Source organism: Blautia acetica (assembly GCF_038739805.1).
Classification (GTDB): domain Bacteria; phylum Bacillota; class Clostridia; order Lachnospirales; family Lachnospiraceae; genus Blautia.
This window is the reverse complement of sequence record NZ_JBBEWO010000020.1, coordinates 1-57,671: the sequence shown is the minus strand read 5'-3', so window position 1 is coordinate 57,671 and position 57,671 is coordinate 1. Positions and strand designations below refer to the sequence as shown.

Below are 57,671 nucleotides of genomic sequence, written 5' to 3'. Positions count from 1 at the left end.
AAGCGGCAGAACTGGATGGAGCAGGTCCTATTCGCAGATTTTTGAATATTACATGGCCCATGCTGAGACCAACGACCTTTTTTCTGCTAGTGACCGGAATTGTAAACAGTTTTGCAGTTTTTGAGCAGGTTAATATTCTCACCAGCGGTGGTCCGCTGAATCGCACTACCACGGTGGTTCATCAGATATACCGCAGAGGATTTCTGGAATTTAAAATGGGATATGCCAGTGCAATGGCTGTGTTGCTATTGGGATTTTCTCTTATCGTCACAATGTTGGTATTTAAATTTGGGAATAAAGGTCAGGATATAGATGTTTCATAGGAGGAAAGAGATGAAAAAGAAAAAATGGACAAAGGGAATCTGGTTGGTTTGTATGGGGGGAGTTTCTTTTATTATGATACTTCCTATTGTAATGATGATTTCTACCTCCTTTAAAACTACAGGAGAAATTAATTCTGCGGTTTTTCATTTCCTGCCGGGAACTTTTGACTTTAACAATTATAAAGAAGCATTATACACAGGAAACTGGAGTGTTTATTTTCGGAATTCTTTGATGATTACCATAACGAGCATTGCGTTTTCACTGTTGTTTAATTCCATAGCGGGATATGCTTTTGCCAGACTACAGTTTCGTGGCTCAAAAATTTTGTTTACGTTGCTTTTGGTAGGGTTGATGATGCCGCCGCAGGTTACTATGCTGCCGACTTTTTTGATTATGGCTAAATTTCCTCTTGCAGGAGGAAATAACCTTATGGGATTTGGCGGTTCCGGATTGATGAATACGTTGCCGGGAATTATTATTCCATTGGTATCCGGTTCTTTTGGCATCTTTTTGTGTAAACAGTTTTATGAAAATTTTCCGCGTTCTCTGGATGAAGCGGCAATGATTGATGGAGCAAGTAAATGGAGAACCTATTTTTCTATTTACATTCCAAATTCTAAAGTGATTCTGGCTACGCTGGCACTTTTAAAGGGGTCAGCGGTATGGAATGATTACCTGTGGCCACTGGTTATGACGAATTCAGAAAGTATGCGTACAGTCCAGTTGGCCTTGACTATGTTTCGGGATGAAACCACAGTGAGATGGGGACCTATGATGGCAGCGGCAACTTTAATTTCCGTGCCAATGATTATCTTATTCCTGTGTGCACAGAAATATTTTGTACAAGGTATTGTATCGACAGGCTTGAAATAGAGGAGAAAAAATATGGAAAGACCCAATATTATATTTTATTTTTCAGACCAACAGCGTTGGGATACGCTGGGGTGTTATGGGCAGCCTTTAGACGTAACGCCTAATCTGGATCGACTGGCAAAGGAAGGGACTCTTTTTGAACGGGCTTTTACATGTCAGCCAGTATGCGGACCTGCACGGGCTTGTCTGCAAAGTGGAAAGTATGCCACACAGATAGGGTGCCATCGCAATGCACAAGCGCTTCCGGAAAACATAACAACATTGGCGGATTATTTTCGCCGGGCAGGTTATGAGACCGCGTATGTAGGAAAGTGGCATTTGGCATCTAATCGCAGCAGCTACGAGGCTTTGGAAGATGAAGAAAACTTCGAGACAAGAGCAGTACCTGAAAACAGGAGGGGTGGTTATCGGGACTATTGGATGGCTTCCGATGTACTGGAAGCTACTTCCCACGGTTATGATGGATATGTTTTTGATGAAACTGGGAAAAAACACGAATTTATAGGATATCGTGCAGATGCTGTTAATAATTATGCGATCCATTATCTGCATAAGTATCAGGGGGAAAACCCATTCTTTCTGTTCATTTCTCAGATCGAACCACATCATCAAAATGACCATGGTAGGTTTGAGGGACCGGACGGAAGTAAAGAACTTTTCGGCAATTTTACTCCTCCTGGTGATATGACGGAGGGAGAGGGAGACTGGAAGGAAAATTATCCGGACTATTTGGGGCAGTGCCATAGTTTGGACAAAAATGTAGGATATTTGGTAGATACATTGAAAGAAAAAGGCCTGTGGGACAACACAATATTGTTTTATACATCTGACCATGGTTGTCATTTCTGTACCAGAAACAGCGAATACAAGCGTTCCTGTCATGAATCCAGTATTCATATTCCGCTCATTGCAACAGGTGGAAGTTTTACGGGCGGTAAACGTATTCAGAATCTTGTAAGCTTGATAGATTTACCGGTTACGCTGTTGGATTGTGCAGGGATTCCAAAACCGGAAGATTTTCAGGGGCATTCGCTGAGAAACTTGGTAGAAGGAAAAGTGCAGGAATGGCAAGAGTGTGTGTTTGTTCAAATCAGTGAAAGTCAGGTGGGGCGTGCTATTCGTACACGCAAATGGAAATATTCTGTTGTGGCAGAGGAAGACCCTTGGGAATGTCCTGGAGCAGATGTTTACTATGAGCAGTATTTGTATGACTTGGAAAAAGACCCTTTTGAAAGTGTGAATTTGGTCAGAAATCCTGTTTATAGAGATATTAGGGGGCAGTTGGCAGAGAAGTTGAAAGAGTGTATGAAAAGAGCGGGAGAGAAAATTCCGGAAATAAGACCTTACCAGGAATAAAAGAATAGAAAACCAGAGAATCCCACAGAGCCGGGCGTTCTCTGGTTTTCCTATTTCGAAGGAGAAATTCTATGTTTTAGTGCACTTTTACTTTATCACACAAAAATATTTTGGGTAATTTGGTTAAAAACGTCAAAAGAAACAGGCCTTTTTCTGCGCTGATTAGGAAAATAGACGTTTTTTAGACTGCGCGAATGATACAATCACAAAAAAAGCAAAGGAGACGATGTGAAATGAACAATGCAGATATCGGAAATGCAATGGTAATCAAGTTAGACCCGGTGTTACCGGAATATCCAACCTTTAAGGAAGGTGTCAGAAGAGCGCCGATGAGAGAACTGACACTGAACAAAAGAGAGATTAAACTGGCAGTAGCAAATGCTTTGAGATATGTACCGGAAGAACTGCATGAACAGCTGGCACCGGAATTCCTGGACGAATTATTGACACATGGACGTATTTACGGATACCGTTTCATGCCAAAGGAAAGAATTTACGGAAAACCCATTGATGAATATAAAGGCGAATGTATCGAAGGAAAGGCTTTCCAGGTTATGATTGACAACAACCTGGACCATGACGTAGCGCTTTATCCTTACGAACTGGTTACATATGGAGAAACCGGACAGGTTTGCCAGAACTGGATGCAGTATCAGTTAATCAAAAAATATCTGGAAAAACTGACACATCATCACACACTGGTTATGATGAGCGGACATCCAATGGGACTCTTTAAATCTCATGAATCCAGCCCGAGAGTTATCGTGACAAACGGACTTATGGTTGGTATGTTTGACAATCCGGAAGACTGGGCAAAAGCAACAGCTATGGGAGTTTCTTCCTATGGACAGATGACAGCCGGCGGCTGGATGTACATCGGACCACAGGGTATCGTTCACGGTACTTTTAATACGATTTTAAATGCAGGACGTAAATTCTTAGGCGTTCCACAGGACGGCGATTTGGCCGGACATTTATTTGTAACCAGCGGTCTTGGCGGAATGAGCGGCGCTCAGCCAAAAGCTATCGAAATTGCAGGCGGTGTCGGTATCGTTGCGGAAGTGGATTACTCCAGAATTGAAACACGTCACAGCCAGGGATGGGTAAGTCTGGTCATCGAAGACGCAGCGGAAGCATTCCGTGTGGCTCAGGAATACATGGATAAGAAAGAAACCATTTCCATTGCATTCCACGGAAATATCGTAGACCTTCTGCAGTATGCAGTTGACAATAATATTAAGATTGAACTCTTATCTGACCAGACATCCTGCCATGTTCCATACGACGGAGGTTACTGCCCACAGGGTCTGACCTTTGAAGAAAGAACAGAAATGCTGGCAAATGATAAAGAAAAATTCTGTGAACTGGTAGACCAGTCTCTGGTGAAACATTATCATCTGATTAAGACTCTGGTAGAAAGAGGCGCTTACTTCTTTGATTATGGCAATGCATTTATGAAAGCAGTCTTTGACGCAGGCGCAAAAGATATTGCGAAGAACGGAGAAGACACCAGCGAAGGCTTTATCTTCCCATCTTATGTAGAAGATATTTTAGGACCGGAGCTGTTCGACTATGGATATGGACCATTCAGATGGTGCTGTCTGTCCGGCAAACCGGAAGATTTAAGAAAAACAGACCATGCAGCAATGGAAATCATTGACCCGAACAGAAGAAGCCAGGACAGAGATAACTACATCTGGATTCGCGACGCAGAAAAGAACAAACTGGTTGTTGGTACACAGTGCCGTATTCTGTATCAGGATGCTCTTGGAAGAAGAGATATCGCTCTGAAATTTAACGAAATGGTAAGAAACGGTGAAATCGGACCGGTTATGCTGGGACGTGACCACCATGATACAGGCGGAACAGATTCTCCATACAGAGAAACCTCTAACATTTATGATGGTTCCAACATTACGGCAGATATGGCTGTTCACTGCTACGCAGGCAATGCAGCAAGAGGTATGAGCCTTGTAGCTCTTCACAACGGCGGCGGTGTTGGTATCAGCAAATCCATCAACGGCGGATTTGGTATGGTTCTGGACGGAAGCGAAAGAGTGGACGAAATTTTAATGGCAGCTATTCCATGGGATACTATGATTGGTGTATCCAGAAGAAGCTGGGGCAGATGTGAACATTCGATTGAAACAGTTGCAGAATACAACAAGATTAGAAATGGTGAAGATTACATCACAATGCCATACCTGGCAAACGATGAATTGATTGAAAGAGTGTGCAAAGACGTGGTGGTAGAACCTCATCATCATACACACCACTAAGAATTTCCGCAAACAGTTATGAGGAGACAGAACATGAAGAAAAGATATATACGCCATGCCTCCGAATTGGTTACCTGTAAGGGCAGCGCGCCGAAACACGGAAAAGAAATGTCGGATATTGGTCTGATTAAAGACGGCGCTGTGATTATCCATGATGATAAAATCGTTGCCACAGGTACTACGGAGGAACTGGACAGACAGGTGGACTTAAACGAATATGAAGTCATAGACGCTGCAGGGAAAACCGTTATGCCGGGATTCGTGGATTCTCATACACATTTTATTTTCGGCGGATACCGGGCAGATGAATTTTCCTGGAGATTAAAAGGCGACAGTTATATGTCCATTATGGAACGGGGCGGCGGCATTAATGCCACCGTTGTTCCTACCAGAGAAGCTACAGAAGAGGAATTGATAGAAGCAGGAGAAGAACGGTTGAACCGTATGCTGGAATTCGGTGTTACCACCGTAGAAGGCAAGAGCGGTTACGGCATGGACTGTGAAACAGAGCTGAAACAGCTTCGTGTCATGAAAAAACTGGATGAAACCCATCCTGTGGATATTGTCAGAACCTTTCTGGGACCTCACAGTGTTCTTCCTCAGTGGAAAGGCAAAGAAAGAGAATTTCTGGAAGAACAGCTTCAGGGGGTTATGCCGAAAGTAAAGGAAGAGAACCTGGCAGAGTTTGCTGATATCTTTACAGAAAAAAATGTATTTAATATAGAAGATTCCGAGTATTATCTCACAGAAGCAAAAAAGATGGGATTTAAGCTGAAAATTCATGCAGATGAAATTTACCAGCTTGGAGGCGCAGAACTGGCTTCCAGAGTGGGAGCTGTATCTGCAGACCATTTGCTGAAGGCTTCCGATGAAGGAATCCGTCAGATGAGAGAGGCCGGAGTTATCAGTACCCTCCTTCCTGCCACTGCATTTTCTTTGAAAGAAGAGTATGCGCCGGGAAGAAAAATGATTGATGAAGGATGCGCAGTGGCGCTTGCGTCGGATTTGAATCCGGGCAGCTGCTTTACCAATTCTATCCCTCTTTTGGTAGCGCTTGGCTGTATTTATATGAATATGTCCATTGAGGAAGTCATTACCGCACTGACCATTAACGGCGCGGCGGCTGTAGACAGAGCTGATACCGTGGGAAGCCTGGAAGCGGGAAAACAGGCGGATATTGTTATTTTGAAATTCCCATCTATCCACTTTATGCCATATCACACAGGCATTAATCTGGTAGAAACGGTTATCAAAAAAGGGGAAACTGTATATCACAAAGAATGGAGATAAGGAGAACACAATTATGAACAAAATTATCGAATGCGTACCGAATTTCAGTGAAGGAAGAGACAAAGAAAAAATCGAAAAAATCGTGGACTGCTTCCGCAATATAGAAGGTGTAAAATTATTAGACTACAGCTCTGACGAAGACCACAACAGAAGTGTCGTAACCGTTATCGGTGAACCGGAACCATTAAAAGAAGCTATGGTTGCAGCGATTGGAAAAGCAGTAGAATTAATCGATATGACAAAACATCAGGGACAGCACCCACGTATGGGTTGTGTAGACGTTGTTCCATTCATTCCTATCCGCAACACAACGGTAGAAGAAGCAGACGCTCTTGCAAAAGAAGTTGCAAAAGAAGCAGCAGACAAATTTGGTCAGCCATTCTTCTTATATGAAAAATCTGCTACAGCTCCTCACAGAGAAAATCTTGCAAAAGTTCGTCAGGGACAGTTTGAAGGTATGGCAGAAAAAATGAAAGACCAGGAAAAATGGAAACCGGATTTTGGTCCAAACACCATTCATCCTACCGGTGGTGTAACAGCTATCGGCGCAAGAATGCCGCTGATTGCTTACAACATCAACCTGGATACTTCTAGCGTAGAAATCGCTCAGAAAATCGCAGATAAAATCCGTCACATCAAAGGCGGCTTCCGTTACTGCAAAGCTATGGGCGTTATGCTGGAGGACAGAAACATTGCGCAGGTATCCATGAACTTAACAGACTATACAAAAACATCTGTTTACACAGTATTTGAAACCGTTCGTATGGAAGCAAGACGTTACGGCGTAAATGTACTTGGCAGTGAAGTCGTTGGTCTGATTCCGCTGCAGGCAATTGTAGACTGCGCAGAATACTACCTGGGATTTGAAGGCTTTGACCCGAAACAGGTACTTGAAACAAGACTTTAATTCAAAATAATATAAGAGGTATATGCCATGAAAAATATGACAATTAAAGAATTCGCCATGCAGACAGCCTCTAATGAACCAGTACCTGGGGGCGGAAGTATTTCCGCCCTCGCTGGCGCTTTAGCAGCAGCTCTGACAGAAATGGTGGCGGGATTGACGATTGGCAAGAAAAAATACGCAGAAGTAGAAGAAGAAATGAAAGAGGCTGTAGAGCCTATGCATAAAATCTGCGAGCAGCTGTTGGACGACATCAAAAGAGACAGCGAATCTTTTGATTTGTATATGCAGGCTCTGACGCTTCCGAAGGAAACAGAGGAAGAAAAGGCAGCCCGTACAGAAGCTATGCAGAACGGATTAAAAGCAGCCGTAGCCGTGCCTTTATCTGTGGCAAAAGCCGCTTATGAAGTGCTTCCGTTTGCGGAAGTGATGGTGACAAAAGGAAATAAAACAGCCGTTACCGATGCTTTGGTTGCGACTATGATGGCAAGAACTGCAGTGTTGGGCGCGCTGTTTAATGTAAAAATCAATCTGGAATCCATTAAGGACGAAGAATTTGTAAAAGCAACTTCTGAGGAAGTAGCGGTGCTGGAGAAAAAAGCGGTTGCCTTTGAGCAGAAGATTCTGGCTCAGGCGGGCGTTTCCAAAAGTGTAACAGAGTAAGACAGAAGAAGGAAGACGATGAAAGGAGAAAGCCTGTGAAGATTTTAAAAAATGCAGTAGCAGGAACCCTGGAATCCAGTGATTTGTTTATTCAGATTGAGCCAGACGAAAAGGAACTGACCCTGGAGATTGACTCCGTTGTTGCGAATCAATATATGGATTCCATTCGGGCTGCCGTACTGGAAACCTTAAAGGAATTTGATGTTTCCACGGGAAAAATCTTTATTAAAGACAAAGGTGCCTTAGACTGCGTCATACGCGCACGAATGGAAACTGCACTGAAAAGAGGGGGAGTGGAAACGTTATGAGAAGAACCATGCTGTTTTTACCGGGAAACACTCCCAATATGCTGATAAATGGGGATACTCTGGGTGCAGACACCATCATTTTTGATTTGGAAGACGCAGTGTCTCCGGACGAAAAGGATGCAGCCAGAATTCTGGTGAGAAATGCACTGAAATATCAGTCTTTCCCCAACTGTGAAGTGGTAGTTCGTATCAATCCTACGGATACGGAATTCTGGAAAGAAGATTTGAAAGCGATTATTCCTCTGAAACCGGATGTGGTTATGCCCACGAAGGTAAGCGGGGGCGAGATGATTCGCCAGGTGGCAGATTACATAACAGAAGTGGAGAAAGCAGCCGGAGTGGAGGAAGGCTCTGTGAAGATTCTTCCACTGATTGAAACTGCTCTTGGCGTAGAAAAGGCTTTTGATATTGCCAGCGCAGATAAGCGGGTTATCGGCCTGTTTCTGGGAGGAGAAGACTTTACTGCAGACATGCACTGCAAACGGACCAAAGAGGGCAAGGAAATCTTTTATGCCAGAACACGTCTGGTATGTGCGGCCAGAGCCTGCGGCATTGAAGCCTATGACACGCCGTTTACCGATGTGGAGGATATGGAAGGCCTGGAAAAAGATACCGAATTTGCCAAGAGTTTGGGATTTGCAGGAAAAGCGGTGATTTCGCCGAGGCATGTGGATATTGTAAATGCCGTTTTCTCTCCCACAGAGAGTGAAATCGAATATGCCCATGACGTCATGGATGCCATCGAAAAAGGCAAGCGTCAGGGCAAGGGTGTGATTTCCTTAAGAGGGAAGATGATTGACGCACCTATTGTAAAACGTGCCCGTCAGGTACTGGAAATGGAAGAAGCGATTTATGGAGGTGCGTGCAGATGAATAAATTAATCGGTTCTGTAAAAGAAGCCATTGAAAAAGCAGGGCTGAAAGACGGAATGACCATCTCTTTTCATCATCATATGAGAAACGGCGATTATGTGCTGAATATGGTGCTGGACGCAGCAGCCCGGATGGGAATTCGGGATTTGACGGTAAATGCAAGTTCCATTTTCGATATTCACGAACCTATTATTGAACATATCAAAAACGGGGTTGTGACAGGGCTGGAATGTAACTATATGGGTGCAAAGGTAGGAAAGGCGATTTCCAAAGGGATTCTGGCAAAACCAGTGATTTTCAGAAGTCACGGAGGAAGAGCCGGAGATATGGAAAATGGTTCCTCAAAAATTGACCTTGCTTTTCTGGCAGCGCCCTGTGCAGATGAGATGGGAAACTGCAGCGGAAAATACGGCCCGTCAGCCTGCGGTTCTCTGGGATACGCATTTTCTGACGCGCTGCATGCAGACAAGGTAGTGGTGCTGACCGATAACCTGGTGCCTTATCCGTTAAAAGATACCTCCATTCATGAGGGTTATGTGGATTATGTAGTGCAGGTAGAGCAGATTGGCGACCCGGCGCGGATTGTGTCCGGAACTACAAAGATTACCCGTGACCCTGTAGGACTTCGCATTGCAGGTCTGGCGGCACAGGTGGTGAAGCATTCCGGATACTTAAAGGACGGTTTCTCTTTCCAGACCGGCGCCGGAGGTGCATCTCTGGCTGTGGCAAAATATGTGGAAGAGATGATGGAAAAGGAACACATCAAAGGCAGCTTCTGTATGGGCGGCATTACGGGTTACATGGTGGATATGGCAAATAAAGGATACTTTGACACGATTTTGGATGTGCAGTGTTTTGATTTAAAAGCCATTGAATCCATTCGGGAAAATCCGAAACACCAGGAAATTTCGGCTATGCGCTATGCGTCCCCGGCGGCGAAAAGTGCAGCAGTAGACAGTCTGGATGTGGTGATTCTCGGTGCAACCCAGGTAGATGTGAATTTCAATGTCAATGTGCATACGGATTCCAATGGATACATCATGGGAGGTTCAGGCGGACACTGCGACACAGCAGCAGGTGCAAAGCTGGCAATTATTGTGGCGCCCCTTATCCGGGCCAGACTTCCTCTGATTGTAGATGAGGTGCTGTGCAAATCCACACCGGGTGAGACGGTAGATGTGGTGGTAACCCAGAGGGGCATTGCCGTGAATCCGAAACAGAAGGAATTAAAGGAAAAATTAATCAAAGCCGGACTGCCGGTAAAAGATATAGAAGAATTGAAACAGATTGCAGAGGACATTGCGGGTGTCCCCAAACGGGTGGAAATGGGAGAACGAGTTGTAGCAAACGTACTGTACCGCGATGGAACCTTACTGGATACCATTAAAAATGTATTATAAATCAGAAAAAGCGGAAGGGAGCGGTTTACAGTGGATAAAAAGAAATTAATCATCGGCGTTATCGGCGCAGATGTACATGCAGTGGGAATCAGTATTCTCCAGCATGCCTTTGAGGATGCGGGATTTGATGTGACAAACCTTGGAGTTATGGTGTCTCAGGAGGAATATATTTCCGCTGCCATTGAGACAGGCGCAGATGCCATTTTAGTGTCCTCTCTTTATGGTCACGGAGAGCTGGACTGCCGTGGTTTGAGAGACAAATGCAACGAGGCTGGTTTAAAGGATATTCTCTTATATGTAGGAGGAAATATCGTTGTAGGAAAACAGCCATTTAATGAAGTGGAAAAACGTTTCAAAGCCATGGGCTTTGACCGGGTATTCGGTCCGGGTACAGCGCCGGAAACAACCATTGCAGCATTGTATGAAGATTTCGGCATGGAAGCTCCAAAGACAGAGGACTGATAAAGCGAGGCGGTGAATGAAATGAAACCAATCTTATTGGTGGACTTTGGCAGCACCAACACCAAGGTAACGGCTGTGGATGTGGAAGGCTGTGAGATTCTGGGTACGGCGGCAGCGTATACCACAGTGGAAACAGATATTAACAACGGGCTTTGCGACGCGCTGGAACTCCTGGAAAAGACAGTGGGGCATATGGAATATGAGGAACGCTATGCCTGCTCCAGCGCAGCCGGAGGACTGAAGATGATTTCTATCGGTCTGGTACCGGAACTGACGGCCCAGGCCTCTAAAGAGGCGTCTCTGGGCGCCGGTGCAAAGGTATGGAAAACCTATTCTTTTAACCTGACAAAAGGGGATATGCGGGAGATTGAGAAATATCACCCGGATATTATTCTGCTGACAGGAGGAACGGACGGGGGAAACGCAGAGTGTATTCTCTATAATGCCAAAATGCTGGCAGATTTAAGCTATGACTGCCCCATCGTCATTGCGGGAAACCGCTGTGCAGCAGAGGAGTGTCAGGAAATTCTGGAGGGAAGAACCACTTATATCTGTGAAAATGTTATGCCAAGGCTTGGTGAATTGAACATTGAGCCCACACAGAAACAGATACGGGAAATTTTTCTGAAGAGAATTGTGCAGGGAAAAGGACTTTCCGAGGCTTCGGATTTGGTTTCCGGCATTATTATGCCAACACCTTCTGCCATGCTGGCAGCCATGGAGTTGTTGTCTGACGGCTGGGAGGATTGCCGGGGCATTGGAGAACTGGTAGGCGTGGATTTAGGCGGCGCCACAACAGATGTCTATTCCATTGCAGACGGAAATCCGGCCAATGCAGCTACGGTGATGAAGGGACTGCAGGAGCCATATGCCAAACGAAGTGTGGAAGGCGACATTGGTATGCGTTACAGTGCCCAGGGGATTCTGGAAGCGGCAGGAGACCGGAAACTGTCGAAAATATCCGGTATCAACCGCCAGAAAATTGCGGGACTGGTGGAATATCTGGGAAATCACACAGACTATATTCCGGATAACGAAGAAATGGAAAATATGGACTATGCGCTGGCCTGTGCGGCTGTGGAGACAGCGGTGACACGTCACGCAGGTTCTCTGGAACAGGTATATACCCCCTGTGGACTTACTTATCTGCAAAGCGGCAAGGATTTGCGCCGTGTAAAATACGTCATAGTCACAGGCGGTGCACTGATACATGCAAAACATACAGAGGAGATTGCCAAATACGCTCTGTATGATGAGAGCACTCCCGGCTCTTTGCGCCCGGAGCATGCGGAAATCCTGGTGGATAGAAAATATATTCTGGCGGCCATGGGACTGCTTTCCCAGCATTATCCCACAGCGGCGCTGGAAATTATGAAGAAGGAGATTGCTTATTATGGACATAAGGAATAAAAGATTGTCGGATGATGAATTTTACGGTATCCGAAAAGAAATTCTGGAACAGTGGCCGACAGGTAAAGATGTAGATTTTGACGAAGCGGTTGAGTATCACAAAAATATGCCGGAATCAAAGAGCTTTTCCAGGAAGCTGTCAGCAGCGAAGAAGGAGAGAAGAACACTGATTCAGCCAAGAGCCGGTGTAGCATTGATTGATGAACACATTAAACTTCTGCAGTATCTGCAGAACCAGGGTGAGGCAGATTTGCTTCCTACAACCATTGATTCTTATACACGTCAGAACCGTTATGAAGAGGCAGAGGTGGGAATTAAAGAGTCTATCCACACACAGAAATCCATGCTCAATGGTTTTCCGGCCGTCAACCACGGTGTATACGGATGCCGTCAGATTATTGAAAATCTGGATACTCCGGTACAGGTACGCCATGGTACTCCGGACGCCAGACTGCTGACAGAAATCTGCTATGCAGGAGGGTTTACAAGCTATGAAGGCGGCGGTATTTCCTACAATATTCCATATGCAAAAGACGTTCCTCTTGAGAGAACCATTTATGACTGGCAGTATGTAGACCGTCTGACCGGTATCTACGAAGAAGCAGGCGTATCCATTAACCGTGAGCCGTACGGACCGTTAACCGGTACTCTGGTTCCGCCGTCTATGTCCAATGCGGTTGCCATTATTGAGGCTCTTCTGGCAGCAGAACAGGGTGTAAAAAATGTAACCGTAGGTTACGGCCAGTGCGGTAACCTGGTACAGGACGTTGCAGCCCTTCGGGTTCTGGAAGAACTGACAGAAGAATACCTGGAAAAATACGGATACGAAGATGTAACCGTTACTTCCGTACTTCATCAGTGGATGGGCGGCTTCCCACAGGACGAAGCAAAAGCCTTCGCTGTTATTTCCTGGGGAAGTTCTGTAGCAGCTCTGGCAAAAGCTACAAAGGTAATTGTTAAGACTCCTCATGAAGCCATTGGTGTACCGACCATGGAAGCCAATGCACAGGGGCTGCGCTGTACAAAACAGGCCATTTCCCTGTTAGCTGACCAGGAATTAAAGAGCTCTGCTCTGGAACTGGAAAAGGCCATCATCAAAGGGGAAACCTGTGCTATTGTGGACAAGACCTTTGAACTTGGTATGGGTGATCTGGCGCTTGGCGTTATCCGCGCAGTCAAAGCCGGTGTCATTGATATTCCGTTTGCCCCGAGTAAATACAATTTCGGCAAAATGCTTCCGGCCCGTGACCATGAAGGCGCTGTGCGCTACTTAAATACCGCCCACGTTCCGCTTCCGCAGGAACTCATTGACTTCAACAGAGGCAAGATTGAACACCGTGCGAAGATGGAAAAGAGAAAAGCTTCCTTCCAGATGGTGATTGACGACGTGTATGCAATCAGTAAGGGTAGATTAGTTGGTAAGCCTAAATGATGAGAGAGGCAGAAACGAAAGAGAAAATATAAAAGGAAAATAGAAAGAAAGTTTACTTTATCACGGTAAATAAAGGAGAAGAGTATCATGAAAATAGTAGACGTAGTTTGTTCAAAAGCAAGAACCGGATTTTTCTTTGATGACCAGAGAGCGATTAAAAAAGGCGCTGTTTCTGACGGCGCTGCATATTTTGGGGAGACCGTTACACCGGGATTTAAGTCTGTAAGACAGGCCGGAGAGGCCATTTCCGTCATGCTGATTCTGGAGGACGGACAGATTGCCTGGGGTGACTGTGCAGCCGTACAGTATTCCGGTGCAGGCGGACGTGACCCGCTGTTTCTGGCAGAAGACTTTATTCCGATTATTGACAAATATATCAAACCGGAATTGGTTGGAAAAGAGGCGGACAGCTTTAAGAACTTATGCGAAATGCTGGAAAACATTCAGGTGGAGGGTAAGAGACTGCACACCGCTATCCGCTATGGAGTAAGTCAGGCGATTTTGGACGCAGTGGCAAAATCCAGCAAGCGTCTGATGTGCGAGGTTGTTGCTGATGAATACGGCACAACGGTTTCAGAAGAGCCGATTCCTGTATTTACCCAGTCCGGGGACAGCCGTTATGACAATGCGGATAAGATGATTTTAAAAGGTGCTGCGGTTATGCCTCACGCTTTGATTAACAATGTGAAGTTAAAACTGGGCGAGCACGGAGAAATCTTAAAAGAGTATGTGGCGTGGTTAAGAGACCGTGTGCTGAAGCTGCGCAATGACGAAAATTATATGCCGGTGTTCCATATTGACGTATACGGTACGATTGGTGCAATTTTCGGCGTAGACAATTATCCGGCTATGGCGGATTATCTGGCAGAACTGGAAGAAGCGGCAAAACCCTTCCATTTGAGAATTGAAGGCCCTATGGACGCAGAGGAAAGAGAAAAACAGATGCTCTGCTTAAAGGGACTGAGAGAAGAAGTGGACAGAAGAGGCATTGATGTAGAGTTAGTGGCAGACGAATGGTGCAATACTCTGGAAGATGTAAAATACTTTGCAGACAACAAAGCCGGACATATGGCACAGATTAAGACACCGGACCTTGGCGGAATCAATAACATTGTGGAAGCCGTTCTTTACTGCAAAGAAAAAGGATTCGGCGCTTACCAGGGCGGTACCTGTAACGAAACAGACCGTTCTGCACAGGTTTGCGTAAACTGTGCAATGGCAACCAAACCGGACCAGATTCTTGCAAAACCGGGCATGGGTGTTGACGAAGGCTTTATGATTGTTTACAATGAAATGGAAAGAATCCTTGCTCTTAGAAAAGCAAGAAAAACTCAGAAATAAAGGTTGACGAAACACAGGTGTCGTATTGAGTGAGGATTGAAAAGCCCCTTTATACGGCACCTTTTGTGCAAAGCAGAGGAAAAAAGTATGGCATATTCAAAACAGATGCAGGAGGGAAACCTGTACAGCTATTATTTTGCACCCAGAGGCAATCGCCGTATGGCGGATTTGGGTATGCAGTTAAGCCAGATGTATTTAAGCCCCTTTGACCACATTATAGGAATTATCGGAGACGCAGGAGCCGGAAAGAGTCTCTTGATTAAGGGAATGTTTCCGGGGGTGGATTTGACCAATGACGATGAAGGCGTCAATATTCGTCCCCTTCCTCTTCTTCATGAGGATTTGGAAGACCCGTTTTCTCCTCATACCTATCATTTGGATATCCGGTTTGAGTCTGCATTTACCCAGATGCATGTGCTGGCAGAGGCTATTCTGGAAGCTTCCAGGAACGGAAAAATGGTAATTGTGGAGCATTTTGAACTGATATTTCCGTTTTTGAAGAGAAACGCAGACCTGTTGGTAGGAATCGGGGAAGAAATCATCATTACCCGTCCCAACATGTTCGGGCCGCTTCCGGAAAACATTGCAAAGATTGTACACAAGTCCGTGGTCTACAGGAAAGCAGCTCATACGCTGGAGGATTTGTGTGTGCATTTCATGGGAGAGGGATATGCACAGGACGGTCCCCGCTCCGATGTGCGTCATGGGTTTGTACTGGAATTTGAGCAGAAGCCGGATGTGAATTTGTTTCAGTTGGAAAAAAAGGTGAAAGAAGCAGTGGCGCAGGATTTGCCGGTTTCTTATTATGATGAACATCATGTGCAGATTGGTCCGTACATTCTGGAATGTCTGGGACCGAGAATGCATATTTCCAGTACCGGGAAAATCGGGGACTTTACTCTGGTAAAGGAATATCCCCAGGATCCCAGAAACGGGTATTATATGCTGATTGGACTGCTGGGACAACATCAGTCCGACGATATTAAGGACTTTAACCGTATTGATTTCAGCAGACCTTTAAGCGGTCAGCCAAAGTAAAACAGAAAGGTAGGAACAAGTATGGTTCGCAGCGTAAACGTAGAACTTCTGACACAGAATATTAAAGAAATGTGCATACAGGCCAATCACTATCTGGCACCGGATATGGACAAGGCTATGAAAGATGCACACGAGAAAGAGACAAAGCCTCTGGCAAAACAGATTTTGGGACAGCTTCTGGAAAATCTGGAAATTGCGGGGGAAGATATGATTCCCATTTGCCAGGATACCGGTATGGCCGTAGTATTTTTGAAAATCGGACAGGACGTACACTTTGAAGGAGGCAGCGTAGAAGACGCAGTAAACGAAGGCGTGCGCCAGGGGTATCAGGAGGGTTATCTGAGAAAATCCGTTGTGGGTGATCCGCTGCTTCGTGTCAATACAAAAGACAATACACCGGCTATTATTCACTATGAACTGGTACCGGGGGATAGAGTAGAGATTTTGGTAGCGCCTAAGGGCTTCGGAAGTGAAAATATGAGTAAAATCCATATGCTGAAACCTGCGGATGGCGTGGAAGGCGTAAAAGAAGCGATTGTGAATACGGTAAGAGAAGCAGGCCCTAACGCATGTCCTCCTGTTGTGGTAGGCGTGGGAATCGGCGGCACCTTTGAAAAGGCTGCCATTTTGGCGAAAAAGGCGCTGACCCGTGAAATCGGTACACATTCCGAACTTCCTCATATCAAAGAACTGGAAGAGGAACTGCTGGCAAAAATCAATGAAATCGGTCTGGGACCTGCAGGCCTTGGCGGCGATACCACAGCGTTGGCAGTGAATATCAATACTTATGCGACACATATTGCGGGACTTCCGGTGGCAGTGAACATCTGCTGTCATGTAAACCGTCATATTGCCAGAACCATATAATGCTTTGGGAGGAATGAGAATGGACAGATATATGAAAGCGCCTCTGGATAAGGAAGAGGTAAAGACACTGGAAGCAGGAGATTATGTCTATATTACGGGAACGATTTACACTGCAAGAGATGCGGCGCATTTGAGAATGTCCGAGGCTCTGGACAGGGGAGAAAAACTTCCTGTTGAGTTGGATGGAAATGTGATTTATTATATGGGTCCGACTCCGGCCAGAGAGGGACGTCCCATCGGTTCCGCCGGTCCGACTACAGCAAGCCGTATGGATAAGTATGCCCCCAGACTGCTGGATTTGGGTCTGACCGGTATGATTGGAAAGGGACGAAGAAAGCAGGAAGTTACAGATGCCATTGTGCGAAACGGCGCTGTTTTCTTCGCCGCTGTAGGCGGTGCGGGAGCGCTGCTCTCCAAGTGTATCAAGAAGGCAGAAGTGATTGCCTATGATGATTTGGGCACAGAGGCTATCCGTAAACTGGAAGTGGAAAATTTTCCGGTGATTGTAGTGATTGATTCTAAGGGACGGAATCTTTATGATGAGGTTTGTAAGAATTAAAGAAACTTTTGTCTTGAATAGAGATATTCTGTAATCGTTTTGTTCGGTTAGAAGATTAAAAGCGTGTAAAGGGCTGACGCACTAAGGAATTGGTGGGCAGCTCTTTACAGTATGATGAATACATAAAATGAAGATAGCAATTTGCGATGATGATAAAAGGGCCGCTGACATACTAATGGATATCCTACACCAGTATCCCAACCCCCTGGAAAAGATAGATGTGTATTTCAGCGGCGAGGAGTTTCTAAAGCAGACGGAAACTTATGACCTTTTGTTCCTGGATATTGATATGAAAGGAATGGACGGAATTGAAACAGCCAGGGGATTCGTCTTCGAGACAGAAAGCTGAAAATTGTCTATGTGACGGCCTACAGCGAATACGGGGGCAGAGCCTTTTCCGTTCACGCCTTTGGATATCTTTTGAAACCGGTGACAAAGAAGAAAATTCTGGCTCAGGTGGAGGATGCCAGAACCTACCAGGAGGAAGAACAGGAAAAAGTCCATTGTTGGAGTTTTCTACAAAAAGCGGACTGATTTTTCTGCATCCGGAGGAGATTTACTTCTTTGAATTTTCCGGAAGAAGGATTTTTATAACTGCCAGGGATGGGACTTATGAAATGGGAGGAAGGCTGAAAGATGTGAGAGACCGGATGGAAGAATACGGATTTGCCTCACCCCACAAAAGTTTTGTGGTGAATCTGGGGGAAATTAAAAATATGAGAGGATACGAGATTTATATGACAAATGGTACGGTAATTCCTCTGGCACAGAAACAGTCCCCTTTGTTTAAAGAGGTTCTGAGCAAATATCTGGCAGGCAGGAGGAAGTGATATGTACCAATGGATTGTGCCGGATATACTGGTTTTGCTGGGGCTTCTGTGCTGGTTTACTTCCCGTATTCGCAAGGGGAAAGGAGGTTATTTGTTTTATTACCTGTTGTTTCTGGCGGGAGTAGTGTTGCTATGGGGGCTGTCTGTAAATTTGACCAATGCTATTTTTATGAAAATCATGCAGAGAAATCAAAAGAATTTCTGGTTATTGAGATTGTGAATACAGTGGGAAAATCAAAAGAGAAAAATAAAAGAAACGGACATCAGGGGCTGGGACTTGAGAATGTAAAAGAGGCGCTGAAAAAGTATGAGGGAACGTGTACTATAGAACAGGAAGACGGAGAATTTCGGGTGATTCTGCTGATTCCTGATGCCAGGGAGGAGGAAAAAGCATGATGTGGATATTGGTTGGTATCTTTGGGATTTTATCGGCAGTGTTGCTTTTGGGAAAGGGGAGTTTTCTGATTGCAGGTTACAATACTGCAAGTGAAGAGGAAAAGAAAAAATACAAGGAAAAGCGTCTGTGCCGGGTCATAGGTCTGTACATGGGCGGAGTCACGCTTCTTTTGGCGCTTGGAGCTGTATTGGGGGAACAGGCTCCGGACTGGTATCTGGTACTGGCTTTCGTGTATTTATCTATCGGCACAATCGTTGTGATTCTGCTGTGCAATACTATTTGTGTAGTAAAACCACCGGAAGAAGAAAAAACAGGGATGGAGAGTGGGAAACAGCAGAGGATGGTGAAAATAATCAACAGATGCAGCGTCATTTTTACACTTCTGCTGGTTGTCGTTATCGGTATTTCCCTTGTTACCGGAGATGTAAAAACCAGATTTGCCGGAGAAAAAATGAAAATTGTGGCATCGTACTGGCCGGATTATGAAATAAAGAGGGAAGATATACAAAAGATATCCCATACGAATAAGCTGCAGCCTGGAAAACGAACCAATGGTTTGGGAAGTATGAAACTGCTGGAAGGACATTTTCGGAATGAAATTTATGGAGATTATATGCTTTTTGTATACAAGGATTGCAAGTCTTATATTGTCCTGGAAACCACAGGGCCGACCATAGTGTTAAACGGAGAAACCAAAGAAGATACAGAGCGGCTGTATGAAGATATGCAAAAATGGGCAGAAAGGGGAACGGAAACATGAAATTAGGAAAACAGATAAGAAAAATCGTAATGCTTTGCATGATTGCAGTTATTGTGGGCTGCCTGGGCGGCTGTGGAACCGAACTTTCGGAAAAATTTGACGAGGACAAAGTAAAAGAAGCAGCAAAGGCAATCGTAGAAAAAGTCAATGCCGGAAATCTGAAAGAAGTCTATGAGGACTCGTTTACCCCGGTTATGCAAAACGGTGTGGCTTTTGATGAATTGCAGGAAAGCCTGGATTATGTGCTGGAAGGCAAGGGGGAATTTCAGGAATTTTCCAAAGTGGAGGTAAAGGGAACAAAGGATAAAGACACGGGAACAGAATATGCGGCAGCTATGGTACTGGCGAAGTATGAGGATGGACAAATCATGTTCACCATATCCTTTGATACGAATATGAAATGTGCGGGATTTTACTACAAGTAAGGACATATGTATTTCGGTTGAAGGATTAGAGCCACCTTCACTTAGGCATGTGGCTCTAATCCTTCAACTGCTGTTCTGATTCGTTCAAAATGGGCAAATTGGCACTTTGAGAGATTACTGCATCAAAATACCGATTTTACCATTCTCAGTCTGATGCTCTTTCTTTATAAGATACGGCTTTCTGGCCGCAATCATTAATTTTTTCCATAGATGATTTTCGATTTTTATAAATATCGTTCCGTTATTTGTTTTAAGCGAATTGGGATTTCTTCCTCCGGATAGAATAGTGACTGGTCCATATTTTCAAAGAAATCCAAGAAGGCAGATAAAAGGCCGGATTCCTGAATGTTTAGATAAATAGGCGTGTCAGATTCAGCAGGAGTAAAAAGAAGATACCCATTGCATGAATTACAATAAATATTTGCACCATTTCGAACACTTCCTATGGTGTGCTTTAACATTCGCATATGACGCCGGTCCTTTTCACACTCTTTGATGAAACGGTGAATCAAGTCAATTCTGTCTTCTAATGAGGGCGGTGTATATATGTAAGAAGGATATTCTTCTATTTTTCCTGTATTTAAAAATTCTACAATCCCATCTTCTGAAAAAATAAGAATTTCTTCCTGTTCTTCATGGAGGCTATTTACGTGACCTATATGGTTTTCTAATTGTGCGATAAAGAGTTCACGAGAAGGAAGTGTAGGAATCAGATACTTCTTCAGGAACTCGGAAGAGAGCAAATTTGTCATGCAGGGCGTCATCTGAAAATTATAGGCCATAGAAGAACTGGTTACACATTGCTGAATAAAAGAAAGCTGTGTATGTACATCTTCGATTTTTAGAAGTAGAGGGCGAGCCTGTTCCATGTAGCGATTGAAAATCTTTTTTATAAGACTAATCATGTCTGGCTGAGAAGTAAAGAAGCCAGTTTGGAGTGTCTCCGAAAGAATAATAGCCTGATTATCTGTTAAAAGAAGATACGGAAAGAGCCGGAAACTATCGAGTGAAGAAGGAACAGTATCGTAATAGTAATAGGGCTGATACTGATATTTACAGGTACACAGCGGCAGAATATTTTGCAGACAATGTAGATTATAGCTTTTCCGATTTTCTCTAACGGAGTCCATATTATTCAGATAAATCAACTGGCGAATCGTTAGTTGATGACAATTTCTGGCAATGGATAGTAAAAGCTGAGTGAGAAAGGGGAATTTGGGCTGGATAAGCATATGAATTTCACCAGATTCTTTTTGCGCCTGCCAGGCAACGAGATTGAATATGGCCTGATTAACGTTGGTTTCACCATCCAGGGGAATAAGCGTTTGCGTGTAGGAGGTCTGGAAAGAAAAGGATAAATTTAAAGTATCCCTGTTGACAATATTCTTGAAATCATTTAAAAAGGCCAAAACGTGTTTCCGCCTGTAAAAATTATCACTTCCCTGGACTGTGATAAAATATGCATCTGTTAGTTCACGACATTCTCCCGGAGTCAAACGTAAATAATCGGCAATTTTATTTACCGTAGATGCAGAACCTGGGGTACGTTTCCCATGAACAATTTTGTACATGAAAGAACGGTCAATTCCACAGTATTCAGCAAGGGAATAGATGCGTACATTTTTTTCTTCTATATATTGAGAAAGAAGTTGTGAAAATTTGGACATAATAGACTCCTTTGTATTTTTGTTTATATTGTATAACATTGAGAAAAGAAAAAAAACTATATTATAGAAAAAAGTCTGTCCACAACACTGTCCACATATTGAAAACAAAAAAAATGGCAGGTAAAATATAGAAAATTGATATATTATCTCAATATTATAAAAAAATGAATAAATTGACAGGAGAGGAGAAAAATGGCTTATCAGGTTATTGATATCAAATGTCCGGGTTGCGGGGCGCCCGTGGATACAGGGCAAAAAGAATGCAAATATTGTCATAGACCGGTTATTATTACGACATTCAACAGTGTATACGATATGCCTATGCCAGAGGTTCAAAAATATGCCAGGTCCTATCGAGAGCAGCTGGAGGAAAATCCTGAAAATCAGGATTTAAATATGTCTGTGGCTATGTGCTACTTAAAACTTGGAAAAAGGGAGATGGCCTTGCAGGCTTTTGAAAAAGCTATAGAAGATAATTTTGATAATTCTCAGGCATTTTTTTACGCAGCAATTTGCCGCTTGAATGGAAAAAAAGCATGCACAATGAAAGAGCGTTCTATTATAAAAAAAATAGAAGAAGATATTCAGGCTGCTCTGATGATTGAAAATCTGGGAATTTATTATTATTTCTGGGCGTATATCAAATATGATTATTATACAAAAAAATTTCTGAATACCAGCCCGACATGGCAGGAGTTAGTTGTGAAAGCACAGGAAACGGGATTGTCAGAAACAGATGTAGAACAGTTGTATTTGATTCTGGGAATTGACAGACCAGGTTGTCTGTAAAAAGAAAAAATAAAGAGGGAGAAAAAAAGATGGGATGTTTAGATAAAGGTATGGAGAAAAGCACACAGAAGCTGCTGATTGAAAATTTAAAAAGAGGAAAATCACAGGAACAGAAAAGAGTCATTGATTTCTTTTTGGCAGATGAGGGTTGTACAGCAGGGTGTTTGTCAGGCATGAATGGAACAAAGCAAATGACCATGACGGAATACCAGCAGGCGGTTGCTAATAAGTTGTATGGGTTGAACTTAAAAGAACGGGCACTGGCAAAGATTGCATTGGATGAAAGTGAAATTGAAGAAATTCCGCCCATTGTTTTAAGTGGTTATGCCTTTGAAGATTCCTTTGATGGCAATGATGTATGGGTAAAAGTAGAAGGAACTCAAGCCGTTGCTTCCAGATTTGCAGCTTCCTGGATTTTCTTCAGTGATACACAAATTTATACTTATACATATAAATTTGATATGACCAGTGATGATGTATGGGAAACTACACAGGATTTCTTTTATCAGGATATTACCTGCTTTACTACACAGCAGCGAGTAGTAGAGAAGATTGATACACATCTTACCGGCTGTATTAAAAAAGGAATTTCTGCAGAGAAAAATAATTACATTGTAGATACACTGAAAATTATTGTTCCAAATACAGAGTTTAGCTTCTCAATGCGTAACAATGAAACTTTGGAGCAAAGCCTGCAGGCTGCAAAGGCAATGCTCAGAGAGAGAAAATTTGTAAAATAGTAAGTTTTAGGGAGAAGTGCTGCGGCATTTCTCCTGTTTTATAGGAGGGAACATGAAATTTCCATATGATGTAGGAGGGGCGCCGGTCATAGACAGTACGTCTCCCCCAAAACCGGAAAATCCTTTAAACAGACCGGAAATAAACTATCGAAAGCCATTCTATGCAGTGCTGGGGGGACTTGGGACTTTTTTGAGTGTATCTTTTTTTCTTTATGGTTTATGCCCGGAATTGGAAAGAAAAGGGTGGATTAGCCTTTTTGCTGTAATCGTTTATTTGGCCGTAATTTCTAAAAAAATCATTATTTGGATGGTGCATTTGTATCAAAATAAAGCACCAGATGCGGTACGCCTTAGGTGTGTCTTTGAACCAAGCTGTTCAGAATATATGATACTGGCCATAGAAAAGTACGGAGTTGTGCGGGGAGTATGGAAAGGGATTCAAAGACTTGGAAGATGTCATGCGCCAAATGGGGGAAAGGATTATCCGTAAGAATGGAAAAAAAGGGGAAAATTATGAGTAAAACTTCAGTTAGTTATCTTGAAAATAATGAAGCAGTTGCTTTAAGCGTAATAGAAATTACGTCAATACCGAATCTTTCGATTATAGACAACAATGCAGAAGAGGCTGAGATTGTAAAAAATTATAAAAAAGATATGGGAAACCTGTTGGCAGAGATATATCAAAATTATAAAGTACAGTCTTCCATGTCAGGCGAAGAGAAAGATACTGCCTTGGAGATTCTTTGGATTGCAGAAGAAGTAGAAAATCAGCCCTATAAAGCAAAGATTAAAATGTATTTGCTTGTGCGTTCTATTGAAAAATCTTCAGAAGACGCAGTGAAAACAGCAGATGCTATTATGCGTGCCTGTCAGTCTGCATTAGAACTTCAGAAGTATGAGTATGAAGAACGTTCTATGGAAGAAATGACAGAAAAAATTAAAAATATAGAAGCATCTTCTGTCAAAGCACTTGTCAAGGAAGAAGGGGTAGAAAATTTTCAAAATCAGATGATTCCCTTTTGCTATACCTATGACATAATACAAGATACGGCACAGGATTTAAGCAGGCTCGTAAATATTTTAACCGCACATCCTGATTGTGCAGTATCTTTTCAGCTGATTCCTGCTCGATTGGAAGGACAGGAACAGGAAGAACTCAGTCGAATGATGCAGATTTTGGATATGTTGGGAAAAGGAACAGCAGAAATTGGAAATGTGAGCTTTGCCCTTGCTGAAAAAAACGCGGAAGTTTACAGATATTATGCCACACAAAGAAATAATCCGCTTTTTTTATATAATATCTTAATATATGGAAACCAAACAAGCGCACCGGAAATTTCCTCCAGAGTATATGCACAGCTGAATACGCCAAAGCAGCCTGTGAAAATGAAGTTTATTGATTTGCAGGAAGGTGAAGTGCAAAAAGATACAAATTTTTATCCTTTGCCATGGGCTGTGAATGAAGTGTTGATGACAAGGGAACGGGAGAGCCAAATCTGGAACAGCGGAGTTTTTTCTGAGGCGTATTACCGATTGCCGTATATGATTACCGCAGAAGAAGCATCGGAATTTTTCCGTCTCCCCATTGGAAGCAGCCGGGTTTCTGCCGGACTTCCGGTAAATGAATCCGGGAAAACCAGCAAAACGTATGCAGACCATATTATTAATGCAGGAGATATAGAGATCGGTACTTTAAAGTCTTCTTCAAGAGGGGACAAAATCGGAATTTCATTAAAGGATTTGGCAAAACATATGCTGGTTGTAGGGACACCCGGTTCTGGTAAAACAACTTTTTCTGTAGGACTTTTGGATCGCCTTTGGAAAGAACATAAAATTCCGTTTTTGGTTATTGAACCGGCCAAGAATGAATATCGTGCCCTGGTACAGAGTATTCCGGACTTGCAGGTATTTACACCTGGAAAAAATTTTATTTCACCTTTTGTGTATAATCCTTTTGTACCGCCTAAAAATGTAAAACTGGAAACTTATAAGTCAACATTGAAGACAGCATTTGCGGCAGGTGTGTCAATGACGACACCTCTTGACAAAATATTTGAAGAGGCTATTAACAACTGTTATTCAGATTTTCGTTGGCTGGATACTTATACCATTGAGGATAAAGGTCGGATTTTTAATATAACAGATTTTATCAAGTGTTTTCAGGAAACCTTTGACGCTATTGGTTATACCGGAGATGCGAAGAACATTGGAAGAGCAGGAGTGGTGCGTTTAAACTCTCTTGAGAATTTATTTGATAATTATTTTTCAATACCCGTTGAGGACTTGCTGACCAAGCCAACCGTAATTGAACTGGCGGCCATTGAAAATAGTGACCAGAAAGCACTTCTTATTTCGCTGTTGCTATTATCCATTTTGGCATATGTGAATAGTAATTATGTAGGGGAAGGAGGACTTAAAAATTTAATCCTTCTGGAAGAGGCGCATGTTCTTTTGGATGCACAGAGCAATGGGGGACAGGGAGATGCCAATCCGAGTGCTATCGCACAGGGATTGGTGAAACGCATGTTGGCTGAGATTCGTTCTTATGGTGTTGGAATTGTTATTGCAGACCAGTCTCCAAGAAAAGTTTCAACAGATGTTGTGGCACTTACAGACATAAAGATGGCATTTCGTCTTGTGGAGGCTACAGATAAACAAATTTTAGCGGATTCTGCAAGTATGGATGAGGTACAGATAAAGAGATTGTCTAAATTAAAGCCGGGCGAAGCATTTTTCTTCTTTAATAAATTGGACGAACCAGAAGAAGTTAAAACAGAGGATTATCGTCTCCAGAATAACATTCAGATTACACTGTCAGATGAAGGGATTAAGAATCTTTCCACTTATTGGAAGGATAAGCAGGATAAACTAAGACCCTATCCAGAATGTTCTTATGTAAAATATTGTCATGTTACCTGTGAATATGGTCGCCGCATGTTGGCCAAAGAAGTGGCACGCCGAATTTTTAATAAATATTTTAAAAAGGATAGTAAAGACTTTGAAATTATTAAAAAAGTTATTCCAAAACTTCGCAGTCTGATTAAAGCAGAGTTAAATGATGAGGTTTTGGATGATGAATTAGTGGCTTGTGTTAAGGTGCAGTTGTTTCGGAGAATTAAATATCATACTTCTATAAAAATACACGATGTAACGATTCAAAAAAATCTCGAAAATACATGATAAGAGGGGAAAGTAGTATATGGGAGATGAATTTTCAGAAGATATGGAATATGATGTGCCGGAGGAAACTTTTGAAGCAGAGGTGCCGGAAATAGAGGAAGAGGAGATTCCGGAAGAAGAAGAAATTCTGGAGGAAGAGGAAATTCCGGTAGAAGAGGAGATTCCGGAAGATGAGGAAATCCCAGAAGAAGAGGAGATTCCGGAAGATGAGGAAATCCCAGAAGAAGAGGAAATTCCGGAGGAAGAGGAAATTCCAGAGGAAGAGGAAATTCCAGAGGAAGAGGAAATCCCAGAAGAAGAGGAGATTCCGGAGGAAGAGGAAATTCCGGAAGAAGAGGAGATTCCGGAAGATGAGGAAATCCCAGAAGAAGAGGAAATTCCGGAGGAAGAGGAAATTCCAGAGGAAGAGGAAATTCCGGAAGAAGAGGAGATTCCGGAAGATGAGGAAATCCCAGAAGAAGAGGAAATTCCGGAAGAAGAGGAAATTCCAGAGGAAGAGGAAGTTCCAGAGGAAGAGGAAGTTCCAGAGGAAGAGGAAATTCCAGAAGAAGAAGAGATTCCGGAAGAAGAGGAAATTCCAGAAGAGGAGGAGATTCCAGAAGAAGAGGAGATTCCGGAGGAAGAAGAAATGCCAGAGGAAGGGGAAATCTCGGGGGAAGAGGAAATCCCAGAAAGAGAGGAGACGTCAGAGGAAGAGGAAATCCCAGAAGAAGAGGAAATGCCAGAGGAAGGGGAAATCTCGGGGGAAGAGGAAATCCCAGAAGGAGAGGAGACGCCAGAGGAAGAGGAAATCTCGGAGAAAGAGGAAATTTCAGAAGAGGAGATTCCAGAGGAAAAAGAATTTTCAGAAGATATGGATAGTTCTGCATTGGATAAAATGAATCAGTATATGAGTGAGCACAATTACGGAAAAGAAGATGCCGAAATATACAAAAAAGACCCGGAATGGCAGAAACTAAATGAAGAGTTATTAAAAGAGGATGGCGAAGACCCCGTAGAGATAATAGCTGAGAACGAAGAAATAGAAATAAAAGATACAAAAGAACAAAAGTCAGAATATGCAACTGTTTCAGCACGGGAAATTTTAGGGACGGATAGCTCGGACAAGCATTTCTGGGAACATCATAATAACAAAAAAGAGGATTATATGTTACTGGCTTCTAAACTACCAGAAGTACAGAAAAAACTAAAGGAGGGTATGAAATGGGAAGATATAAAGAAAAATCCGGAACTCAGTGACTGCGTAGAGGCTTATTATAATCCGGAAAAAATGATAAAGGTAGAATTAACGGAAAGGGGATATGAATTTCAAGATGATGGACGTCATAGAGTTGCGGCGGCCAGAGAACTTGGGTATGAAATTCCGGTAAATGTTATAGACAGACGTGGAAATCAGACACAAAGTGCATTTTCGCAAAGTAAAGTTAATGCTGAAGACAAAAAAAGCGGATTTTTCTCGAAAATATTAAAAAAAAGAGAGAAAGAAAAGGTAATAGAGCAGCAGCCCATAGAACCGGTTAATCAAATTCTACAGATAAATGAAAAAGCAGAATTGAATGAAGAATGTTTAGATGCTGTACCGGAATTCAGGCGCAAAGAAATTTATCAACTGTTCAAAAATTCGCCGCAGGAAGTGAAAATGCTTTTGAAAAATCATGCAGATGATTTGCAGGTTGGAGATACGACAGATGATAACGTTTCTTGCTATGATATGAAAAGAAAAAAAATTTATATGGAAGAAATTCTGGATAATGAAGAATATGCGGAAGTGTTCAGTCACGAGTATGGTCATATGGCAGATGATTTCTTGGGAAATGTTTCCGGCAGTACAGAATTCAGAGAAGCTTTTCAGAAGGATTTAAAAATGTATGATAGAGAAGAGGAAACGGGAAATCAACGATTTAAAACTATGATTCAACAAGCCGTTTCTACAGAAGCTGCTTACGATAGGATGCTTTCAGATAATTTGTCAGCTGCATTTTTAAACGATAGAGGAGTTATCGATACATTTAATAATGCGGGTATTGCCTATTATGGACATCGCGACGAATATTGGACGAGAAGTGGAAATAGAGAAGCAGAAATGTTTGCAAATTGTTTTAGTATTTATAGTTCTGGTACAACGGAATCTTGTTCATTTATGAATCAATATTTCCCTAATACTTGGAACACGATGATTCGTAGCTTAAAGAGAGGAGTAAAATAAGATGAAATCAATAGAATTTGGAAAGCTTTGTCAGCCGATAAATTTGAAATACAGAGAATTGTTTGGATATGTTCCTTGTCCGGCAGATTATCTGTGTAATCAGGAAGAATACCTGGAGGCATTAAAAAAGTCGGTAAAAGAGAGAAAAGAGTTAAAAGAATATATAAAACAAAGAGAGCATTCTATGGAAGATTTAAACAAAAGATATTGATGAGGGAGTGGAAAAGAGAATGGGATTATTTAGGAAAAATCCAAACGAAGAAGCATATATAGGTGGTAAAAAGCACTGGACAGATGTGATTAAAAATTCTGCAAGTGGAGAACTGTTGATTTGGAGACAGCCGGAGGAAGATTTTAATACGAATTCTACATTGGTTGTTATGCCGGGAGAGAAAGCAGTTTTTGTCAAGGACGGAGTGGTAGAACAGGTTTTTGAGAAAGGAACGTATAAACTTTCAACAGAAAACTATCCTTTTATCAGCAGGCTTCGAAATGCGCTTTCCGGAGGTATCAGTACTTTCCACTGTGTCGTTTATTTTGTCAGAGATGCAGAGAGCAGAGAAATTTTATGGGGGACAGACAGTCCAATCAGCGTACGCGATAAGGTTTTTAATATTGTAACGGATGTACGGGTACGGGGGGCTTATAAACTCAAAATAGAAAATCCTGCTTTGTTTTTGGAAAAGCAAGTTGGAAATAATGTATTTTTTCAAGAACAGGAAGAAATAAATCTGTACTTTGAAAATATTTTGCGAGGTAAAATAAAATCTGCAGTTGCAAAATTTTTAAATGGACTTCAGCAGGATTTAATTGGTATTGATGCTTATTTAGATGAACTTTCAGAACAAATTACTCCGTACATAGAAGCAATTTTGGCTGAATATGGTCTGAAATGTACAGCCTTTGTACTTTCAGGAATGGATGTAGACAAGAGTAAATATGATGCAATTGATGTTTCGCAGATTTCTGCAATCGAAAAAATAAATCAGGCTCGTGGTGATAAGGCTGTTATGGACGTGTTAGGAAATGACTGGGGACGACAAAAAGCAGCAGATATTTTGGGGAATCTGTCTAATAATCCAGGCGCAGGTGGATTGGCAGCAGCTGGTGCAGGTATGGGTATGGGCATGGCAGCCGGAGGTGTGTTTAACAGTATGGCTCAGGAAATGTTTACACCTATGAAAAATCAGACACAGCAACAGCCGATTCATCAGACACCAAGCGGAAGATTTACACAAAAAAATACAGGAATATCACAGGGAATAAAATGTGTAAATTGTGGCAGTGAATGTGCTTCAGGAGCAAAATTTTGCAGCAACTGTGGTGCCCCTTTGAATCAAAAGGTATTTTGCGCAAATTGTGGAACTGAACTGGAACCAGGTATGAAATTCTGCAGCAATTGTGGCGAAAAGAGGAAAATTTGATATGAAAAGAAAAAATACCATGTGGTCGATTCTATATTTGATTTTTTTGGTCGTATTTAATCTTATTTTTTATACCCTTGGCGGAATCAATCGTCCGGCATCTGTTTGGATTTCTTACTTTTTTATTCACTTTGCGTATTTGTTTCTGCTGGCTACTCCGTTTTTTGTAAGAAAAGGGAGAGAAACGGGAACTTTTAGTGCTGTGTTAGGGTGGATTTCTGCGACTTATTTTGGGATAGAACTGGTTGTTGGTATCCTTTTTATTCTTATAGCTCCCAAAGGGATAAAAGGAGCATTGATTGTACAGGTGCTTATTTTGGCAGTGTATCTGTTTGTTTTGATATCCAATATGATTGCAAATGAACAGACCGAAACGGCTATAGAGCGTCATAGTAAGGACCTTTGTTATGTAAAAACAGCTTCTGTAAGAATGAGGAGCATTATGGAGAAAGTCGGAGACAGGGTTTTATTGAAAAAAATAGAAAAGGTATATGATGTCCTTCGATGCAGTCCGGTAAAATCTTCATCTGCTGCAAAAGAAATAGAGCAGCGAGTGTTTAAAGAATTAGATTCTCTGGAACGGGCGGTATCTATGGGAGATGAAGAGGGAATTAACACCAGTGCAGAGACGTTGTATGCTCTGGCCGTGGAAAGAAATTATCGGCTTATTTAAAAAAACGAAAGAAAAAGGGAGGAATATAAAACGATGAAGTGTCCATTATGCGGAAAAGAATATGAAGGAATAAAAATATGTCCTTCTTGTAATCTTCCATTAATTGATACGGAGACAAAACAGGCTGTTTCCTTACAACCGGAAAAAAAACATAAAAAGAAAAATCGGATGAAAGAGAATTCAGACAAAAACACTCAACCAGTTTTGGATCCTACCAGAATGTTTGAGGAATACGGGAAAGAAAGTAAGGCAGAAGAAACCGAAACGAAAATTGAGGCAGAAAAGCCGGAAGAGGGACAGATTCCTGACGTTCAAATTGAGGCAGAGAAAGAACAGGAAAAGGAAGATGTATATGGAAACAGTTTCGGAGATATTAACAGAAACTTTCAAGAACCTGCAAAAGAAAATTCTTCCTCAAATAAAGTTACCATTTCTTTCAATCCATTTTTAGTTGCAGGAGGCGCAGTGCTTCTCTTACTTCTGGTAGCCCTTATATTTATTGTAAAATCCTGTGGGAAAAATGATTCGGATTCTGTAGAACCGCAGTCTGATGTATATGTGGAAAGTTATCCTGAGCCAGAAGAGCCAATAGGGCAGACAGAAGAGAAAACGGAAGAGGTTGTTGATATGTCAGAAGTGGATTTGGATGCATATAATGCTTCTTATGTTCAGATAGAAGGCTGCCTGTTAGAAGAGGAAGGGAGCAGCAAGTTTACATTTGAAACTCCTTTGAATATTTATCTGGAAGACCGAGATGCTGGAAAAGCAGTTGTAGTAAGGAATATAGATGGTGTAAAGGTAGAAGATACCCATATTTTTGAGGGCGGTGATTATACAAATAGAAAAATGTTGTTGGAATGTAGAATTTGGAGAGAAAACGGTGAAGTTCAATTGTATCCGGAAACGATTATTCAAATAGAGCCCATGAAAGATGATGTGGGAATTCATGAGTATGGCTTTGTGATAGAAGACTGTACCTGGGAAGAGGCATGTCAAAAAAGTATGGATGCTGGAGGATATCTGGTGCGAATTAATTCAGAGGAAGAATATGAACATATTAAGAATTTGCTGAATGCAGGTGGCTATACCGATATTCATTTTTATCTGGGAGGAAAACGGACAGCGTCAGATACGACATATTATTGGGTGAATCAGGAAAATCAATTTATAGAATCCGGTTTGAATACAAGTGATTCCTGGGCACAGCTTTACTGGTACAATGGAGAGCCCAGTTTCGTAGATGTGGGTTCTGAGGCTACAGGTACCATTGAAGAAGATGTGATGAATTTATTCTGCGTATCCGGAAGCTGGTACTTGAATGACTCCTCAGCAAATCTGGCTGGAATGTATCCGGATTTGTTAAGTGGAAAAGTGGGGTACATTGTTGAATATGAATAAGAAAAAAATTTTAGTCCTTTTTGTATTACTGCTGGGGAGCTGTGTAATTTGGCGGTCGTGGAGCCTGTATCATACAGAAAAAGAGAAAAAGCAAGCATCTGAAAGAAAAATAGAAGCAGAAAAAGATTCAAAACCAGTTACTTCGAAGTCTGAAAAAGAGGAACCCGTAAAAAGAGAACCAACAAAAGAGGAATTGCTGGAACAGGAAGTGGAAGCAAAAATTCGTAATATGTCTGCAGAAGAAAAGGTAGCGCAGCTTTTTATGATTACGCCGGAAGCACTGACCGGAGTAGGACAGGTTGTGGCAGCAGGAGAAAGTACGAAAGCAGCACTGGAAGCTTGTCCAGTTGGAGGGATTATTTATTTTGCTCAAAATTTTGAATCACCGCAGCAGGTGAAGCAGATGACTGCAAATGTTCAACAATATTCCAGAAATCGGATTGGACTTCCATTGTTTTTGTCCGTGGATGAAGAAGGAGGAACCGTCACAAGGTTTGGAAGAAATCCGGCCTTTCAATTCGATGCTTCTGTCAATATGCGTGAATTGGGAAGAACCGGAGATACTCAGGCAGCTTACAATTTGGGAACAAAGCTTGGAACATTTCTTTCTGATTTAGGATTTAATATGGATAATGCTCCAGTTGCAGACGTTTTGAGCAATCCACAAAATACAGTGATTGGAAATCGTTCTTTTGGTTCGGACTGTCATATGGTGTCCGATATGGCTCTGGCAGAACTGAAAGGAATGAAAGATACGGGAGTGATTGGAGTATTGAAGCATTATCCGGGACATGGAGCAACGACTGCAGATACGCATACAGGATATGCCAGTACAGACGCCACTTTGGAGGAGATGAAAGGAAATGAATTAGTTCCTTTTATAGAGGGGATTCGTTCCGGTGCGGAAGTAATTATGGTGGCTCACATTTCCTGCCCGGGAATTACCGGTGATACGGTTCCTGCATCCTTATCAAAGAAGATGATAACAGATATTTTGAGAACTGATTTGGGGTATCAGGGACTTGTTATAACAGATGCACTGAATATGGGAGCTATTGCACAGGAGTATACTTCCGGGGAGGCTGCTGTTTTAGCTATAAATGCAGGTGCGGATATGTTACTGATGCCAGTGGACTTCCATGAGGCTTATGAAGCGGTTCTTTCTGCTATGCAAAGTGGAGAAATTTCGGAAAGCCGGATTGAGGAATCTTTAAAAAGGATTCTTTCTTTAAAACTTTGTATGGATGCTGGTTGAAATACAATGAAAAGTATCGCTGAAGACAGAAAACAATGGGCAGAAAAGGGGGACGGAAACAGCCGGAAAAGGGCTTTAACCGTTCCCCTTTCTTTTTCTTCGTGTTTGTGGTATGCTGAGAAAAACAGAGGGTTGTTTCATTTTGGACAGCCCCGATACAGGAGGTCTTATGAAGAAACGAAATGCAGCAGTGTATGCCGGTGTGGCGCTGACGGCCGTGTTGGTGCTGGGAGGCGCTTTTGGGATTAAAAAAGCTTTTTCTGAAAAGGAAGATAAAACGAAGAAAGAGAGCCGGGAACAGAACAGTGAAGAGGCCATGAAAGCAGTCTATCTGGAAAATCAGCAGGGCGATTTTATGTTTGTAGACTTGACAAATGAAACACCGTTTTTGGGAATTCTTCCAGAGGACGGAGTGTATAGCCAGAAGGAAGAAAAAATTTCCGGGGAAGATCTGAACAGCGGAGATGTGGTGCTTGTATGGGGCAGCGGAGTAATGGCTCAGTCTTATCCGGCGCAGTATAACGGAATTACGAAGATACAGGTAGAGGAAAAAGGAAATCAGAAGTATGTGGAGTCTTATAGCCACTATATGGAGGAATTTTTCCCGGCAGCAGATTTCAGCCAGATTCCTATGCTGGACGTTTCCTATAAACAGCCGGAGGCCATTGTAACGGCGGCTGTTTCCGATATGGGTGCGTATACCTGGACTTATGAAAAGGAAAACGGAGAAAAAGAAACCATAGCAACAGACACCGCCCATATTTTGCAAAGGGACAATATGACGGAGATTTCCCTGGAAAATGGTACAGAAATGGAACTGCTTTTCAGTCTGGCGCCGCAGAAAACAGAAGTCCTTCGATGGTCAATGGAAGAGTGGGAAAAAGCCAGACAGGAGAAAGATACGGCTGAAATTCCAGATGGAGAAACCGTACAGGTAACGGAAAATCAGGCGGGAAATCCGGTGATATCCTGTGATGCGGGGTATGTGTATCAGGTAAAGGGATACTGGGAAAACGGAGAGGCAGAATACGGATTTTATACGAAGGAAATGGGACAATAAAGGGAGGTTTTTCAATGCGTTTAGAGGAAACTTTACTACAGACAGCAAAGGAACTGGGGTTTGATAATTATCAGGTAATCGATACAGCGGCGCTTCATTTTGACGAGCGTTTCAGAATGTATTGTGAAACGAATTACTGTGGAAATTATGACAACAATTATTCCTGTCCTCCGGCTTGCGGAGAAGCAAAAGAGTTGGGGGATAAGGCGAGGGCGTTTGAGCGGGCTCTGGTTCTACAGACTATTACACCGGTGAAAGATATCACGAATGACAGTGAAACAAAGGAAATTAAACGCCGACATAACCAGATGACCTGGAGTCTGATTGAGAGTGTGGCCGGGGAAGTGGGGGAATATCTTCCGGCTATGGCAGGTCCCTGTCAGATTTGTTCTCCCTGTGCAAAGGAACTGGGAAAAGACTGTCCTTTTCCTCAAAAGAGAGCATCCTGTCTTTCTGCCTTTTGTGTCAAGGTAGACGCACTGGCGGAATACTGCAAAATTCCTTATTACTGTGAGGGTGAGGTGGCCTTTTTCAGTATTCTGTTTTTTCAGCAGAAATAGCGGGACATGCGAAATAAGAGAGGACAAAAACACAAAACAGGTGTATACTATACATAGAAAAGAATACAACAGGAGAAAATGAAATGGACAATGTAAACAAAGAACTGATTCAGAAAATACAGACCAGCCAGGAGGTGTTTACCATTCTTTCCAGAGCCACAAGACAACCGTTTGTTATCTGTGACCCGGAAAGTTTCAATGACCAGGTATGGATTTTTGAGAATAAGGAAGATTTGGAGGAAGCGGCAAAACCTCTGGCAGAAAACAAAAATCCCATCGCAGCCATTAAGGTAGAAAATAAGAGCTTTCTCAGCTTTTATACAGCCCTGTATACGCTGGGTGTCAATAGTATTGTCTACCATGAAAAAGAGAAAAAGACAGAATTAGATTTGGAGGATATCGTAAAAAAACCGGATTTTTCAGCTCTTCCGGAAGAGAAACGACCGCTTTTAAATCCTCAGCTACAGCTTTCCGGAATTTACTTTATGCAGGAATTCCGAAGAGGCGGAGACGTCAAGGAAAAGGCAAATCTGCCGGAACTGGAAGAAGAGGTTGCCGCAAACCTTGCCAAAAGCAAGTATCTTGTAGCAGTGGAAAAGCAGGGCGAAGAGGAGGCAGATAAAAAGGTTCAGGTTCCCTATGTGAAGAACCAGAACGGAGATATTTTCCAGCCTGTTTTTACGGATGCCGAGGAATTCAGAAAGTTTAATAAAGAAAAGAAATTTCAGGCACTTTTAGTAACCTTTGAAAATCTGGAAAAGGTACTGATTCCTGTAGCCAAAGGTGCAGTGGTCAATCCCCAGGGATTTAATCTGATTGTGCCAAAGGAAAAAATAGGGGCTATCAGACAGCGATTCGGCCTGTAGATTCTGAAACCAGGTTCGGGAAAGGAGATGTTGTCATGAAGATTGACATGCATTGCCATACAAAGGAGGGCTCCATAGACGGAAAAGTACCCATTGAGGAATATATTCGGCTGCTGAAAAATCAGGGATTCGGGGGAATGCTGGTAACAGACCACGATTCTTACGGCGGCTACCGGTACTGGAAAAAGCATATCAAAGGACAGAAATATCAGGACTTTGTAGTTTTAAAGGGCATTGAATACGACACCCTGGACGCAGGGCATATTCTGGTCATTATGCCGGAGAATATTAAGCTGCGTCTTTTGGAACTGAGAGGTATTCCGGTACAGATGCTGATTCCCATTGTACACAACTACGGAGGCATTTTAGGTCCGGCTCATCCCTGTGGGGAGAAGTTTATGAGCTTTATGAATGCCAAGGCATATAAGCGCAATCCTGACATTTTAAAGGAATTTGATTTCATGGAAACCTTCAATGCCTGTGAACCCCAGGAGGTCAATGACAAGGCAAAGGAAATTGCAGAGAAATATGATTTGCCGGGAACCGGGGGCAGTGATGCCCATAAGGCAGACTGTGTAGGTATGGCCTATACGGAAGTGCCGGACGACATTACCTGTGAAACCGATTTGATTGCCCATATTATCAAGGGGACAAAGCTGGAATGCGGCGGAACCATTTACACCAATACCACCAAGGAAAAGATTGGGAAGGCCAAGGCGGTTCTGTCCCATTCCTTCTGGGTATACAATAAAATCGGAGGCTGGAGCAAGGCCTTTAAGCGCAACAGTAAACTGAAAAAGGGATTTGTGGAAAGAGTAGATGTAAAAAAGGAAGAAAAGAATGAGTAAAAAAATAATTCATGCAGCACTTTTAGGTTTGGGAACTGTGGGAACCGGAGTTTATAAGGTTCTGAAAAGCCAGGAAGAGGAAATGGAACAGAAAATCGGCGCGGCAGTTGCCATTAAAAAGATTCTGGTAAGAAATCTGAAAAAAGCAGCGGCAAAACTGCAGGAGCCGGAACTGCTGACAGACAGCTGGCAGGAAATTCTGGAGGATGAATCCATTGACATTATCATTGAAGTAATGGGTGGTATCCATCCGGCAAAGGAATACATTACAGCCGCTCTTCGTGCGGGAAAACATGTGGTGACAGCCAATAAAGATTTAGTGGCCTCTTTTGGAGGAGAACTTTTGGACTGTGCTGCGGAGCACCACTGCGATTTCCTGTTTGAGGCATCTGTGGCGGGCGGCATTCCCATCATTCGTCCTTTGAAGCAGTGTTTGGCGGGAAATCATATTTCCGAGGTTGTGGGAATCGTCAATGGAACAACCAATTTTATTCTCACTAAAATGACCCAGGAACATATGGAGTTTGCTGATGCCTTGGCTCTGGCTACCAGACTGGGCTATGCTGAGGCTGACCCCACAGCAGATATTCAGGGTTATGACGCAGGGCGGAAAGTGGCTATTATGGCATCCATTGCCTTTAATTCCAGAGTAACCTTTGAAGATGTTTCTACAGAGGGCATTACCCATATTTCTTCCAAGGATATCCGGTATGCAAAAGAACTGGGTTGTGTGATTAAGCTGCTTGGTGTGGCAAAAAATGCAGAGAACGGAATCGAGGTTAAGGTACAGCCCATGCTGGTGCCGGAAGGCCATCCGCTGGCTTCTGTAAACGATTCCTTTAATGCGGTTTTTGTCCATGGAGATGCGGTGGACGACGCTATGTTTTACGGAAGAGGGGCAGGAGAACTGCCGACGGCCAGTGCCATTGTGGGAGATGTCTTTGACATTGTAAGAAATATTCTGTTTCAGTGTACAGGCAGAATCAGCTGCACCTGCTATAAAGAGCTGCCAATTAAGAAACAGGAAGAGACAGAGAGCCGGTTTTTCCTAAGGCTGCATGTAGATGATAAGCCGGGGGTTCTGGCGGGCATTGCCAGCGTACTGGGAAATTATAAGGTAAGTATTGCACAGATGATTCAGAAACACAGAAAAGAGGATTTCGCAGAAATCGTTGTCGTAACCTCAGAGGTCAGAGAAGGAAACTTCCATGACGCTATGCTGATTATTGAGGGCATGGAGGCTGTACATAAGATTTCCTCCGTTATCCGGGTATATGGAGAGCAGGAATGACAGAAAAACTATATTATCAGGACAGTTATCTGTCCGAATTTGAGGCAAAAGTATTATCCTGCGCCCAAAAGGGAAACAAATATGAGGTAGTTCTTTCGGGAACTGCCTTTTTTCCTGAGGGCGGAGGACAGACAGCAGACACGGGAATCCTTTCAGAGGGAGAGAAGACCGTGCAGGTTTTAGACGTACAGGAAAAAGAGGGAATTCTCGTACACGAAACAGACGGGCCGCTGACAGAGGGGGCATGGATAAAGGGAAAACTAAATTTTCAGGAACGGTTTATCAAAATGCAGGAGCATACCGGAGAGCACATTGTATCCGGAATTGTATACAAACGTTTCGGATACCAGAATGTGGGATTTCATCTGGGAAAAGAAGAAGTCACTATGGATTACAATGGCCCTTTGACGGAAGAGGAGCTGCGGGAAATTGAGTATGAGGCTAATCGGGCCGTGGCAGAGGATGTTCCCATTGTGGTGCTGGAACCTTCCAGAGAAGAACTGAAGGATATTTTTTACCGCAGTAAAATGGAGATAGAAGGTCAGGTGCGGATTGTGCAGATTCCGGGCTATGACAGCTGCGCCTGCTGTGCTCCTCATGTAAAAACCACGGGAAGCGTGGGTATGATCAAGATTACGGGTGCCATACGGTATAAAGGAGGTATGCGGCTTTCTTTGCACTGCGGTTTCCGGGCTCTTTTGGATTACCGACAGAAAGAAACCAGTGTGAAACAGATTTCCAACCGCCTTTCTGCAAAGCAGGAGGAGGTTTTTGAGGCAGTAAAAAGGATGGAGCAGGAGATTGCGGCTTTAAAGGAAAAGAACAAAAAGCTGCAGGAGAAGTTAGTGGCTGCCGCTTTAAAAGAGGAAGAAAAGAAACTGGCAGAACATGCGGGGGCCAATCTGATACTTTTTGTGGAAGATATGGACGCGGCTGCCATGCGGAACTTTGTGAATGAGGCAATGGAAAAGACGGAAGGTGTCTGCGGTGTGTTTGCCGGCACAGAGGAAAGCGGCTTTCGGTATGTACTGGGGCAGAGGGAAGGCAGTATCCACATGATTGGGAAACCGTTAAATGAAGCGTTTCACGGAAAAGGAGGCGGGAAACCGCCTATGATACAAGGCTCTTTGAAGGGAAACGAAGAGAAAATCAGAGCATTTCTGGAAGAAACAGAAGGCTGAAGCAGGAATAGTATGAAAAGCGCAGTTTGTAAATCACCCGTTTGGTGAAATGCAGGCTGCGCTTTTCTTTGTGATATATGCAGTTTCGAAAGATTTCTTAATACTATCTTAATACGAAATAAATTCAGATTAATACCTCCTTAATTTGGAAAGGAATACAATGTTACAGCAAGGAGGAAAAAAATTATGATGGATGTAATCATGATTGGAGTCCTGGCCGTGAGCTTCGGACTCGTCAAATTATTTGCAGATTTCTGCGAATCACAGGTAAAACCAAAGGACAAATAGGAGGAAGTAAGAAAATGATCGTTTTGGGAATAATAATTGCAGCCTTAGCGGGATATCTGGTATATGCATTGATTTATCCCGAAAAACTGTAATACAGAATCGAGAGGAAAAGACCAGGAGGAGAAGAAATGTTACAGATTATTTTAACACTTTCGATTTTTGTGATTCTTGTCATTCCTATGGGAAAATACATGTATCACATTACAACCGGACAAAAAACTTTTGCAGATAAAGTATTTGACCCGATAGACTCTTTTATCTATAAAATCTGCGGTATTAAAGGCACAGACATGGGCTGGAAAAAATATGCAGTAACCCTTTTACTGGCTAATGCAGTCATGATATTTGTAGGATATTTGTTTTTGCGGATTCAGAACCTGCCGTTTTTGAATCCCAATGGGATTGATTCCATGGAACCGTCTCTTTCCTTCAATACCATTATCAGTTTCATGACAAACACAAACCTGCAGCATTACGCAGGAGAAAGTGGTTTGTCCAATGCCAGTCAGATGTGTGTCATTATTTATATGATGTTTACCTCTGCAGCCACCGGCTATGCAGCGTGTATGGCTTTTTGCAGAGGACTGGCAGGAAGACAGATTGGCAACTTCTACAGAGATGTGGTGCGGATTATCACCAGAGTTTTGATTCCGCTGTCTTTCCTTGTAGGACTGTTTTTAGTCAGTCAGGGAACACCGCAGACTCTGGGCGGGAACCTTACGGTACATACAATAGAAGGAAAATTGCAGGATATCGCAGTTGGCCCGGTGGCAGCGCTGGAATCCATTAAACATTTAGGTACCAACGGCGGCGGTTTCTTCGGGGCGAACTCAACAACGCCTTTTGAGAATCCTACCATTCTTTCTGACATTACAGAGCTGATTTCCATGATGCTTCTTCCGGGAGCCTGCATTGTCACTTTTGGACATATGATTCATGATAAGAAGAAAGAAAAGGCTGCTTATGGAAAACAGGGAGCAGTGATTTTCGGAGCCATGGCGATTTTGTTTACGGTTGGTCTGGTTATCTGTTATCATGCGGAAATGGCAGGAAATCCGGTTATCGGAAATATGGGAATCGACCAGACAGCCGGCAACATGGAAGGCAAGGAGGTTCGCTTCGGTGTAGCCCAGTCTGCACTCTTTACCACGGTAACCACATCCTTTACCACCGGTACGGTCAACAATATGCATGATACCCTGACCCCTCTGGGCGGTATGGTTCCCATGCTGCATATGATGTTAAACTGTGTGTTTGGCGGAAAAGGCGTAGGTCTGATGAATATGATTATGTACGTGATTCTTGCCGTTTTTATCTGCGGTTTGATGGTAGGGCGTACACCGGAATATCTGAATAAGAAAATTGAAGGAAAAGAAATGAAGCTGGTGGCTATCTGTATTCTGATTCACCCCCTGCTGATTCTGGGATTTTCTGCACTTGCCATATCTGTACAGGCAGGTCTGGACGGCATTACCAATCCCGGCTATCATGGGCTTAGTCAGGTATTGTACGAATATGCCTCATCTGCGGCAAACAATGGTTCCGGATTTGAGGGACTGGCAGACAACAGTGTATTCTGGAATATGACTACAGGATTCGCTATGTTTTTCGGACGATACATTGCCATGGTGGCACAGCTTGCCATTGCAGGTTCCCTGCTTGCCAAGAGAAAGATGAACGAAACCATTGGTACACTGCGTACAGACAATGTGACCTTTATGCTGATTCTGGTATTTATCGTATATATTTTTGCTGCCCTGACCTTCTTCCCGGTATTGGCGCTGGGCCCCATTGCAGAGCATTTGTCTCTGTGGATGTAGAGGAAGAGAAGAGTGACAGGAACCAAAGGAGAGTAAGAAATGGCTAAAAATGAAAGGACAAAATTCATTACCAAAGATATTTTAAAATCATCAATTATCGGTTCTTTTCAGAAACTGGACCCACGTTATATGATAAAGAATCCGGTTATGTTTGTGGTGGAAATCGGCTTTGTAATTACCCTGGTGCTGACCTTTTTTCCAACCCTGTTCGGCGGTGATGCAAAGTATCAGCTTTATAACGGAATTGTAACGCTGATATTGTTTATAACCGTACTGTTCGCAAATTTTGCGGAATCTGTGGCAGAGGGAAGAGGAAAGGCACAGGCGGCTTCTCTTAAAAAGACCAAACAGGATACCAAGGCCAGACTGCTTTTGGCAAATGGTCAGGAAAAAATGATAAATGCGTCAGAACTGAAAAAAGACGATATCGTTCTGGTAAACGCAGGGGAAGTGATCCCGAATGACGGAGAAGTTATAGAAGGCGTTGCTTCTGTAGACGAATCTGCCATTACAGGAGAATCTGCTCCGGTAACCCGTGAGTCAGGAGGAGATTTCTCCTCTGTGACAGGCGGTACAACCGTAGTATCTGACTGGCTGAAAATTAAAATTGTGGCTGAGCCCGGAAAATCTTTCCTTGATAAGATGATTTCCCTGGTAGAAGGTGCAGAAAGACAGAAGACCCCTAATGAAATTGCACTGAACACGCTGCTGATTGTATTGACTTTAATCTTTTTGATTGTAGTGGTAACCTTACATCCCTTTGCAAGCTATCTGGGAGTTGAGATTCCTATTTCCTGGACCATTGCATTGATGGTATGTCTGATTCCAACCACCATTGGCGGACTGCTTTCTGCTATCGGTATTGCGGGTATGGACAGAGTAACCAGATTTAATGTTATCGCCATGTCCGGAAAAGCCGTAGAAGCCTGCGGTGATGTAGATACCATGATTCTGGATAAAACAGGAACCATTACTTATGGAAACAGACTGGCAGCAGAATTTTATCCGGTAAAGGGTGTAGAAAAGAAAGATTTGGTGGACTACAGTGTTATGAGTTCCCTCATGGATACCACACCGGAAGGAAAATCTACAGTGGATTTGGGACGGCAGATGGGCTGCGCTTTAGACGAAAGCATTTGCAGTCAGATGGAATTTGTGGAGTTTACCGCACAGTCCAAAATGAGCGGCGTGAATTTAAAAGACGGTACAATGGTGAGAAAGGGTGCTTTTGAAGCCATGAAAACCTTTGCAAGAGAACTGGGCGGAGTGATTCCCGAAGATTTGGAAGGAATTGTAACCGAAGTTTCCAACCTTGGAGGAACGCCTTTGGTGGTTTGTGTAAATAATAAGATTTTAGGTGTCATTTATCTGAAGGATACGGTAAAACCAGGTCTGGTAGAGCGTTTTGAAAGACTCCGGGAAATTGGAATCAAAACCATTATGTGTACGGGAGATAACCCTCTGACTGCAGCTACAATTGCTAAAGAAGCAGGAGTGGACGGATTTATTGCAGAGTGTAAACCCGAAGACAAAATTGACGCTATTAAGAAGGAACAGGCAGAAGGAAAGCTGGTGGCGATGACCGGAGACGGAACCAATGACGCACCGGCGCTGGCGCAGGCAGATGTAGGACTTGCCATGAATTCAGGAACGCAGGCAGCCAAAGAAGCAGCAAACATGGTGGATTTGGATTCTGACCCTACAAAGATTCTGGAAGTGGTAGAGATTGGAAAGCAGCTTCTGATTACCAGAGGTTCTCTGACCACCTTTAGTATTGCCAACGATATTGCAAAATATTTTGCCATTATTCCGGCCATGTTTACCATGGTTCTGCCTCAAATGCAGATTTTAAATATTATGCATCTGGCAACACCGGCAAGCGCGATACTGTCCGCTTTGATTTTCAATGCCCTGATTATTCCGGGGCTGATTCCCATCGCCATGAAGGGTGTAAAATACAAACCCATGAAAGCGGAAAGACTGCTGTTGAGAAATATGGGTATTTACGGTTTGGGCGGAATTGTGGTGCCTTTTGTGGGCATTAAGATTATTGACCTTTTGGTAGCTCCGCTGCTGGCATTAATTGGAATGTAGGAGGAAGACACATGAAAAAGTCTTTGAAATCAATAGGTAAGATGTTAGGATTTTGTATTGTTTTGATGGTACTTTGCTCTTTTGTCTATCCGCTGGCCCTGACTGGAGTCAGCCAGTTGACCATGAAGGACAAGGCAAACGGAAGTCTGGTAGATAAAGAAGGAAATCCGGTTTCAGACCCAGAGGACGCAGTAGGTTCTTCCCTGATTGGGCAGGATTTTACAGAAGATTATTATTTTCAGCCCCGTGTTTCTACTGTAAATTACAATACTTATATAGAGGAAGAAAAAGAAAACGGAGACTATACGGGGGTAGCTTCCGGAAGTTCAAACTATGGAAATTCCAATCCGGATTTGAAAAAGCGCATGGAAAAAGATTTGGATGAATTTTTAGAAAAACATCCGGAGGTAAAGAAGGAAGATATTCCATCAGACCTTCTGACTGCTTCCGGTTCCGGACTTGACCCGGATATTTCACCGAAAGCTGCTGAAATCCAGATTTCTGCAGTAGCCGAAAATTCCGGATTATCCGAGGAAGAGGTTTCTGAAATTGTAAAAGACAATACAGAGCATAAGTTTCTGGGTGTTTTTGGAGAAGACAGAGTGAATGTTTTGAAATGCAATCTGGCAATCGCAGATGCTATGGGGATTTTAGATGGAGAATGAAAGACCGGATTCCCAACAATTGTTGAGGAAACTGAAATATGAGGAAGAGCAAAAACAGAAGAAAACCAGGGGAAAGCTGAAAATCTTTCTGGGGTATGCGGCCGGTTCCGGCAAAACCTATACCATGCTGGAGGCAGCTCATGAAGCGCTGCGGCATGGTGTGGAGGTTGTGGCAGGTTATGTGGAGCCCCATGCCAGACCGGATACCCAGGCGCTGACAGAAGGAATTGAAATGCTGCCCCCTATGATGGTGGATTACAAGGGCGTCAAGCTGCGGGAGTTTGATGTAGACGCAGCTTTAAAGCGGAAGCCAAAGTTAATGTTGGTGGATGAATTGGCGCATACAAATGCAAAGGGGTGCCGCAACGAAAAACGATACCAGGACGTAAAGGAATTATTACGTGCTGGTATCAACGTGTATACAACTCTGAATATTCAACATCTGGAAAGTCTGAATGACCTGGTAGGAACTATTACGCAAATCGAAGTTCGGGAGAGGATTCCTGACAGGATATTTGATATGGCGGACCAGGTTGAGGTGATAGATATTGAGCCGGATGAATTGATTGAGCGAATGAAGGAAGGGAAAATCTATGGCCGGCTGCAGGCGGAGAGAGCTCTTTCTAATTTTTTTAAACGGGAAAAACTGGTGGCACTCAGAGAAATCACGCTGCGCCGGGTGGCAGACCGCGTGAATCGGATTGCGGAAGAAGAGCGAAATGCTTTGGGAAACATGGAGTATCATACCGGAGAGCATATTCTGGCCTGTGTTTCTTCTGCACCCTCCAGCGCAAAGGTGATTCGTACTGCGTCTCGTTTGGCCTATGCGTTCCATGCCCAGTTTACAGTGCTGTCTGTAGAAACACCGGAGCTGAAGCAGGCAGATGAGAAGACGAAGCGTGTGTTGAACCGTCATTTGGAGCTGGCCAGAGCTCTGGGGGCGAAGATTGTCACTGTATATGGCTCGGATATTGCACAGCAGATTGCAGAATATGCCATTGTGGGAAATGTGTCCAAGGTTGTCATCGGAAAAAACAACCGCAGGAGATTCTGGGAAAAGGGTAAGGTGGAAGTGCTGGAGACGCTGATGTATCGGGCTCCTAACATCGATATTTATATTATTCCGGACGGCAGGAAGAAGAATACCGGGAAGGAACCGGCAGGAAAGGGGAGACACCGGTCAGAACATTCACACACGGTAGCAGACCTGGCGGCTATTACAGGAGTTCTGCTGCTGACAACAGCGGTGGCTTTTGGATTTCAGAAACTGGGACTTTCTGAATCTAATATTATCATGACCTATATTCTGGGTGTTTTGCTGTCTTCTTATATTGCGGATAAAAAAATTTATGCTCTGTATTCCTCGCTTTTCAGTGTTCTGACATTTAATTTCTTTTTTACAGACCCTTATCTGAGCTTTAAGGCGTATGATAAAGGGTATCCGACTACGTTTGTTATGCTGTTTGTAGTAGGATTTTTCACAGCGAGTTTGACCAGAAAATTGAAGCAGCAGAATCGGGAAAGCGCGAAAAAGCAGTATCGAACTGAGATTCTGTTGGAAAACAGCCAGAAGCTGCGCAGATGTAAATCGAAAGCAGAGGTATGGAAGCAGGTGGCAGAGCAGGCAGGGAAACTGCTGAATCTGTCCATTCTCATTTACCCGGTGAAAAAAGACGGGCTTTTGGATTTGCCGCTTCTTTTTCCCAGAAAAGGCATGGAGCAAAGAACACTGGAAGAATTGGTGAATTTTCAGGAAAAAGCGGTGGTGCAGTGGGTGGCGGCTAATCATCACCGGGCAGGAGCCTGTACCCATACGCTTCCTGAGGCAAAGGCCATGTATCTTCCTGTACAGGACGCAGAGGAGGTCAAAGGTGTTATGGGGATTCTTTTGGAAGAACGCAGACCAGTTCAGGATTTTGAGTATGGATTGCTGATTGCCATGCTCAATGAGGCCGGAGTCAAGCTGCAGGATGCACTGCCTGAGAAGCAGATAAAGTCTTCCTAGATGGGCAGGCCGTATATCCATACTCTTTTTTCGTCTGTTGACGTACCCGGAAAAATCCTTTATTATAAGCAGAGTTAAAGGATTAAATGCAGAGGAGTCTTTTCATGAATATTTTAAACATAGAAAATATCAGCAAAATTTACGGAGAAAAAGTGATTTTTGACCATGCGTCCTTTGGTATTCAAGAAGGGGACAAAATCGGTATTATTGGTATAAATGGTACGGGAAAAACCACGCTTTTGAAAATGGCAGCCGGATTGGAAGAACCGGATGAGGGACAGATTATTAAGCAGAATAATCTGCGGATTGCCTATCTGCCGCAAAATCCCCAATTTCCGGAAAATGCCACGATTTTGTCTTATATCCAGGACAGTGAGCAGCAGTGGAAAATAGAGAGCAATTTGAATAAGCTGGGGATTCTGGAGTATGATACGCCGATAGAATATCTTTCCGGAGGACAGCGGCGCAAGGTAGCTCTGGCTAAAGTACTGGCTTTGGATTTTGATATGTTGCTGCTGGACGAGCCTACCAATCATTTGGATGCGGAGATGATTGCCTGGCTGGAAGAATATCTGCGGGAATTTCGGGGAACCGTCCTTATGGTTACCCATGACCGTTATTTTTTAGACCGGGTGACAAACCGGATTCTGGAAATCAGTCATGGACAGATGTACAGCTATCCTGCGAATTACTCCCAGTTTCTGGAAATGAAAGCGGAGAGAGAAGAAATGGAACTGGCCTCTGAGAGAAAACGGCAGAGTGTGCTGCGCATGGAACTGGAATGGGCCAAGAGAGGCTGTCGGGCCAGAAGTACCAAGCAAAGAGCCCGATTGGAACGTCTGGAAGCGTTAAAAAATCAGAGTGCCCCGGTGAAGGACCAGACTGTGGAACTGGATTCCGTGGAAACCAGAATGGGAAAAAAGACCATCGAGCTGCATCAGGTGAGCAAAGGCTTTGGAAGTCTGAAAATTGCAGACGATTTTGAATATATCTTTCTGAAGAATCAGAAGGTGGGAATTATCGGGCCAAACGGCTGTGGAAAATCCACGTTTATGAAGATGCTGGCAGGTTTGGTGAAACCGGACAGCGGAACCATTGAAATTGGGGAAACAATTCGCATGGGATATTTTGCTCAGGAAGAGCAGCATATGGACGAAAAGCAGAGAGTGATTGATTATGTCAAAGATATCGGGGAGTATATCACTACAAGAGAAGGCAGAATCAGCGCCTCCCAGATGCTGGAGCGTTTTCTGTTTACACCGGATATGCAGTACGCCCCCATTGGTAAACTTTCAGGGGGAGAGAAGCGGCGGCTGTACCTGTTGGGTATCTTATGCGAAAATATCAATGTGCTTTTACTGGACGAGGCCGGGAATAATCTGGATATTCCTACCATGACGATTCTGGAAGATTATCTGAACTCTTTTCAGGGCATTGTGATTACCGTATCCCATGACCGCTATTTTCTGGATAATGTGGTGGACCGGATTCTGGAGTTTGACGGAAATGGACACATCTGTCAGTATGAGGGCGGTTATACGGATTACCTGAGTGCAAAAGGGCAAAGTGGACAGGCGCAGAGTGGTTCACCAGAGAAAAGGGCGGAGAACACAGAAAAGAAAGCGAACAAAGACTGGAAACAGAACCGAAGTACAAAGCTGAAATTCACCTATAAAGAGCAGAGGGAATTTGAGACCATTGATGAGGACATTACAGCGCTGGAAGAAAAAATTGCTCATTTGGATGAGGAAATTATGAAAAACGCCACCAATTCCGGGAAACTCAATGAACTGACACAGGAAAAGGAAGCGGCTGAAGAGCAGTTGGAAGAAAAAATGGACCGCTGGGTGTATTTAACTGATTTGGCGGAAAAAATAGCGGCGCAGTAAGAAACTGCGCCGCTCTGTGCGTTCTACAGGAATCTGCGAAGCGGAAGAATCACTACGCGCAAAACACCATAAAAAACTTTCTTTCCGGTGGTCATTTCTTTCGCTTTATAGTTTTCTCCATACTGATATTCTCCGTTTTCCTGCATGATTTTACTGTAAGTTTTGTCTGTTTCCACTTCTTTGCGTATCATGGAGTTCAGTGCCGGAGCATCCACGGCAAGCATAAGTTCCGTATCCTGGTAAGTGCTGCGCATATCCAGATTATAAGAGCCCAGAATGCTCATACGGTCATCCAGCAGGACAGCCTTGGTATGGCAGGAATGTTTTCCCATAAATTCATAGACCTTTACGCCGGTTTTTCGGATATTTTTCTGCTGATTGAGATAATCCGTACAGCCCCAGGGATTGGCACCGCTGGCTACGTCATTGGTAATGATTTCCACCGGAATATTTTTCTCCTGCAGAGAAGCCAGATCCTGATACATTTCTTTGCCGCAGATAATATACGGGGTGTAAATGGTTACCTCTTCCGCTTCGGACATAAGTTGGTGCAGAGCATACCACATCCAGGGCTCTTTGTTTTCCGATTCCAGAGGATTGCATAAAAGAGAAATCTTGTTAGTCTCAAAAGTTTTTTCTTCATAATTCCAGGGTTCATAAGCCTGGGGATACAGTTCCTGCAGGCGGCTGAAACGTTCCTTCAACTGTGCCGCAGCATCAGAGACCTTTTTCGTTTCTTTTTTGCACACAAAATCTTTGCTGTCTGAGAGTCCCCAGATGTTTTCAAAATAAGTTTTTACTTGAAAGAGAGAAGCGTCCGGATTGCTTTCCGTCTCATATACAAACAGTTCCCGGTCAATATTTTTGGAAGAAGAATAGTCCCCCAAAAAGAGATTCATGGTGTTTCTTCCGCCCAGAAGATACATCTGCTCATCAACAATTACATATTTGTCATGAAGCCGTGCCTGCATATCCCAGGGTTTTAAAAGGTTAATGGGATTGTATACTTTTACCTGAATATTTTCATGGGCTGCCAAAGCCTGGAACCATTCAGGGCTTTGCAGTTTCATGTCCAGAAGTCCGCTGAAACCGTCCACAATGACCCGTACCTTTACGCCGCGTTCAGCCGCATGGTACAGAGCTGCCATTACATCTTTTCCTGCCTTGTCGGCATTAAAATCAAAGGTGGAAAGAATGATTTCTTTTTGGGCGCTGTTTATCATGTGCAGGCGGTATAAGAGGGCGTCTGTGTTGTCAGGGATATAGGCGGCCCGTTCCGTCCCCACCGAAGAACTGTAAAATTCTCTCTCCGCAAACTGTTTTTTGAAAGATGCCGACACTTTTTTGTGAGGAATATAAGGTACCGTCAGAGCCCCTATATACAGAAGCAGAAACAACAGCAGTCCATGTCTTTTCAGAATTCGTTTCACGGAAAAACCGGAAATCTTATGCATGAGGAAAGCCTCCCTTTCTCTTTGGTGTCAAATTAGTCGCTTACAGGCGCAAGCAGAACTTTTCCGGTACCCCGGTATACATTTACCAGTCCTTCGCCGGAGGCCGCAGAGCCAATAAGGGATTTTCCGGAACGTTCTACCGTAAAGTCCAGACTTCCACTCCATGCAATGGCCATATTGCCGTCCACCTTCAGTACATCGTCCTGCAGGGTAATTTCTACCAGTTCTTCTTTCGGGCAGACTGATTCCAGGCAAACCACTCCGTTTCCGGAAAGTCCCAGGTTAAACAGGCCTTCATTTCCGGCTACTGCGGAGGAAAAGTTGGAACGCATAACCGCCTTCTGGCGAATAGAAGAGTCACAGGCCAGGAACAGGCCGTCATCCAGCACCACAGAACCGTTCCAGTCCTCCAGATTTAAAAGCAGCAGATGCTTGTAGGTAGGCTCTAATACCATGACGCCGTCTCCGGTGTATTCCGGTTTGATAGCAGATTCTCCGGTGACTTTTCCCCGGACAGCTTTGCCAAAGAAGTCACCGACGCCCTTAATTCCCGTGACCGCTTTGACATTTCCAACCATCCACTGCATAGCGCCTGACTGGACGGTAACCCGGGCTTTGCTTAAATCGCAGACAACCTGTCTTTTGCGTACATTCATGGCATTGCAAAAATAAGCAGCCGCTGCGTTGTTTGGCATAACGCTCAAATCCCTCAGATATTCGATAACCGTAAAAGGTCCGGCGCTGTCCAGAACGCGAATATCATCGTTGTTTGTAAAATTAGAAATTTGAAACATAAAAACACCCCTTTCGAATAAAAAATATAGTGTCTATTTTCTGGATATAAAATCCGGAAGACCGTCAGAACCCAGTGGGATTTCTACTGCGCCCTGAATCAACGGAAGGGCATAGGCGAAGAAATCTTCTGTGACATCAGAACCATCTTGGGAAATCCATTCCAAAGGCACAGTTTTTTCTTTGTTGCAGATTTCGTTTACATCTTCCAGCCCCAGCGTCATACGATAAGGAAGATTGGAGGTACGCACATAGGAAACCATTTTTCCTGTTTCACCTTTTAAGGCAGCTTTTACGCCAAAGGCACCGGCCAGAACAGCTTCTTTCTGGTCTGTAGCGGACATCATGGAAGCGGAGCAGCGCTGGCTTACGTTTAATTCGACGGAGCGGGCTTTCACGTTTAAGCGGTTTCTTACCAGGTTTTCCAGGTATTTGCCGCAGCCGGCCAGCATTTTGTGACCGAAAGAGTCTGTGCCTACGCTGTTGTCGTATTCACAGATAAAAGTGCCGTCTTTGTCATGAATACCTTCTGATACACAGACAACTACGTTGGGGTTCTTCTCAAAAGCTGCTTCTATTTTTGCAAGAAAAGCTTCCTGGTCAAAAGCAGTTTCCGGAAGATAGATAAGAAGGGGATTGTCGTTTGCATGTTTTCTGGCCAGTGCCCCTGCTGCGGTAAGCCAGCCGGCGTGGCGTCCCATAATTTCAATAATAGTGACAGATTTTGTCTCGTAGACGTTGGCATCTACGGTGATTTCCCGTACGGTAGATGCTACATAACGTGCCGCGCTTCCGAAGCCCGGTGTATGGTCTGTCAGCACCAGGTCGTTGTCTATGGTTTTCGGTTCCCCGATGACGCGGATGTTGCTGCCTGTCTTTGCTGCATACCGGGACAGTTTGCTCACCGTATCCATGGAGTCATTGCCGCCGATATAGAAAAAATACCCAATCTCAAGCTCTTCAAATTTCCGGAAGAGGAGAGGGTATACCGGGTCATTTAAATCTTCGGGAAGTTTGTAGCGGCAGGAACCGAGATAAGCTCCGGGTGTGGTTTTCAGTTTTTCCAGTTCATCGGCGCCAAAGGCCTCTTTGAAATCCAGAAAACGACCTGCCAGAAAACCTTCGATGCCGTTTAACATTCCGTAAACACGTCCGATGGATTCCTGCCGCATGGCTTCTGATACCACGCCGTAAAGGCTGCTGTTAATGACTGCGGTAGGTCCGCCGGACTGTCCTACAATTAAATTTTTTCTGTTCATATATAAAATCCTTTCCTGTGTTTTCTTATTTTACAAATTTTATACTTTGGTGCTTTTTCATTATAGCATGGAATCTATGAAATTGCATTAAGAAATGCTTGCCTGAAAAGGAAAATGTGTTATAATGGTTTCAGCACATTAAATAAATGGAGGTCATGAATTATGTTAGTATCAGCAGCAGAAATGTTGAAAAAAGCAAAAGCAGGACACTACGCAGTAGGACAGTTTAACATCAACAACATGGAGTGGACAAAAGCAGCTCTTTTAACAGCAGAAGAATGTAAATCCCCAATCATCTTAGGTGTTTCCGAAGGTGCAGGAAAATATATGTGTGGTTTTAAGACTGTAGCCGACATGGTAAAAGCCATGATGGAAGAACTGAACATCACAGTTCCGGTTGCTCTGCACTTAGACCACGGTACATATGACGGATGCTACAAATGCATCAAAGCAGGATTTTCTTCTATTATGTTCGACGGTTCTCACTACCCAATCGAAGAAAATGTAGAAAAGACAAAAGAACTGGCTGGCGTATGCAAAGGCCTCGGACTTTCTCTGGAAGCAGAAGTTGGTTCTATCGGCGGAGAAGAAGACGGTGTTGTAGGTATGGGCGAATGCGCAGACCCGAAGGAATGTAAAATGATTGCAGACCTGGGCGTAGACATGCTGGCAGCAGGAATCGGAAATATCCACGGAAAATATCCGGAAAACTGGGGCGGACTTCGCTTTGACGTTCTGGATGACATTCAGAAATTAACAGGTGAAATGCCATTAGTTCTGCACGGCGGTACAGGTATCCCGGCTGACATGATTAAAAAAGCGATTGATTTAGGCGTATCTAAAATCAATGTAAACACAGAATGCCAGTTATCTTTCGCAGAAGCTACCAGAAAATACATCGAAGCAGGCAAAGACAACGAAGGAAAAGGATATGACCCTCGTAAATTATTAAAACCTGGTTTTGACGCTATCTGTGATACAATCAAAGAGAAAATGGAACTCTTCGGTTCTGTTGGAAAAGCATTTGAATAAGAAGATAAAAACTCCAGAATAGAATATGCAGAGGTTCTGCCATTTGGGCAGAAAAGAGAAAACGGTATGGCCCGGATAGGGGGCTGTACCGTTTTTATCAGGAGAAAAATATGCAAAAGAATTTTACAAAAGGAAGTGTTTTGAAAGCACTTATGGCTTTTTCCATGCCGTATCTGCTCAGTTGTTTTTTGCAGACCTTTTACGGTATGGCAGATTTGTATGTGACAGGGCAGTATAACAAAGCGGCGGCTATTTCCGCTGTTTCCATAGGCAGCCAGGTGATGCATATGCTTGCCGTGGTGGTAGTGGGGCTGGCTATGGGAACCACAGTGCTTCTGGGACAGGCTGTGGGAGAGAAGAATCAGGAAAAGGCCGGGAAAATTGTGGGAAATACGGTGGTTTTGTTTCTGGCGGTATCTGTGGTGTTTACAGGGCTTTTACTGCTTGGCACAGATCAGATTATGGAGTGGGTGGCTGTGCCGAAAGAAGCGTTGGCACAGACGAAAAGCTATCTGACCATTTGCTTCTGCGGGATTCCCTTTATTACTGCCTACAATATTTTAAGCTGTATTTTCAGAGGCATGGGGGATTCCAAAAGTCCCATGTACTTTGTGGCAGCGGCCTGCGTGCTGAATATTCTGCTGGATTTCCTTTTTATCGGAGGATTTCAGATGGCGGCGACAGGGGCGGCTCTGGGGACAGTACTTTCCCAGACGGCCAGTGTGATAATGGCATTTGCGGTCATTCGGAAGAAAAAAGAATTTGCCTTGCATCTGACAGGAAGAGATTTGAGACCGGAAAGAGAAACCCTGGGGAAAATTCTGAAAATTGGTGTGCCTGTGGCCTGCCAGGACGGATTTATCCAGATTTCTTTTATCTTAATTACGGTCATAGCAAATCAGAGAGGCGTTGTGGCAGCGGCAGGCGTGGGGATTGTGGAAAAGGTTATCAGTTTTCTTTTTCTGGTTCCCTCTGCCATGCTGTCGTCCATTTCGGCTATTGCAGCACAGAATGTAGGTGCAGGAAAACATGAGAGGGCAGAGAAAACCCTGGGATATGGGCTTTTGATTTCCGTGTCCTTTGGGATTGTGGCAGCCTTGGCCTGCAATCTGGCGCCGGAGATGATATTAGGCTTGTTCTCTAAAGAAAAAGATATTATTTTTATGGGAAGCCAGTATTTGAAGGCTTATGCACTGGACTGTGCCATTGCGGGGGTGCATTTCTGCTTCAGCGGTTATTTCTGTGCTTACGGAAAATCTACGGTTTCTTTTCTGCACAATTTGATTTCCATGGCTGCTGTGCGGGTTCCGGGGGCTTATCTGGCGGCAGTATATTTTCCGGATACCCTGTACCCTATGGGATTGGCGGCGCCGGCGGGCTCGCTTTTGTCATCGGTTATCTGTATGGCTGTGTTCTTGTATTTCAGAAAGAGGAGAATCAGACAGTCCTTGTGAAAAAGGGCATGTTTTTGCTGGTTTTTGCATAGGCTTTAAAAACGGAACAAGGACAGTCTTTTGATATGCAGGAATTTGTTCACGGACTGCAGCGGTTTGTATGGGGACCTGGAATGCTGGTGTTTTTTCTGGCAGCAGGTATCCGTTTTACCCTGCAGTCCCGTTTTTTTCAGCTTCGGAAACTGCCTTTTTGGCTGAAAAGCACACTGGGTTCTCTGAAGAAACAGGAGGAATCAGAAAGAAGAGAGGAACACTCTATTTCGCAGTTTCAGTCTTTCTGTACGGCACTGGCGGCCACTTTGGGAACGGGAAACATTACGGGAGTGGCAACAGCGCTGATGTTTGGCGGGCCGGGAGCGATTTTCTGGCTTTGGGTTTCGGCTTTTTTTGGTATGATGACCAGTTATGCGGAAAATTTTCTTGGAATAAAATACCGCTACAGAGACGAAAAGGGACGCTGGAAGGGCGGCGCCATGGTTTATATGGAACGTGGATTACAGTGCCGGCCGCTGGCTGTGGTTTTTGCTGTCTGCTGTCTGGGGGCGTCTTTTGGCATGGGGAACATGGTACAGGGAAATTCTATGGCTCAGGGGCTTTGGGAGGCTTTTCACATTCCTCCCTTTGTATCCGGATGTATCTGTATGGTGTTGGTTGCCGTGGCCCTTACCGGCGGAGTGAAGAGAATTGCGGCTTTTACGGAAAAGCTGGTTCCGCTTATGGCAGCGGCCTATCTGGGCGGAGCGCTGGTGGTGCTTTTTGTTTACCGGGAGCGGATTCCAGAGGCGTTTCGGCTTATAGTTACAGAGGCGTTCCGGGTGCAGGCGGCGGCAGGCGGGATTGCCGGATATGGCATGGGGCAGGCTGTCCGCATGGGAATTGCCAGGGGAATTTTCTCCAATGAGGCGGGGCTTGGCTCTTCTGTTCTGGCCCATGCCAATACGCAGGTATCGTCGCCCCAGGTGCAGGGGATGTGGGGGATGGCAGAGATTTTTATTGACACCATGGTAGTTTGTACGGTGACAGCGTTGGTACTTTTGGTCAGCGGTGTGTATGAACCCCAGGGATTTCTGTCCCGGATACAGACCGGCGGGCCTATCACAGACGGAACTACGCTGACAGGAATGGCTTTTGCCACAGTAATTCCCTGGGGGCGGCAGTTTTTGGCAGCAGCTACGGCACTTTTTGCTCTTGCTACCATTCTGGGCTGGTCCTGCTTTGGGGAACAGACGGCAGAGTACCTGGGGAAGGAAAAAGGAGTGGCCCTGTACCGGCTGGTTTACATTCTGGTGACCCTGCCGGGGTGCATACTGGCGCCCCAGATGATATGGGAACTATCGGATGCCTTAAATGGTATGATGGCTGTTCCAAACCTGCTGGCTCTGTTTTTTCTGGGGCGGGAAGTGCGGTATGAAAATGCGAACAAAGAAACCGGATAGAAGGAAATACTATAAAGAAACGATAAAATAAAGTGTAAGGAAAGGTTTTTCTTCGTCGTTTTATACAATGAAAAAAACAAAAAAATTCCTTTTTTTTCTAAAGAAGGGTTGTTTTTATGAATTAGTTGCGTTAAACTGAAAAAGGCAGACAAAGATAATTATCCTGAGATACTTGGAGGAAAAAAGATTGAAATTGAAAGAACTAAAGAGAGTGCTTGCCCTATCCATGGCATTTACGCTGGCGGTTCCTGCCAATGTATATGCAGCAGAGGTGCAGGTACAGACAGAGGGCAACAGCCATTTAGAATCAGAGACCCCGGAACAGCCGGAAGCTCCACAAGAGAATCAGACGGAACAGACGCCGGAAACACCGGAAGGTGAGAATAGCGGTACAGATACAGAAACCCCGGAGCAGCCGGAAACCCCAGAGACCCCGGAGACACCAGAGACGCCGGAAACCCCGGAGGTTCCGCAGCAAGAGACCCCGGAAGCATATGAGCAGAGAACGGGCTACCAGCTGCCGGAAGGTCATCATTATGTATTGGACGCAAATGGCTTTGTGATATTACTGGAAGACGGTTCTCCTAAGGTGGAGGCAGACCAGCCGGAAGTTCCGCAGCAAGAGACCCCGGAAGCATATGAGCAGAGAACAGGCTATCAGCTGCCGGAAGGTCATCACTATGTGTTGGATGCAAACGGCTTTGTGATATTATTGGAAGACGGTTCTCCTAAGGTGGAAGCAGACCAGCCGGAAGTTCCGCAGCAAGAGACCCCGGAAGCATATGAGCAGAGAACGGGCTATCAGCTGCCGGAAGGTTATCATTATGTGTTGGATGCAAACGGTTATGTGATTTTGTTGGAAAACGGTTCTCCGCAGATTGCAGCAGATGACACTTCTGCACCGTCTACCAATGAGGAACTGGTGGCGGATCAGCAGATATATGAAGTTCCCCAGCTGGTAGAGGACTTCCGCTTCTGGACCGTGGCCAGAAAATACGCTTTTGCAAAAGATAGTCTGGAAATCAAAGAGGAAATGAATCAGGAATCCCGCAGTGTGGGAACTTTGGACAAGGAAGGCGTGTGCTATATTCTCAAAGAGGAAGAAGACGGCTGGTTATATGTGGAATCCGGCAAAGTCAGAGGATTTGTAAAGGCAGACACCGTGACGACAGGCGAGGACGCGCAGAAGATTCTGGAAAAATACCAGAAGAAAGCCAAAGAAAAAGCAGAGAAAGAAAAGAAAACTTATACGGGAATTGAGGGAACAGCTCCGGTCGCAAAGGAACTGGTGCCTTATCTGGAAAACAAAGCTTTTCTGCATCTGAGAGCTACGGTAAATCAGACGGTTGTACAGAAAGATTATGCGCTGACCACAGCAAGTCTCCTTAATGTAAGAGAGGGAAAAGGCACAGACAGCCGTATTGTGGCAACGCTTACCAGAGGAAGTCTGGTGTATGTCATTGCGGACAAGGACCAGGATTGGATTTACATAGAGTCCGGAGATGTCCGGGGATTTGTAAGCCGTGAATACCTCAACATGGCAGATACGGTTAAGACAGAAGTAGAGCAGAAAGGTGAAGAGACTTACACGACAGCGGAGTCTCAGATTGAGCAGGATGAAAACCAGGCCCGCTATTATACACTGACCTCCATTAAGTCCGGTATTCCGGGGGGAGAAGTGCGAAACTCCATCGTGGAATTTGCTTCTCAGTTTATCGGAAATCCTTATGTATGGGGCGGTACCAGTCTGACAGACGGTGCAGACTGCTCCGGTTTTGTACAGAGTATTTACAAGCAGTACGGCTATGACCTGCCCAGAGTGGCAGAAGACCAGGCTCAGTATGGTACCAAAATTGCCGTAGAAGATGCGCAGCCGGGAGATTTGATTTTCTATGCTAAGGATGGATATATTTTCCATGTGGTCATGTATGCAGGAAATGGCAAGACCATTGAAGCAAAGGGAACGAACTATGGTATTGTGTCCGATGATGTAAATTCCAACTGCGCAGTATGGGCCACCAGAATTCTGGACGATACCAGAACCGTATACGGCAGCAGTGATATTGCAGAAGTCAATGCTACAGAAGATATGTACGGCGAGTTGTTAGGAAACTTTAAACTGACTTACTACTGCTCCTGCGAGATTTGCTGTGACGTGGAAACCGGTATTACCGCAACGGGCACACCGGTTGTAGAGGGACAGACAATTGCTGTAGACCCAAGTGTGATTCCATACGGAACCAAAGTCATTATTAACGGCCATGTATTTACTGCAGAGGACTGCGGCGGTGCAATTAAGGGCAACCGCATTGACGTCTATGTCAGTGACCATGACAGAGCCAATGCACTGGGCGTAAATTATGCAGATGTATATTTGATGAAATAAGCATACAGAAAAAGCAGAAGGAACTGTGTCAAAGCGGTTCCTTCTGTTTCGTTGTGTCAGCAATGAAATAAACCACCTGCTATGCGGGTGGTGGGAGAAATCTTTAGATATAAGCAAGAACTCCTGTGCTATGATGAATGTGGGTCTGCAAAACCACAAATAAAAGCAC

At 43.9% G+C, this 57,671-nt stretch carries 54 protein-coding genes (1 of these 54 running past the window's edge); 50 read left to right on the top strand and 4 right to left on the bottom strand.

Going from position 1 to position 57,671, the window contains the following annotated elements:
• From WBS51_RS12525 to WBS51_RS12410, 24 genes are all read left to right on the top strand, one after another.
• Window positions 1-323, top strand: the 3' end of a protein-coding gene (locus tag WBS51_RS12525; RefSeq protein ID WP_291682209.1) for a carbohydrate ABC transporter permease. The gene continues 574 nt to the left of window position 1, outside the view; only the last 323 of its 897 coding nucleotides appear in the window; its start codon lies off the left edge, out of view; the stop codon is at window positions 321-323.
• Window positions 324-333: 10 nt separating this feature from the next.
• On the top strand, window positions 334-1,197 hold the full coding sequence (locus tag WBS51_RS12520; RefSeq protein WP_294463295.1) for a carbohydrate ABC transporter permease: 864 nt from the start codon (window positions 334-336) through the stop codon (window positions 1,195-1,197).
• 12 nt (window positions 1,198-1,209) lie between these two features.
• On the top strand, window positions 1,210-2,553 hold the full coding sequence (locus WBS51_RS12515) for a sulfatase-like hydrolase/transferase (RefSeq protein ID WP_294463294.1): 1,344 nt from the start codon (window positions 1,210-1,212) through the stop codon (window positions 2,551-2,553).
• 233 nt (window positions 2,554-2,786) lie between these two features.
• On the top strand, window positions 2,787-4,832 hold the full coding sequence (locus tag WBS51_RS12510) for a urocanate hydratase (protein WP_173750163.1): 2,046 nt from the start codon (window positions 2,787-2,789) through the stop codon (window positions 4,830-4,832).
• Window positions 4,833-4,865: 33 nt separating this feature from the next.
• Complete coding sequence (gene hutI / locus WBS51_RS12505; protein ID WP_173750162.1) at window positions 4,866-6,122, top strand: imidazolonepropionase; 1,257 nt, start codon at window positions 4,866-4,868, stop codon at window positions 6,120-6,122.
• A 13-nt stretch (window positions 6,123-6,135) separates the two neighbouring features.
• A complete protein-coding gene (gene ftcD / locus WBS51_RS12500; protein WP_173750161.1) occupies window positions 6,136-7,029 on the top strand; it encodes a glutamate formimidoyltransferase in 894 nt (297 codons plus the stop codon).
• 27 nt (window positions 7,030-7,056) lie between these two features.
• Window positions 7,057-7,689: a cyclodeaminase/cyclohydrolase family protein gene (locus WBS51_RS12495; protein WP_173750160.1), complete on the top strand. Its 633-nt coding sequence runs from the start codon at window positions 7,057-7,059 to the stop codon at window positions 7,687-7,689.
• Window positions 7,690-7,724: 35 nt separating this feature from the next.
• Window positions 7,725-7,997, top strand: a complete 273-nt coding sequence (gene citD, locus WBS51_RS12490) for a citrate lyase acyl carrier protein (RefSeq protein WP_173750159.1) — start codon at window positions 7,725-7,727, stop codon at window positions 7,995-7,997.
• Window positions 7,994-8,869 carry an HpcH/HpaI aldolase/citrate lyase family protein gene (locus tag WBS51_RS12485; RefSeq protein ID WP_294461548.1) on the top strand — a complete coding sequence of 292 codons (876 nt, stop codon included), beginning with the start codon at window positions 7,994-7,996 and terminating at the stop codon, window positions 8,867-8,869. Before citD ends, WBS51_RS12485 begins: the two co-directional genes overlap by 4 nt.
• Window positions 8,866-10,269: a citrate lyase subunit alpha gene (citF, locus tag WBS51_RS12480; RefSeq protein ID WP_180211157.1), complete on the top strand. Its 1,404-nt coding sequence runs from the start codon at window positions 8,866-8,868 to the stop codon at window positions 10,267-10,269. Before WBS51_RS12485 ends, citF begins: the two co-directional genes overlap by 4 nt.
• A 30-nt stretch (window positions 10,270-10,299) precedes the next feature.
• Window positions 10,300-10,731: a methylaspartate mutase subunit S gene (gene glmS, locus WBS51_RS12475; RefSeq protein ID WP_173750156.1), complete on the top strand. Its 432-nt coding sequence runs from the start codon at window positions 10,300-10,302 to the stop codon at window positions 10,729-10,731.
• A gap of 21 nt (window positions 10,732-10,752) precedes the next feature.
• Complete coding sequence (glmL, locus tag WBS51_RS12470; RefSeq protein WP_291682212.1) at window positions 10,753-12,141, top strand: methylaspartate mutase accessory protein GlmL; 1,389 nt, start codon at window positions 10,753-10,755, stop codon at window positions 12,139-12,141.
• A complete protein-coding gene (locus tag WBS51_RS12465) occupies window positions 12,125-13,573 on the top strand; it encodes a methylaspartate mutase subunit E (RefSeq protein WP_173750154.1) in 1,449 nt (482 codons plus the stop codon). The genes glmL and WBS51_RS12465 overlap by 17 nt, the downstream gene beginning before the upstream one ends.
• 87 nt (window positions 13,574-13,660) lie before the next feature.
• The gene (locus WBS51_RS12460; RefSeq protein WP_173750153.1) at window positions 13,661-14,914 is read left to right on the top strand and encodes a methylaspartate ammonia-lyase; all 1,254 of its coding nucleotides are present in this window, start codon (window positions 13,661-13,663) and stop codon (window positions 14,912-14,914) included.
• Between the two features lie 87 nt (window positions 14,915-15,001).
• The gene (locus WBS51_RS12455) at window positions 15,002-15,952 is read left to right on the top strand and encodes an alanine-tRNA synthetase second additional domain-containing protein (RefSeq protein WP_173750152.1); all 951 of its coding nucleotides are present in this window, start codon (window positions 15,002-15,004) and stop codon (window positions 15,950-15,952) included.
• Between the two features lie 21 nt (window positions 15,953-15,973).
• On the top strand, window positions 15,974-16,819 hold the full coding sequence (locus WBS51_RS12450) for a fumarate hydratase (RefSeq protein ID WP_173750151.1): 846 nt from the start codon (window positions 15,974-15,976) through the stop codon (window positions 16,817-16,819).
• 19 nt (window positions 16,820-16,838) lie between these two features.
• Window positions 16,839-17,378 (top strand): Fe-S-containing hydro-lyase, encoded by a 540-nt coding sequence (locus WBS51_RS12445; protein WP_173750150.1) that lies wholly within the window; start codon window positions 16,839-16,841, stop codon window positions 17,376-17,378.
• 127 nt (window positions 17,379-17,505) lie between these two features.
• Window positions 17,506-17,727, top strand: coding sequence for a LytR/AlgR family response regulator transcription factor (locus tag WBS51_RS12440; protein WP_226853626.1), 222 nt, complete (start codon window positions 17,506-17,508; stop codon window positions 17,725-17,727).
• An 11-nt stretch (window positions 17,728-17,738) separates the two neighbouring features.
• Window positions 17,739-17,912, top strand: coding sequence for a hypothetical protein (locus tag WBS51_RS12435; RefSeq protein ID WP_291682215.1), 174 nt, complete (start codon window positions 17,739-17,741; stop codon window positions 17,910-17,912).
• Window positions 17,882-18,208: a LytTR family DNA-binding domain-containing protein gene (locus WBS51_RS12430; protein WP_291682216.1), complete on the top strand. Its 327-nt coding sequence runs from the start codon at window positions 17,882-17,884 to the stop codon at window positions 18,206-18,208. Before WBS51_RS12435 ends, WBS51_RS12430 begins: the two co-directional genes overlap by 31 nt.
• Before the next feature lies 1 nt (window position 18,209).
• Window positions 18,210-18,428: a hypothetical protein gene (locus WBS51_RS12425; RefSeq protein ID WP_173750141.1), complete on the top strand. Its 219-nt coding sequence runs from the start codon at window positions 18,210-18,212 to the stop codon at window positions 18,426-18,428.
• The gene (locus WBS51_RS12420; protein WP_420360652.1) at window positions 18,425-18,604 is read left to right on the top strand and encodes a GHKL domain-containing protein; all 180 of its coding nucleotides are present in this window, start codon (window positions 18,425-18,427) and stop codon (window positions 18,602-18,604) included. The genes WBS51_RS12425 and WBS51_RS12420 overlap by 4 nt, the downstream gene beginning before the upstream one ends.
• Window positions 18,601-19,365 carry a DUF3784 domain-containing protein gene (locus WBS51_RS12415; RefSeq protein ID WP_173750148.1) on the top strand — a complete coding sequence of 255 codons (765 nt, stop codon included), beginning with the start codon at window positions 18,601-18,603 and terminating at the stop codon, window positions 19,363-19,365. The genes WBS51_RS12420 and WBS51_RS12415 overlap by 4 nt, the downstream gene beginning before the upstream one ends.
• Window positions 19,362-19,790, top strand: a complete 429-nt coding sequence (locus WBS51_RS12410) for a DUF3887 domain-containing protein (RefSeq protein WP_291682218.1) — start codon at window positions 19,362-19,364, stop codon at window positions 19,788-19,790. The genes WBS51_RS12415 and WBS51_RS12410 overlap by 4 nt, the downstream gene beginning before the upstream one ends.
• A gap of 224 nt (window positions 19,791-20,014) precedes the next feature.
• On the opposite strand, the gene WBS51_RS12405 is transcribed toward WBS51_RS12410, so the two are convergent.
• Window positions 20,015-21,457, bottom strand: coding sequence for a helix-turn-helix domain-containing protein (locus tag WBS51_RS12405; protein ID WP_291682220.1), 1,443 nt, complete (start codon window positions 21,455-21,457; stop codon window positions 20,015-20,017).
• 192 nt (window positions 21,458-21,649) lie between these two features.
• Here WBS51_RS12405 and WBS51_RS12400 point away from each other — a divergent pair, with 192 nt between their 5' ends.
• The 22 genes from WBS51_RS12400 (at window position 21,650) to WBS51_RS12300 (ending at window position 47,689) form a co-directional block, all read left to right on the top strand.
• Window positions 21,650-22,246, top strand: a complete 597-nt coding sequence (locus WBS51_RS12400) for a hypothetical protein (RefSeq protein ID WP_173750145.1) — start codon at window positions 21,650-21,652, stop codon at window positions 22,244-22,246.
• 29 nt (window positions 22,247-22,275) lie between these two features.
• The gene (locus WBS51_RS12395; RefSeq protein ID WP_173750144.1) at window positions 22,276-22,986 is read left to right on the top strand and encodes a hypothetical protein; all 711 of its coding nucleotides are present in this window, start codon (window positions 22,276-22,278) and stop codon (window positions 22,984-22,986) included.
• Between the two features lie 52 nt (window positions 22,987-23,038).
• A complete protein-coding gene (gene yidD, locus WBS51_RS12390; RefSeq protein WP_173750143.1) occupies window positions 23,039-23,476 on the top strand; it encodes a membrane protein insertion efficiency factor YidD in 438 nt (145 codons plus the stop codon).
• 23 nt (window positions 23,477-23,499) lie between these two features.
• Window positions 23,500-26,166: an ATP-binding protein gene (locus WBS51_RS12385; RefSeq protein ID WP_302228853.1), complete on the top strand. Its 2,667-nt coding sequence runs from the start codon at window positions 23,500-23,502 to the stop codon at window positions 26,164-26,166.
• 19 nt (window positions 26,167-26,185) lie between these two features.
• Entirely contained in the window at window positions 26,186-28,372 is a 2,187-nt protein-coding gene (locus WBS51_RS12380; RefSeq protein ID WP_342694094.1) for a hypothetical protein, read from the top strand.
• A 1-nt stretch (window position 28,373) separates the two neighbouring features.
• Window positions 28,374-28,583 carry a hypothetical protein gene (locus WBS51_RS12375; RefSeq protein ID WP_173748865.1) on the top strand — a complete coding sequence of 70 codons (210 nt, stop codon included), beginning with the start codon at window positions 28,374-28,376 and terminating at the stop codon, window positions 28,581-28,583.
• Between the two features lie 19 nt (window positions 28,584-28,602).
• Entirely contained in the window at window positions 28,603-29,796 is a 1,194-nt protein-coding gene (locus WBS51_RS12370) for an SPFH domain-containing protein (protein ID WP_173748864.1), read from the top strand.
• A gap of 1 nt (window position 29,797) precedes the next feature.
• On the top strand, window positions 29,798-30,469 hold the full coding sequence (locus WBS51_RS12365; protein WP_173748863.1) for a hypothetical protein: 672 nt from the start codon (window positions 29,798-29,800) through the stop codon (window positions 30,467-30,469).
• A 204-nt stretch (window positions 30,470-30,673) separates the two neighbouring features.
• Complete coding sequence (locus WBS51_RS12360) at window positions 30,674-31,867, top strand: C-type lectin domain-containing protein (protein ID WP_342694093.1); 1,194 nt, start codon at window positions 30,674-30,676, stop codon at window positions 31,865-31,867.
• A gap of 193 nt (window positions 31,868-32,060) precedes the next feature.
• On the top strand, window positions 32,061-33,122 hold the full coding sequence (locus tag WBS51_RS12355) for a glycoside hydrolase family 3 protein (RefSeq protein ID WP_294461515.1): 1,062 nt from the start codon (window positions 32,061-32,063) through the stop codon (window positions 33,120-33,122).
• A gap of 169 nt (window positions 33,123-33,291) precedes the next feature.
• The gene (locus WBS51_RS12350; RefSeq protein WP_173748860.1) at window positions 33,292-34,182 is read left to right on the top strand and encodes a hypothetical protein; all 891 of its coding nucleotides are present in this window, start codon (window positions 33,292-33,294) and stop codon (window positions 34,180-34,182) included.
• A 14-nt stretch (window positions 34,183-34,196) separates the two neighbouring features.
• Window positions 34,197-34,742: a DUF2284 domain-containing protein gene (locus WBS51_RS12345; RefSeq protein WP_173748859.1), complete on the top strand. Its 546-nt coding sequence runs from the start codon at window positions 34,197-34,199 to the stop codon at window positions 34,740-34,742.
• A gap of 83 nt (window positions 34,743-34,825) precedes the next feature.
• Window positions 34,826-35,608: an SseB family protein gene (locus tag WBS51_RS12340; RefSeq protein WP_173748858.1), complete on the top strand. Its 783-nt coding sequence runs from the start codon at window positions 34,826-34,828 to the stop codon at window positions 35,606-35,608.
• 35 nt (window positions 35,609-35,643) lie between these two features.
• Window positions 35,644-36,456 carry a PHP-associated domain-containing protein gene (locus WBS51_RS12335; protein WP_173748857.1) on the top strand — a complete coding sequence of 271 codons (813 nt, stop codon included), beginning with the start codon at window positions 35,644-35,646 and terminating at the stop codon, window positions 36,454-36,456.
• Complete coding sequence (locus WBS51_RS12330; protein WP_173748856.1) at window positions 36,449-37,747, top strand: homoserine dehydrogenase; 1,299 nt, start codon at window positions 36,449-36,451, stop codon at window positions 37,745-37,747. The genes WBS51_RS12335 and WBS51_RS12330 overlap by 8 nt, the downstream gene beginning before the upstream one ends.
• Complete coding sequence (locus tag WBS51_RS12325; protein ID WP_173748855.1) at window positions 37,744-38,928, top strand: alanyl-tRNA editing protein; 1,185 nt, start codon at window positions 37,744-37,746, stop codon at window positions 38,926-38,928. Before WBS51_RS12330 ends, WBS51_RS12325 begins: the two co-directional genes overlap by 4 nt.
• A 302-nt stretch (window positions 38,929-39,230) precedes the next feature.
• Window positions 39,231-39,308 carry a K(+)-transporting ATPase subunit F gene (gene kdpF / locus WBS51_RS15260; RefSeq protein ID WP_173748870.1) on the top strand — a complete coding sequence of 26 codons (78 nt, stop codon included), beginning with the start codon at window positions 39,231-39,233 and terminating at the stop codon, window positions 39,306-39,308.
• 36 nt (window positions 39,309-39,344) lie between these two features.
• Window positions 39,345-41,036, top strand: a complete 1,692-nt coding sequence (kdpA, locus tag WBS51_RS12320; protein WP_302228843.1) for a potassium-transporting ATPase subunit KdpA — start codon at window positions 39,345-39,347, stop codon at window positions 41,034-41,036.
• Between the two features lie 39 nt (window positions 41,037-41,075).
• On the top strand, window positions 41,076-43,130 hold the full coding sequence (gene kdpB / locus WBS51_RS12315) for a potassium-transporting ATPase subunit KdpB (RefSeq protein ID WP_173748853.1): 2,055 nt from the start codon (window positions 41,076-41,078) through the stop codon (window positions 43,128-43,130).
• Between the two features lie 11 nt (window positions 43,131-43,141).
• The gene (gene kdpC / locus WBS51_RS12310) at window positions 43,142-43,795 is read left to right on the top strand and encodes a potassium-transporting ATPase subunit KdpC (protein ID WP_173748852.1); all 654 of its coding nucleotides are present in this window, start codon (window positions 43,142-43,144) and stop codon (window positions 43,793-43,795) included.
• Window positions 43,785-45,800: a DUF4118 domain-containing protein gene (locus WBS51_RS12305; RefSeq protein WP_173748851.1), complete on the top strand. Its 2,016-nt coding sequence runs from the start codon at window positions 43,785-43,787 to the stop codon at window positions 45,798-45,800. Before kdpC ends, WBS51_RS12305 begins: the two co-directional genes overlap by 11 nt.
• A gap of 104 nt (window positions 45,801-45,904) precedes the next feature.
• Window positions 45,905-47,689, top strand: coding sequence for an ABC-F family ATP-binding cassette domain-containing protein (locus tag WBS51_RS12300; protein WP_294461503.1), 1,785 nt, complete (start codon window positions 45,905-45,907; stop codon window positions 47,687-47,689).
• Window positions 47,690-47,712: 23 nt separating this feature from the next.
• Here WBS51_RS12300 and WBS51_RS12295 read toward each other — a convergent pair whose 3' ends face one another.
• The 3 genes from WBS51_RS12295 to WBS51_RS12285 are packed head-to-tail and all read right to left on the bottom strand — an operon-like array spanning window position 47,713 to window position 51,194.
• Window positions 47,713-49,143: a phospholipase D-like domain-containing protein gene (locus WBS51_RS12295; RefSeq protein ID WP_291681272.1), complete on the bottom strand. Its 1,431-nt coding sequence runs from the start codon at window positions 49,141-49,143 to the stop codon at window positions 47,713-47,715.
• 32 nt (window positions 49,144-49,175) lie between these two features.
• Complete coding sequence (locus WBS51_RS12290; RefSeq protein WP_173748848.1) at window positions 49,176-49,937, bottom strand: AIM24 family protein; 762 nt, start codon at window positions 49,935-49,937, stop codon at window positions 49,176-49,178.
• Between the two features lie 33 nt (window positions 49,938-49,970).
• Complete coding sequence (locus tag WBS51_RS12285; protein WP_173748847.1) at window positions 49,971-51,194, bottom strand: 6-phosphofructokinase; 1,224 nt, start codon at window positions 51,192-51,194, stop codon at window positions 49,971-49,973.
• A 162-nt stretch (window positions 51,195-51,356) separates the two neighbouring features.
• On the opposite strand from WBS51_RS12285, the gene fba reads away from it, so the two are divergent.
• From fba to WBS51_RS12265, 4 genes are all read left to right on the top strand, one after another.
• On the top strand, window positions 51,357-52,226 hold the full coding sequence (gene fba, locus WBS51_RS12280; protein WP_173748846.1) for a class II fructose-1,6-bisphosphate aldolase: 870 nt from the start codon (window positions 51,357-51,359) through the stop codon (window positions 52,224-52,226).
• Window positions 52,227-52,336: 110 nt separating this feature from the next.
• Window positions 52,337-53,680: an MATE family efflux transporter gene (locus tag WBS51_RS12275; RefSeq protein WP_173748845.1), complete on the top strand. Its 1,344-nt coding sequence runs from the start codon at window positions 52,337-52,339 to the stop codon at window positions 53,678-53,680.
• Window positions 53,681-53,745: 65 nt separating this feature from the next.
• A complete protein-coding gene (locus tag WBS51_RS12270) occupies window positions 53,746-55,116 on the top strand; it encodes an alanine/glycine:cation symporter family protein (protein ID WP_294461496.1) in 1,371 nt (456 codons plus the stop codon).
• A 187-nt stretch (window positions 55,117-55,303) separates the two neighbouring features.
• On the top strand, window positions 55,304-57,502 hold the full coding sequence (locus WBS51_RS12265) for an NlpC/P60 family protein (protein ID WP_294461490.1): 2,199 nt from the start codon (window positions 55,304-55,306) through the stop codon (window positions 57,500-57,502).
• Window positions 57,503-57,671: the final 169 nt, after the last annotated feature.

What these genes read in the sequence shown, in the direction of transcription:
- WBS51_RS12520 (WP_294463295.1), top strand. Translation starts at nt 334, where the DNA reads ATGAAAAAGAAAAAATGGACAAAGGGAATCTGGTTGGTTTGTATGGGG.
- WBS51_RS12515 (WP_294463294.1), top strand. Translation starts at nt 1,210, where the DNA reads ATGGAAAGACCCAATATTATATTTTATTTTTCAGACCAACAGCGTTGG.
- WBS51_RS12510 (WP_173750163.1), top strand. Translation starts at nt 2,787, where the DNA reads ATGAACAATGCAGATATCGGAAATGCAATGGTAATCAAGTTAGACCCG.
- hutI (WP_173750162.1), top strand. Translation starts at nt 4,866, where the DNA reads ATGAAGAAAAGATATATACGCCATGCCTCCGAATTGGTTACCTGTAAG.
- ftcD (WP_173750161.1), top strand. Translation starts at nt 6,136, where the DNA reads ATGAACAAAATTATCGAATGCGTACCGAATTTCAGTGAAGGAAGAGAC.
- WBS51_RS12495 (WP_173750160.1), top strand. Translation starts at nt 7,057, where the DNA reads ATGAAAAATATGACAATTAAAGAATTCGCCATGCAGACAGCCTCTAAT.
- WBS51_RS12485 (WP_294461548.1), top strand. Translation starts at nt 7,994, where the DNA reads ATGAGAAGAACCATGCTGTTTTTACCGGGAAACACTCCCAATATGCTG.
- citF (WP_180211157.1), top strand. Translation starts at nt 8,866, where the DNA reads ATGAATAAATTAATCGGTTCTGTAAAAGAAGCCATTGAAAAAGCAGGG.
- glmL (WP_291682212.1), top strand. Translation starts at nt 10,753, where the DNA reads ATGAAACCAATCTTATTGGTGGACTTTGGCAGCACCAACACCAAGGTA.
- WBS51_RS12465 (WP_173750154.1), top strand. Translation starts at nt 12,125, where the DNA reads ATGGACATAAGGAATAAAAGATTGTCGGATGATGAATTTTACGGTATC.
- WBS51_RS12460 (WP_173750153.1), top strand. Translation starts at nt 13,661, where the DNA reads ATGAAAATAGTAGACGTAGTTTGTTCAAAAGCAAGAACCGGATTTTTC.
- WBS51_RS12455 (WP_173750152.1), top strand. Translation starts at nt 15,002, where the DNA reads ATGGCATATTCAAAACAGATGCAGGAGGGAAACCTGTACAGCTATTAT.
- WBS51_RS12450 (WP_173750151.1), top strand. Translation starts at nt 15,974, where the DNA reads ATGGTTCGCAGCGTAAACGTAGAACTTCTGACACAGAATATTAAAGAA.
- WBS51_RS12445 (WP_173750150.1), top strand. Translation starts at nt 16,839, where the DNA reads ATGGACAGATATATGAAAGCGCCTCTGGATAAGGAAGAGGTAAAGACA.
- WBS51_RS12440 (WP_226853626.1), top strand. Translation starts at nt 17,506, where the DNA reads ATGAAGATAGCAATTTGCGATGATGATAAAAGGGCCGCTGACATACTA.
- WBS51_RS12425 (WP_173750141.1), top strand. Translation starts at nt 18,210, where the DNA reads ATGTACCAATGGATTGTGCCGGATATACTGGTTTTGCTGGGGCTTCTG.
- WBS51_RS12415 (WP_173750148.1), top strand. Translation starts at nt 18,601, where the DNA reads ATGATGTGGATATTGGTTGGTATCTTTGGGATTTTATCGGCAGTGTTG.
- WBS51_RS12410 (WP_291682218.1), top strand. Translation starts at nt 19,362, where the DNA reads ATGAAATTAGGAAAACAGATAAGAAAAATCGTAATGCTTTGCATGATT.
- WBS51_RS12405 (WP_291682220.1), bottom strand. Translation starts at nt 21,457, where the DNA reads ATGTCCAAATTTTCACAACTTCTTTCTCAATATATAGAAGAAAAAAAT.
- WBS51_RS12400 (WP_173750145.1), top strand. Translation starts at nt 21,650, where the DNA reads ATGGCTTATCAGGTTATTGATATCAAATGTCCGGGTTGCGGGGCGCCC.
- WBS51_RS12395 (WP_173750144.1), top strand. Translation starts at nt 22,276, where the DNA reads ATGGGATGTTTAGATAAAGGTATGGAGAAAAGCACACAGAAGCTGCTG.
- yidD (WP_173750143.1), top strand. Translation starts at nt 23,039, where the DNA reads ATGAAATTTCCATATGATGTAGGAGGGGCGCCGGTCATAGACAGTACG.
- WBS51_RS12385 (WP_302228853.1), top strand. Translation starts at nt 23,500, where the DNA reads ATGAGTAAAACTTCAGTTAGTTATCTTGAAAATAATGAAGCAGTTGCT.
- WBS51_RS12380 (WP_342694094.1), top strand. Translation starts at nt 26,186, where the DNA reads ATGGGAGATGAATTTTCAGAAGATATGGAATATGATGTGCCGGAGGAA.
- WBS51_RS12375 (WP_173748865.1), top strand. Translation starts at nt 28,374, where the DNA reads ATGAAATCAATAGAATTTGGAAAGCTTTGTCAGCCGATAAATTTGAAA.
- WBS51_RS12370 (WP_173748864.1), top strand. Translation starts at nt 28,603, where the DNA reads ATGGGATTATTTAGGAAAAATCCAAACGAAGAAGCATATATAGGTGGT.
- WBS51_RS12365 (WP_173748863.1), top strand. Translation starts at nt 29,798, where the DNA reads ATGAAAAGAAAAAATACCATGTGGTCGATTCTATATTTGATTTTTTTG.
- WBS51_RS12350 (WP_173748860.1), top strand. Translation starts at nt 33,292, where the DNA reads ATGAAGAAACGAAATGCAGCAGTGTATGCCGGTGTGGCGCTGACGGCC.
- WBS51_RS12345 (WP_173748859.1), top strand. Translation starts at nt 34,197, where the DNA reads ATGCGTTTAGAGGAAACTTTACTACAGACAGCAAAGGAACTGGGGTTT.
- WBS51_RS12340 (WP_173748858.1), top strand. Translation starts at nt 34,826, where the DNA reads ATGGACAATGTAAACAAAGAACTGATTCAGAAAATACAGACCAGCCAG.
- WBS51_RS12335 (WP_173748857.1), top strand. Translation starts at nt 35,644, where the DNA reads ATGAAGATTGACATGCATTGCCATACAAAGGAGGGCTCCATAGACGGA.
- WBS51_RS12330 (WP_173748856.1), top strand. Translation starts at nt 36,449, where the DNA reads ATGAGTAAAAAAATAATTCATGCAGCACTTTTAGGTTTGGGAACTGTG.
- WBS51_RS12325 (WP_173748855.1), top strand. Translation starts at nt 37,744, where the DNA reads ATGACAGAAAAACTATATTATCAGGACAGTTATCTGTCCGAATTTGAG.
- kdpF (WP_173748870.1), top strand. Translation starts at nt 39,231, where the DNA reads ATGATCGTTTTGGGAATAATAATTGCAGCCTTAGCGGGATATCTGGTA.
- kdpA (WP_302228843.1), top strand. Translation starts at nt 39,345, where the DNA reads ATGTTACAGATTATTTTAACACTTTCGATTTTTGTGATTCTTGTCATT.
- kdpB (WP_173748853.1), top strand. Translation starts at nt 41,076, where the DNA reads ATGGCTAAAAATGAAAGGACAAAATTCATTACCAAAGATATTTTAAAA.
- kdpC (WP_173748852.1), top strand. Translation starts at nt 43,142, where the DNA reads ATGAAAAAGTCTTTGAAATCAATAGGTAAGATGTTAGGATTTTGTATT.
- WBS51_RS12305 (WP_173748851.1), top strand. Translation starts at nt 43,785, where the DNA reads ATGGAGAATGAAAGACCGGATTCCCAACAATTGTTGAGGAAACTGAAA.
- WBS51_RS12300 (WP_294461503.1), top strand. Translation starts at nt 45,905, where the DNA reads ATGAATATTTTAAACATAGAAAATATCAGCAAAATTTACGGAGAAAAA.
- WBS51_RS12295 (WP_291681272.1), bottom strand. Translation starts at nt 49,143, where the DNA reads ATGCATAAGATTTCCGGTTTTTCCGTGAAACGAATTCTGAAAAGACAT.
- WBS51_RS12290 (WP_173748848.1), bottom strand. Translation starts at nt 49,937, where the DNA reads ATGTTTCAAATTTCTAATTTTACAAACAACGATGATATTCGCGTTCTG.
- WBS51_RS12285 (WP_173748847.1), bottom strand. Translation starts at nt 51,194, where the DNA reads ATGAACAGAAAAAATTTAATTGTAGGACAGTCCGGCGGACCTACCGCA.
- fba (WP_173748846.1), top strand. Translation starts at nt 51,357, where the DNA reads ATGTTAGTATCAGCAGCAGAAATGTTGAAAAAAGCAAAAGCAGGACAC.
- WBS51_RS12275 (WP_173748845.1), top strand. Translation starts at nt 52,337, where the DNA reads ATGCAAAAGAATTTTACAAAAGGAAGTGTTTTGAAAGCACTTATGGCT.
- WBS51_RS12270 (WP_294461496.1), top strand. Translation starts at nt 53,746, where the DNA reads ATGCAGGAATTTGTTCACGGACTGCAGCGGTTTGTATGGGGACCTGGA.